Genomic DNA, 55,377 nt, shown 5'->3' with positions numbered 1-55,377 from the left:
GCAGCGGGGTGGACGGCTCTGTATCAGGTGGAACTGATCACGGAGGATGTCGAGATCAGACGACTCGCGAACCACGCCATGGAGTTGGTCAAGAGCATGAACAAGGCCGAGACCTCGGATGAGGTGAAGGCTTTGACTCCGGAAGTCCGCGTGGCGGTGGAGGACTTCGTCCGTGCGGCCGGCGTCATGGTGCGGAAGGTGTAAGACGGCGTGATCCGAGCGCGGGCGCGCGCGGGAACGGCCCCCAGGCCGCACGCGCAGCGTGTGGCCGCGCTCGGGCGGCCACTCGGCGGCGGCGAGATGCGCCTGGGCCCGCTCAAGTCACGAGCAAGACGCCGGACGGTGAGCATTCCGGCAGTCGTCATCCCCGTACTGACCGAACACCTGGCCACCTACGTCGCCCCACCGGGCGACGCCTTCGTCTTCCTCGGTAAGCGCGGGGCCTTCCTCAGGGGCGGCAACTTCCGACGCGAGGCCAAATGGGCGGAAGCTCTCAAGGAGATGGGCGTACAGGGCCTGCACTTCCACGACCTCCGCCACACCGGCAACACCCTGGCCGCCCAGTCAGGGGCAAGCCTGACCGACCTGAAGGCTAATGGCACGAACGCCGCTTCCCGTGATCAGAGAAGCGGCGGTTTGGCTGGTGGAGCCTAGGAGATTCGGCAGGCCGGGGCTTAGGAACGTGTGAGCGGCAATACAAAACGGGCTCTGGCACAAAGATCGTGATGCCTGCACGGAGCGTGATCATGGCCGCGGTTCCGTAACGGGTCACGCATAAGGGCGGCCGCATCGCGAAGATCAGGTTCGACCAAGAATCCGATCATCACGAGCGGCCGTGAGGGCTATTGCGCTGCACTTCCCGGCGGGCGGCGACAGCTCCCGCCTCGATCTTCTGCCTGCCCTGTTCCCACACCTGACAGCCGTCCAGGTAGAGAAGGTGACCCACGATGGCAACGGCCTGCTGATCAGCGCACGACCGAAGAGCACCGAGGCTTGCTGCGCCAGCTGCGGCACGCCCAGCTCGCGGATCCACAGCCGATACCGCCGCCATCTGCAAGACCTGACCTGCGGCCAGGCGCCCGTAACCATCGACCTGGAAGTCCGGCGATGGTTCTGCGTCAACCCCGACTGCCTGGTGGGCACCTTCGCCGAGCAGGTAACCGAACTGGCCCCGTCGTACGCTCGGCGCACTCCAGCTCCGCAGCGGCTGCTGGAACACATCGCGCTGGCCCTGGCCGGGCGCGCCGGAGCACGCTTGGCCGCGCGGCTGGGCCTCACCGCATCGCGATCCCTGCTGATCCGGCTGATCAGAGCATTACCCGACCCCGAGATCGGCCCGATCACCACCGTCGGTGTGGACGAATTCGCCAAACGCCGCGGCCACTCCTACGCCACCATCCTCATCGACATGGCCACCCACCGGCCCGTCGACGTTCTGGACGAGCGCACCGCCGAGGTCTTCGCCACCTGGCTTCGCGAACACCCCGGCATCCAGGTGATCTGCCGCGATCGGGCCGGCGGCTTCGCCGAAGGCGCCAGCGACGGCGCACCTGAGGCGATCCAAGTCGCCGACAGATGGCACCTGTGGGCCAACCTCTGCACCGCCGTCGAGTCCATCGTCCGCGCTCACCGCGCCGACCTGGCCGAATCCACCCCTGAGACGTCACCCGCCGAGCACGACACCGAGATCGCCCCCATTCCCGCAGTTCCCGAATCTCGCACCGCGATCCGCACCAGCGAACGCCACGCAACCATCCATGCTCTTCTGGCAGAAGGCCGTACACACACCGAGATCTGCAAGATCCTCGGCCTGGCCGACAAGACCGTCCGCAAGTTCCGGCTCGCAGCCACCGCCGATGAGCTGATCAACGGCCCGCGCAAGAGCCCACGGCCCATCGACCGATACGGGCCCTACCCGCACCACCGCTGGAACGAGGGCGTCCACGACGCCGCGCAACTCCACGCCGAGATCACCGCGCAGGGCTACACCGGCAGCAAACGCTCCGTCCGCCGCTTCGTCGAGCCGTTACGCCCCTACCAGCAGGTGGCGGACCTACCCGCGCCACCGCCCAAGGTCCGCGACGCGACCCGCTGGCTCACCAGCCACCCCGACCACCTCACCGACGACGAGACCGCCAAGCTCTCCCAGCTCAAGGAGCGCAGCACCGCCCTGGCCCGGCTCGCCGAGCACGTGACCGCGTTCGCCCAGATGATGACCGGCCGCACAGGCGCCCAACGCCTCGAGAACTGGCTGACCAACGTTGAGACCGACGACGACCTTCCCGCCCTCCGCACCTTCGCCCGCGGAATCCGCCGGGACCAAGACGCTGTCACCAACGGTCTCACCCTGCCCCACAGCAGTGGCGCGGTCGAGGGCAACGTCACCAGGATCAAGGCCCTCAAGCGCCAGATGTTCGGCCGGGCGAATCTCGACCTCCTCCGCAAGCGGATCCTGCTTGCATAGCTCACCCAGAGTGGCCACATCACGATCTTTGTGCCAGAGCCACAAAACGCCAGGTCGACGGAACAGGTGCATCCAGGCGGATAGCCAGAAGGGTCCCGATAGGCGGACATCGGAATCCTGGTCGATGGACACGTAATGCCTTGATCTTGCCGTTACTACCGGAGCTCCTGGAAGCACGACAATGACTGACCTCGATCAAGAGAAACGCGATGCGCCGGCTTATCCCGAGATGTGGCGATCCTGCTTTGCGACGGCTGGCCACCGCGCAGGACGAACCCGATGACCTCGCCGCTGTGGGGCGTCCGTACCGTCAGCGTGCCGGTGAGGTGGTGTCCGAGAGTCAGCCGGCCTGATCACCGGATCGGACCAATCGGTGTTCCCAGACCAGGGCCGCGACGATACCGACGGCATAGGCGACCAGGTCCCATGGGTCGGGGAACGCGCCGACCAGGACACCGCCGATGCCCGGCGGGGTCATGCCGACTATTTGGTAGAACTCGACGGCAACGGCGATCGCGGCCGTGGCCACGGTGCGGCGTGCGGCGGTGGTGCGCCACAACAGCCCCAAGAACGCGTAGACCAGCATGGTGGCGCCGACGTCGCTCACGTAGCCACGGATGAACGGTTGTCCCGGGCCCCGGTAGAAGAGGACGAACGCGCCGACGGCGAGGGCGACGCCACCCAGAAGGACCATGGCGCGGCGCATGAGATTGACATCTTCTCCGAATCTCAACGATCAGGACGAACCTGATCATAGAGCTCGTCACCTATGGCGCATGCTCATTGCGTCAGGTCGGCGACCGCGGCGGAGTGCCATGGCCACGGCATGCCAGCACGCTGGCACGTAGTGACGATTCATCCGGAATGCAGCCATCGCTCATCCCCGCCCCACCGAGTCGACACGCGCGTGCTCGCTGCTCGACTCATGCAGACGGCTTCTCAGACATTCTCGGTGCGTGACGACGGTATGGCTGCCAGGGCCGTCTGCGCTCCTGACATCCATGACCACGCCGTCGCCCTCCGGGCTGAGGACTGTGGGCGTGCCGCAGAAGTCGCACAGCCATTGAAAGCTGTGAAGGTCCTGAGATCGAATCGTCAGACGCGCCCACGCCGGTGGACTCCATCGACGGATCTCTTGCACCACGGCGTCCATCTCTGTCCCAACAGCCGGATCGCCAAGCCACGCCCGTCCGGCGCCGGAGGGACTGTCGATCGCCGCGCCATCGATCGATGCACCGATGCCCTCGTGACCGAGGATCTCCACCATGACACCCCACCGGTGCTGCTGTGTCACTCGGACCCGGACCCGTTGACCAGGGACCAGGTCTGCTCCTGCGGCATCGAATCGCTGCACGAGAACATCGTGTCGCAGGGGCGTGTTGAACCGTTCGCCCACCTCGTTAAGCAGGGCGAACGATAGCTTGAGCTCCTCTAGGCAGAGCCGACGGTTTTACAGCTCGTGGCTCTCCGGTCCCGACTTGGCCTTCCATCTGTAACAGGACTGAAGCCCCAACACTAAGGAAGATCTCCTGACGCGAACGCAGAACCTGCGGATCAGCACCGTAACTCCGAGACAGGTCCTCGTGGCATCGCTGGATCCCAAACGAGGGGCGAGACGTACCTGCGTTGTAAGACCCGTCGATCTACGTGAGCTACAGATAGGAGCTGAAGTGGTCGGCCACGGTGTCTGCCACGACTTCCGCATCGTCGGAGCCATCGACCTCCAGGACTCGGATGCCCAAGCGGCAAGCGGAGCGGACCGCCTCATCTGCGACGAGTCGGTCTCGGGCAAGCCGGTTCTCCTGTGCTCGCTCAGGGTCGCTCACCTGGAGGCGGAGGCTGCCGGCACGGGGCAGTTCGCGAAGCTGGCGCTGACGGAATGCTTCGCTCGGCACCATGACGATCATCCGACAGGGCGAGTCGATGATGGGAGCGACCAGTTCGGGACGCAAACCCCAGCCTTCGGCAACGACAGGTCGCCCCGACACCAGGCCGCGCAGGTCGTCCAACGCCCACTCGAACCGCGCGGGAAAGCCGGCCAGGGTCTCGTCGGCCATCTCTTGAGGGGTGGTGTTCACCCAGACGGTCTCCGGGTCAGGATCCGCGGTGGGCTCGCCAAGTCGCACTCGACGGGCGATCCGACGGTCATTGTGTGCGCGCGCGTCGTGGTAGTCGTAGTGATAGGCGGTCAGCCCGTACCGGATGGCCAGCACCCTGGCAACGGTGGATTTCCCGGCCCATTGCCCACCTCCGATCCACAGGGCATTGCGGAGGGTGCCGAACGGATCCCAGACCTCGCTACTTGTGGCGTTCACGGATACAGCTTGGCGAAGGCATAGGTCAAGAAACAGTCTTGTTGTGCTTGCCCACCCGGGTGATGATCGTAGAGAGGGAACCGCCACTCTCTCCGCTGCAACGTTTTCGGAACGCACCTGGTGTCGTATCGTCCTCTGCCCCCTGCATGACCGGGCCGCAATCAGCCGGTTCAGGGGTCAACTCGCAGACCAGCAACGATGCTCGGTGGCCAGCCATGCCGGAACCTAAAGGTGGAATGCCAGCTCATCCAGATCACTGGCAAGGGACTCACCTTCACCGACCCCAAATCAGCAGCGGGCAAGCGAAACCGTCGCAACCCCAGGCCTGATCAACGACGAACTCAAGGCCCACGTTAAGGACATCGCCGTAGAGGGAGACGACGGCCTCATCTTCGTAGGCCCCGACCACGGCCCGCTCCACAACACCAACTTCAACCGCCGTATCTGGACCAAAGCCCTCCAGGACGCCGACCTACCAAAGATCCACTTCCACGACCTCAGACACACCGGCAACACCCTCGCCGCCAGCGCCGGCGCCTCCATCCGAGAGCTGATGGCGCGCATGGGCCACTCCAGCACCCGAGCCGCCCTGATCTACCAGCACTCCACAGACGAACGTCAACGCGAGGTGGCACGCAAGCTCGACGAACTGGCAAGGGGAGCCCTGAGCACATCGGGCACGCAGCGGGCACGACCCCAGAACAAGGCCCGCTGAAGATCAAAAGCCCAGGCCATTGACCTGGGCTTTTGTATGAGTGGAGCCTAGGAGATTCGAACTCCTGACATCCTGCTTGCAAAACGGTCTGATCTTCCAACGCAACGGCCTCGACCTGCACCGCCGACGCTCCCCGAGTGACCGTGACTGACCCCTGCTGACCGCCCTTAATGGCACGCTAATGGCACGACGATCACGCGCACCGTCCGCCCTGGCCTTCGCATCCTCGCAAGGGGAGCCCGTAGCCGTGCTTGCGAACGTCGTAGCCCTCGGCCTAGCGTTCACGGAACTTGCGCTTACATGGGAGGACTCGATCGTCATGGCGCTTACCTGGTGTCCCTTGCCTTCCGAAGTGGTCGACGCGATGGTAAGTCTCGCGCGATCGACCTGGGAGGAAGGGCCCTTCGATGAGGCATGGCGACGGGCTGGGTGGCCGCTCCCTCCTGGCGGTTCGGTGATCACGTACATGCAGAAGGTCGATAACGACCCGGTGCTCTCTATCGGCGACTGGGAGGTCAACTTCCCCTGGGGAGCATGGGTAGAGGGCACCCGGGTCCGGATGCTCGACGTAACCTTCGCGCTCTTCTACGACCCTGAGTACTTCTACGATCCCGATGAGGACGAGGATCCCAACGAGGACCCTGACTTGCAGGATTTTCCGCAATACACCCCATCGAACCGATGGCAAGTTGATCTATCAGCGACACGGCAGCAGTTCGACTCCGCCTGGCGCTCACAACTCGACATGGTCTCCCAGCTCTGCGGGCAGCCCAATGCCGTTGGGCGTCTCGACAGCAGGGAGGACGAAGAGAGCGGGAACTATGCCGTTTGGCACATCGAGTCACGGCTCCTGGTCCTTGCCCAGACAGACGACTTCCTGACCTACAGCCTCTACGACAGGGCCACCCTGCACCTGGTCGAGTACAGCTCGGACCGCGGCATTCCCGATCACGTTGAGCTCTACGACCTTCTAACTGGGGGCGAAGAGGAGAAGTAGCCGGCTACTGCACGCGGGAGCCAATTTACGCAGGAACCCCGCGGGGTAGAGACAGCCACGAGCGCCCCAGGAACGTGCGGATATCCCGCGCAGTTCATAGCCTCAGGAGCTGACGATGGCCGACAAAGACGCATGATCAGAAGGCAACCCTACGAGAGCGAGGGAAATACCTAGTTCCTGCGCCACTCCTGAAGGCACCGACTCCCAGAGGCTACTGTTATCGAGAAGAGCTCGGAGGAAAGTTCGCTGCTCATTGTTGAGCGAGTCACCTGGCGAGAACGCCTCCGGAAAGACCCTCTCCAAGAGAAGTTCCAGATCCTTGATCGTTGTGGGGTGGAGCGACGTGGCTGCCACTACAACGGCGGTGGGCAAGAGATCGGCGAAGTTCGTCACTCGGAGGACAGCCTGATGGAGTAGATGGTTCGGCCAACCCATGGTTGTGGGCAGCGTAAGCGAATCCGAGTACCACGCTGCGGCCCGCTTGAGGTCTGTCACCGTATGCAACACAGCCGACGAGCTGTCAGGATCGCGTGCGAGGCTGGAGGTGAACGCCGCGACGAGCCGAACGCCGGGATGCCGATCGAACAGGAATGACCTGCTCACACTGTCGAAACGGTCGAGTGCCTCAAGCGCCTCGGCGCGCTCGTGGAAATTAGCGGCGTCGCGAGCGCGATCTTCGACAAGATTGATGATCTCGGTGCGCCGGCTCGACACCGTGGGCACCAGGCAGAGCGCCGCCGCTGCGGAGGTCGCCGCAACACGCGTACGTGGATCGCCATCAGACAAGCAACGCAGGACTGGGTCCACCAGAGCGGGAGCGATGTTCCTGCACTCCATGACGGCGTCGTATCCCCAGGCTGGCGTTTCGATGTCCCATGGTTCATCCGGGTCTTGCTGCCGACGATCGTGGTAGATCGACCATAGCTCACTATCACTTCGCTCCGGTTCGCTGCCCCCGGCCACAGCTGCGAGAAAGTCAAGCAGGTGTGCGCGAACAGGCCGCTGTGGCTCCCGCCAACCGTATGAGATGGGACGATCGAACCCCGGCTCCTGAAGCAACCCGGCGACTACCGTCGCGACCGGGGCCGTAGCGGGATAGACAGAGCCCTGGTGAGTGACCGCTGTGTGAAGGTGGACGATCGTGTCCTCCCACGCCGCGTCATCATCCCGCACCAGCCGCCGAAGATGGCCGAGAGTATCGGTGGCCTGGCCATGGGCGTGAACTAAGCGAGACCAGTCGTAAGTTTCCAGAGCGTCCAACCCAAACCGCATGGGGCATTCTCCCGCACAGATCAACTGCAGAAGGCATGCAACTGAGCATCGCTCGTCTTCACGGGGCTGCGTGCGGCATGGGTTTGAATCTGCTGCCTGGAAGCGCACGGCACCAAGTCGTACTCGCGGCCAGGCATATGGCCCCTCAGCCGTAGTAACGGCGAACAGCCACGTTTCCAGTGAGCCAGGGTGAGGAACCAACCCTGGATCGTCGATCGCCCCCAAGCACGTATGGCGACCGGCCATGCAGGTGCGATCGTAGGGCTGCATCTGTAAGGCGGCGCGGCAACCCGGGTCGGTGTGTTCGATCGGTACGGCGGGGTGGCGTGCGGTGCCCGGCCCGGTGTCCCGCCGCAGTCCGGGACCGGCCCCCAGGCCGCACGCCCGGACGGCGGGCGGGCGGCGGGCCGGGGGTACGGCGGCGCGCCGCGCCGCCGCTGACGAAGAGATCAACGCGGCAGGCATGCGCGGCAAGGTCGTGGGCCGGACGGCACCCAAGCGCATCCGCTCGACGAGGCGGCGGCAGGACGCTCCGAACCTGCCCAAGCGCAAGATGGCCAGTACCACCCTCGGGCGTACCTTCGAGGCCGGCGACGGCCAGGTCTACCGCCCCTCCCTGTTCGTCACCCTCACCCTGCCCTCATACGGAAAGGTCCGTGACGGCGTCCCGGTCGATCCGGAGACGTACAACTACCAACGAGCCGCCCGCGATGCCCTGCACTTCTCCAAGCTGGTCGACCGGTTCGTCCAGAATCTCCGCCGAGTGGCGGGCTACGACGTCCAGTACTTCGCCACAGTGGAGCCACAGAAGCGGCTCGCACCACACCTCCACATGGCAATCCGCGGCACCCTCCCCAGGGCAGAGGTCAAGCAGATCGCCGCCGCCACCTACCACCAGGTCTGGTGGCCGCAGACGAACGAGGTGCGCTTCGAGGGCGAACACCTGCCCGTCTGGGAGGAAGAGGCCGGCTACCTCGACCCAGCCACCGGCGAGGTCCTGCCCACCTGGGAACGGGCCCTCGACCAGCTTGACGCTGACGAGAACGCCGAGCCCCTGCATGTGATCAGCTTCGGCGACCAAGTGGACGTCAAGGGTGTCCTCGCAGGCACTCCCGACGCCGACCAGTGCATCCGCTACCTCTCCAAGTACCTCACCAAGAGCCTCGGCGAAAGTCTCGACAACCCAGCCCAGCGACACCACACCGCCCGCTTCGTCGAGGCACTGCGGTACGAGCCATGCTCACCGACCTGCCCGAACTGGCTCCGGTACGGCGTCCAGCCCAAGGGAGCCAAGCCCGGCATGACTCCGGGCCGGTGCCGCAGCAAGGCCCACAAGCCCGAACACCTCGGCTACGCGGGCCGTCGCGTCCTGGTTTCCCGCAAGTGGTCGAACAAGACTCTCGCCGAGCACAAGCAGGACCGCCGCACCTGGGTCCTGGAAGCCCTCGGTCAGGCCGACGAGCCGACCGATCCGCACCGCTACGTCTGGCGACCGGTCAGACCCGGCGACCCGGACCTCGCCCCGGCCGGCATGCGACTGCTGCGCAGCGTCGCAGAACGCCAGCGCTGGCGCGCCCACCTGCGAGAACTGGAAGCCAGAGCGAGCGGACAAGATCTTTCGGCAACCGGAGAGGAGGCAGCGTGATGGACAAGCTTCTCAACGTAGAGGAGGCAGCAGAACTCCTCAGCACCTCCCCAAGATTCGTCCGTCGCCTGATCGCCGAACGCCGGATCGAGTTCGTAAAGGTCGGACGCCATGTCCGCATCCGAGAGTCCGCATTGATCGCCTTCGTCGTGGCCGGAACCGTAATGCCGATAACGGCCGACACCCTCAAGGGGAGGGCTGCCTGATGGCCAACAGAGACGGACACCGGCGATTCGGCAATATCCGCAAGCGCGAGTCAGGGCGGTTCCAGATCCGCTACCCGGGGCCGGACGGGCGTCTGCGAACCGGGGCGACCACCTATGCCACCAGGACCGAGGCAGACCGCGCGCTCACGCTCATTGAAGCCAAGATGATCGCGGGCGACTGGACGGATCCCGACCGCGGGAAGGTCCTGTTGGGTGACTACGCGCGAGCTTGGATCAAGGAGCGTCCCGGCCTGCGCCCCAAGACCATCGAGAACTACACGTGGCTGCTGGACCGGCACATCATGCCGGCCCTTGGCGGTGTCCAAGTCGACAAGATCACAACGCAGATGATCCGCGCATGGCGGGCCGAGCGCCTGGAGCAGGGCACGTCGATCTCGACGGTTGCCAAGGCGTACCGGTTCCTACGGGCCGTCTTGATGACGGCGGCAGAAGAGGACAAGCTGATCAGCCGTAACCCGTGCCGGATCAAGGGTGCCGACAACGAACACACGCCCGAGCGTCCCGTGATCACGGTGTCTCAGGTGTTCGAACTCGCCGACCGGATGGCGGACAGGCGGTTCCGAGCGCTCATCCTTCTGGCCACGTTCGCAAGCCTGCGGTGGGGCGAAGTGATCGCACTTCGACGGCATGACCTCGACCTGGCGGCGCGCACAGTCCGAGTCCGGGAACAGCTCGTCGAGTTGGACGGCGGCGAGATGCGCCTGTGCCCGGTCAAGTCCAAGGCCGGCCGCCGGACTATCGGCATCCCCGCCGCGATCGTCCCCACCCTCACCGAGCATCTTGCGTCCTACGTAGGTCCCGATGAGGACGCCTTCGTGTTCCTCGGGAAGAACAGCGGGTTCCTGCGCGGGGGCAATTTCCGGCGCGCCGCGAAGTGGGCAGACGCACTCAAGGAGATGGGCCTTATGGGCCTGCACTTCCACGATCTTCGCCACACGGGCAACACGCTGGCCGCGCAGTCAGGGGCGAGCCTGGCCGACCTCAAAGCGCGAATGGGCCACGACAGTGATCGGGCCGCGCTCATCTACCAGCACGCGACCAAGGACGCCGACCAACGGATCGCCGACGCTCTCAGCGCGCGAGTGGAGGCGGACATAAGAGATCGCCGCCCTAGCGGCTAATGGCCCGTTAATGGCCCGAACACCCCGTCACAAGATCGGTGGCGGGGTGTTTTCCCTGGTGGAGCCTAGGAGATTCGAACTCCTGACATCCTGCTTGCAAAGCAGGCGCTCTGCCAACTGAGCTAAGGCCCCTTCGACGAAGATAGCTTACCGGGCCGGGGAAGCCACCCGCGTCGTCCCGAGGTCGTCGCTCAGCACCAGGCCTGGGAAGTCCGCGATGGAGTCCAGGATGTGCGTGGCGCCGCCCTTGAGCAACCGTTCCCTGCTGTGCACGCCGGTCATCACCCCCGCCACCACGGAGGCCCCGGCCCGGCGTCCGCAGAGCATGTCGCTCTCCGAGTCGCCGACGACCGCCACGTGCCGTACGTCCGCCACGCCGAGTCGCAGCACGGCGTGCAGGACCATGTCCGGCCAGGGACGGCCGCGGCCGCCCGCGTCCTCCGGGGAGATGGCGAGGTCGATCTTGTCGTGCCAGCCGAGGACGCCGAGCACGCGGCTGAGCGTCGTACGGCTGAACCCGGTGATCAGGGCGAGCTTGACCCCGGTGCCGCGGAGTTTGTCCAGCGCCTCCAGGACCCCGGGCATGGGCTCCAGACCGGCACGTTCCAGCGCACCCTCGTAGGAGCGCTCGAACGTCAGGTTCGCCGCCTGGGCCTGGGCCTCGTTACCGGGGAAGATGCCCCGGAAGACATCGATCTTGGGACAGCCCCGGGACCGGTGCACGTGAACCATGGCACGCGCGTACGCTCCGGTCCCGGGCACTATGCCCTGGGTGGCGATCGCCTCGGCGAAGGCGCGCTCGACCATGGCGATGTCACCGACTGTGGTGCCTGCCAGGTCCAGGCACGCCAGCTCGATGGGGACGACGTCACTCATCGCCTCGCCGGTCGGTTAGTTCTCGCTGCCGGTCGCCTCGGTCCAGAGATCGAGCTCGGCGCGGTCAGCCTGCACCTTACGCCAGATCAGCAATCCCCCAAGGGCGACCAGCGCCAGAACGAGCAGCTTCTTCACGGTGTGACCCCACTTCTTCGACGGTCTCACCTGCCGGGGTGAGACCCAACGGTTGACATGCAGCCTAGCAAGGGATGGCTGCGCTCCTTGTGTTGCGCACGAACCTGATGTGCGGCTTGTGCGTAGAACGAGCCTTCAGCTCGGCCTGGATCACCCCTTCGACCCCGGCCTGTCTCCATCCCGTCCTGGGCAACCTGCCAATCACTTCGGACAACATCCCGATCATGCCAAATATCCGGACGTCCCGCGCGCGCGGCATACCCCTGCCCGTATCTTACGTTCCCGCCACCGCCCAGATCATGGTGATCGCAAAAGCGTCCGTCGCGATGCCGGAGACGCAGCGCGGTCTCGGCTTCTCGGCCGGCGGCGGGGGCCCGCTGTACGAGGTGGTCCGAGCTGTTCGGGGCGTGTAGGGCGTTCGTCCCCGGATGGGTGGCGCCGATCGGCGGGCCAGTGATCGCCGCCGCGGCCAGGGCGGCCAGGGCGGGACGGCCTGAGCGGGCTCGCCGGGCGCACAGGGCAGGGTGTCGGCGGCGCGCTCGTCGCCCCCGCCGCGATGCCCCTGCTCGTGGTGCTCTTCGGAAACGACTCCCGCGGTTTCCGGGCCGCCCGTCCGGGCACCGCGGTGGTGGCCGGTCGCCGCGCGACGCTCGCCGCCCCGTTGAGGCGCCAGCGGTCCGTACGCGAAACCGTGAGCTGAATCTCATACCCTCTGGAATACCCTAGGGGGGTACCGTGTTAGAGTATTCGGCAGGAACCGGAACCGCGTTGAAGGAGACCGTAATGAGCACCGCCACCTACACCGTCAAGGGCATGACCTGCGGCCACTGCGTGAGCTCGGTGAAGGAGGAGGTCGGCGGCGTGGCCGGCGTCACCGGCGTCGAGGTCGACCTGGCCAGCGGCCGGCTCACCGTGACCAGCGAGAGCCAGGTCGAGGAGTCCCAGATCGCCTCCGCGGTCGAGGAAGCCGGATACGAGCTGGTCGGACAGTCATGAACACGGCCGCCAAGCTCGGCTCCTACGCCCTGGGGCTCGCCGTCGTCTTCGGCGGGGCCCTGGGCGTGGGCCGGGCGGTCGGCCCGGTGGCCCAGGACCCGCCGACACAGAGCCACACCGCCATGGCGAAGAGCCAGGACGGCCACGAGGGCCAAGACGCCCTGAAGGGCCAGGAGGGCCACGCGGGCCAGGAGGCCGGCGAAGACCAAGAGGGCCGCGAAGGGCAGAAGAGCGAGAAGAGCCAGGAGCACGGGACGCCGGAGCAGGCGTCCAGTGACACCCCCGGGGGGCTGCAAGTGTCGCAGAACGGATACACCCTCAACCCGCTGACCCCGATCGAGACCGGCAAGGCCACCGACTTCCGCTTCGCGGTCACCGGCCCGGACGGCCGCCCGGTGACCGACTACCAGGTGGAGCACGACAAGAAGCTGCACTTCATCGTGGTCTCCCGCGACCTGACGACCTTCCTCCACCTGCATCCGGAGATGACCCCCGACGGCATCTGGTCGGTCGGGCTGACGCTGCCGGCGGCGGGGCCGTACCGGGCCTTCGCCGACTTCGCCCCGACCGGCGGTGGGAACCCGACCGGCGGCGAGAAGCTGACGCTCGGCACGGACCTGCAGGCCGCCGGCGACTACCGGCCGAAGCCGCTGCCCGAGGCGAGCCGCTCCTCGAAGGTCGGCGACTACACTGTGAGCCTCGACGGAGACCTGGTCCCCGGGCGGGCGAGCAAGCTCACCCTCTCGGTGAGCAAAGACGGCGAACCGGTCACCGACCTGCAGCCCTACCTGGGCGCGTACGGCCACCTGGTCGCCCTCCGCGCCGGTGACCTGGCCTACCTGCACGTGCACCCCGAGCAGAGCGAGAAGGCCGGTCCGCAGATCACCTTCTACGCCGAGGTGCCGAGCATCGGCGACTACCGGCTGTTCCTCGACTTCAAGCACGGGGACGAGGTCCGCACCGCGGACTTCACCGTGCGCGCCACGCAGGGCGACGCGACCGCCGCGGAACCGTCGGCCCCCCACGGCCACTGAAAACACCGAGATATCGAGAAAGGAGAGGTGATGTCTTCCCTCACCGAGGAAAAGGCCGTCGAGCTCGCGATCGGCGGAATGACGTGCGCGTCCTGCGCCAACCGCATCGAGCGCAAGCTGAACAAGCTTGAGGGCGTGACCGCGACGGTCAACTACGCGACGGAGAAGGCGAAGGTCACCTTTCCCGACGGGCTCGACCCCCAGGCGCTGATCAGCGAGGTGGAGAAGGCCGGGTACACCGCCGCGCTCCCGGTCGCCAAGGAGCAGAAGGAAGAGGCCGAGCCCGCCGACGAGCTGCGTCCGCTGCGCGACCGGCTGATCGCCGCCGTCACGCTGAGCGTGCCGGTGATCGCGATGGCGATGGTCCCGGCGCTGCAGTTCACGAACTGGCAGTGGTTGTCGCTGGTGCTGGCCGCGCCGGTCGTGGTCTACGCCGGCTGGCCCTTCCACAGGGCCGCCTGGACGAACCTGCGCCACGGCGCCGCCACCATGGACACGCTGATCTCCATCGGTACGCTGGCCGCCCTCGGCTGGTCGCTGTGGGCCCTGTTCTTCGGCACGGCGGGCACGCCGGGCATGACGCACCCGTTCGAGCTGACCATCGAGCGCACCGACGGCTCGGGCAACATCTACCTGGAGGCCGCGGCGGGGGTGACCGCGTTCATCCTGGCCGGACGCTACTTCGAGTCGCGTTCCAAGCGGCGGGCGGGGGCCGCGCTGCGGGCCCTGATGGAGCTGGGCGCCAAGGACGTCGAGCTGGCCGACGGGCGGCGGGTGCCCGTCGAGCAGCTCAAGTCGGGCGACACGTTCGTCGTGCGGCCGGGCGAGAAGATCGCCACGGACGGCGTGATCGAGGAGGGCACCTCCGCGGTCGACGCCTCGATGCTGACCGGTGAGTCCGTGCCCGTCGAGGTGCGTCCCGGCGACGCCGTCACCGGCGCGACGGTGAACGCGGGCGGCCGGCTGGTGGTGCGGGCCACCCGGGTCGGCGCGGACACGCAGCTCGCCCAGATGGCCAAGCTGGTGGAGGAGGCCCAGACGGGCAAGGCCGAGGTGCAGCGGCTGGCCGACCGCGTGTCGGGCATCTTCGTCCCGATCGTGATCGCGCTGGCGGTGGGCACGCTGGGCTTCTGGCTCGGCACCGGCAACGGCGCGGGGGCCGCGTTCACCGCGGCGGTGGCCGTGCTGATCATCGCCTGCCCGTGCGCGCTCGGCCTGGCCACGCCCACGGCGTTGCTGGTCGGCACCGGCCGGGGCGCGCAGCTCGGCATCCTGATCAAGGGGCCGGAGGTGCTGGAGTCCACCCGCCGCATCGACACCATCGTCCTGGACAAGACCGGCACGGTCACCGAGGGCAGGATGACGCTGGTCGACGTGCACCTGGCCGAGGGCGAGAGCCGCGAGGAGGTGCTGCGGCTGGCCGGCGCCATCGAGCACGCCTCCGAGCACCCGATCGCCCAGGCCATCGCCAGGGAGGCGAAGTCCGACGCTACCGTGGAGGACTTCGCCAACGTCGAGGGGCTCGGCGTGCAGGGCATCGTGGACGGGCACGCGGTCCTGGTCGGCCGGCCGAGGCTGCTGGCCGAGTGGTCGCAGCACCTGCCCGCCGACCTGGCGGCCACCCTTGAGGAGGAGCAGGCCAAGGGCCGCACGGTGGTCGCGGCCGGCTGGGACGGCAAGGCCAGGGCGCTGCTGGTGGTGTCCGACGTGGTCAAGGAGACCAGTGCGGAGGCCATCGCCAGGCTGCGCGCGCTGGGCCTCACCCCGGTACTGCTGACCGGCGACAATGAGGCCGTCGCCCGGCAGGTCGCGGACGAGGTCGGCATCGACGAGGTGATCGCCGAGGTGCTGCCCGCCGACAAGGTGGACGTGGTCAAGCGGCTGCAGTCGGAGGGCAAGGTCGTGGCGATGGCCGGCGACGGCGTCAACGACGCGGCCGCGCTCGCCCAGGCCGACCTGGGCCTGGCCATGGGCACCGGCACGGACGCCGCCATCGAGGCGTCGGACCTCACCCTGGTCAGAGGCGACCTGCTGGTGGCCGCCGACGCGATCAGGCTCTCCCGCCGGACGCTCGGCACCATCAAGGGCAACCTGTTCTGGGCCTTCGCCTACAACGTGGCCGCCCTGCCGCTGGCCGCGCTCGGCCTGCTCAACCCGATGATCGCGGGGGCCGCGATGGCCTTCTCCAGCGTGTTCGTGGTCAGCAACAGCCTCCGGCTGCGCCGCTTCAGGTGACCGCCGGGTCGAGTGATCGCTGAGCCCATCTGACGGCCGGTGCCATCGCGGCGCCGGCCGTCATGAACGCCAGCCCCAGCAGCAACCAGCCCACGGTCCCGCCGTCGAGCACGAGCGTGGTGAGCACGGCCGGGCCGAGCATCCTCGCCACCGCCGTGCCGGTGCCGAAGAAGCCCTGGTACTGGCCCTGCCTGTCGTCGGGGGCCAGACCGAAGCCGATCTCCCAGGCCCCCGCGGCCAGCAGCATCTCCCCCGCGACCTGCAGACAGCCCGCCGCGATCAGGAAGATCCAGCCGTGCGGACTGAGGGCGAACACCGCGCACGCGGCGAACAGCACGACGCCCGCCCGGCGGACGGCCGTGGACGCGTCCCGCAGGTCGCGCACCCGGCGGGCCACGCGCACCTGGAAGAGCAGCACGCTGCCGGTGTTGAGCACGAGCAGCACCGAGACCATCCAGGCGGGCCCGGACGTGCGCTGCGCGATCCACAGCGGCACCACGAGACTGAGCAGCGGCATGTAGAACAGCATCACCGCGTTGATCACCGTGACCAGCGCGTACGGCCGGTCCCTGAGCACGGCCAGCCGCGGCCCCGGCGCGGCCGGCGCGGGCGGCACGGCGGGCAGCCTGAGCAGGACCAGCGCGGCCACCAGGAAGCTCAGGGCGTCGAGCGTGAACACCGCGACGTATCCGGCCCGGGTGCCGACGGCCAGCGCGACGCCGCCCAGCGCGGCCCCTACGGCCATGCCGCCGTTGAGCGTGGACTGCAGCACCGCCCGCACGACCGTGCGGCGGGCCGGCTCGACCAGCCCGGCCAGCAGAGCCTGCCGGGCCGCCGACAGGCCGGTCTGCGCGGTCCCGTAGAGGCAGGCGACCAGCAGGAATAGCGCGAACGAGCGGACGAACACGAACGAGCCGGCCGCCACCGCGGTCGTGAGCGCGAGCAGCACCGCCACGCCGCGCGGCCCCCGCCGGTCGGCCAGGTGCCCGAGCGGCACCCCCGCCACCGAGCCGACCGCCCAGCCCAGCGTGAGGCCGAGGCCGATCTCGGTGGCCGACAGCCCCACGACGTCGGCGAAGTAGAGCGCCGAGGTGACCAGGTACGCGCCGTCGCCGATGGAGTTGGCGAGCTGCGCGGCGGCGAGCACGCGCTGGGTTCTCATGACTTGTATGACTCCGGGGTCATCCGGGTGGCGACGCCCATCCTGTTCCAGGCGTTGATGGTGGCCACGGCCACGGTCAGCGCGGCCATCTGCTGCTCGTCGAAGTGCGCGGCGGCCTGCGCCCAGACCTCGTCGGTGACGTCGTCGGTGGACAGGCGGGTGGCGGCCTCGGTGAAGGCCAGGGCGGCGCGTTCCTGCGGGGTGAAGAAGGGGGCCTCGCGCCAGACGGCCACGGCGTGCAGCCTGGCGTCACTCTCCCCCGCCTGCTTGGCGTCGGAGCTGTGCATGTCCACGCAGTAGACGCAGCCGTTGATCTGGCTGGCGCGCAGCCGTACGAGTTCGAGGAGGGGCTTGGGGAGGGTGCTCTGGGCCACGAACCGGTCCAGGCCGGCCATCGCCTTGTACGCTTCGCCGGCGAACTTGCCGAGTTCCATGCGTTCGGTCATATGCCCATCTTGGCCGTACTCTTGTCCCGACATAAGCTCCAATTTCCGCCAAGTTGATTGGGCCAAGTTGGACGTTCACATCAGCCTCCAAGGGCGCGGTGACCTGGCCGCACAGGTCTACCGGCAGCTGCTCGACGCCATACTCGACGGCCGCCTGCGCTCGGGCGAGCGGCTGCCGCCCACCAGGGAGCTGGCCGGCCGGCTGGAGATCTCCAGGAACACGGTGGCGGTGGCCTACGACCGGCTGGTGGCCGACGGCTTCCTGGTCGGCCGGGCGGGGGCGGGCACGTTCGTGTCGGCCGAGCCGGTGCGCGGCCGGGCCGCGCCCAAGGGGGTGGTCAGGCCGCGGGCGTTCTGGCGGGAGCTCGGGGAGACCGTCGAGGTGCCGCCCGCCCGGTACGACTTCCGCGTCGGCGTGCCGGACGCGCGGCTGTTCCCGATGGAGACCTGGCGCAGGCTGGTGGCCAGGGAACTGCGGGTGGGGCTGGCGACGTACGAGCCTTCGTCCGGCTACAAGCCACTGCGTGAGGCTATTTCGCGTCATATCGGGATCAGTCGGTCGGTGCACGCGGGACCCGACGACGTCCTGATCACCAACGGCGCGCAGCAGGCCCTCGACCTCATCGGACGCGTCCTCATCGAGCCCGGCACGACCGTCGCCGTCGAGGAGCCCGGCTACCCGCCCGCCCGCCGGCTGTTCAGCTCGCTCGGCGCCCGCGTGATCGGCGTGCCCGTGGACGCCGAGGGTCTGGACGTGGCGGCCATCCCCCGCTCGGCGAGCCTGGTCTACGTCACGCCCTCGCACCAGTTCCCGCTGGGCACGCCCATGTCGCTGGCCCGCCGCGCCGCCCTGCTCGCCTGGGCCGAACGCCGCGCCGCCGTGGTGATCGAGGACGACTACGACAGCGAGTTCCGCTTCGGCGAACGCCCGCTCGAACCCCTGCAGAGCCTCGACCGGTCGGGCCGGGTGATCTACGTGGGCTCGTTCTCGAAGACCCTGCTGCCCATGCTCAGGCTCGGCTTCCTCGTCGCCCCCGCCTCGCTCGGCCCGGCCCTGTGCGCCGCGCGGCAGCTGTCCGACTGGCACGGCGACATGCCCACGCAGGCCGCCCTGGCCCGTTTCATCGACGAGGGCCTGCTGGCCAGGCACATCAGGAAGGCGACCCGCGAGTACGCCGCCCGGCACGAGCTGGTCACCGCGGCGCTGGCCGGGGACGAGCGGCTGCGCCTGATCCCGTCCGCCGCGGGTCTGCACGTGTGCGCCCGCCTGGCCTCCGGCGTGTCCCTGGGGCCCGTGCCGGACCTGGCCGTCGAGCAGCTCGACGCGTACTGCGGGGAGACCCCTGCGCAGCCGGGCCTGGTGCTCGGTTACGGCGCGATCGGGCCGCGCGACATCGGCCCCGGCCTGCGCCTGCTCACCGACAACCTCAGGACGACCACGCCCGGTCAGTAGTTGCGCCGGCTCCAGAACCGTCGCGCCCGGTCAGTAGTTGCGCCGGCTCCAGAACCGTCGCGCCCGGTCCCCTGTCAGCTCCGGATCGTCCGGCGGCGAGGGCTGCTGCACGATGACGACGGTCGTCTTGGCGTGGCGGGCGCAGTACATGCTGGTGGAGGGCAGCAGGATCCTGCTCAGCAGCCGCCGCCGGCCCCGGCCGAGCACCAGCAGGTCGCCCTCGCGGGCCAGATCGACGAGGTGGTAGCCGGGGTCGCCGACCTTGCTGAGCGTCGCCACGCGCAGGTCGTCGGGCACGCCCCCGGCGACGTCCTCGAACACGCCCGCGATCACCTCCGCGCAGCGGGACTCCTCGCCCTGCCGGATCGCGTGCTGCACGGGCAGCGCCTCGGGAAAGGGATGGACGGGCGCACGACTGACGTGAACGGCCACCAGAGCCATCCGGTGCAGCCTGGCCGCGCCGATGGCCCAGGCGAGTGCCCAACGCGAGGCCGGGGACTCGTCCACCCCCACGATCAGCCTCACACCGCCAGGCAGATCCTGTTCCACGGTGCCTCCTGGAAATGAAGTACGACCATAGTGCGCCAACCGGCCAGTTACCGGGAGGTGGCACTTTGCGAACTCTGGAGTCCCCCGCGAGCCCGGGCGTAGCATGCGGGGGTGGAACGAGGGTGGGTGCAACCCCGTCCCGCCCTCGACCGGCGGCTCGACGGGGCGCTTACGCACAGGCTCACCACGCTCGTGGCCTCTACAGGCTACGGGAAGTCGATCGCGCTCGCCGGTTGGAGCCACGCCGTGGGCGGCGTCCTGCACCTGCTCGGGCCCGCCGACCGCGACCTGCCGACGCTGGCGGGCTCGGTGGCGTCGTCGCTGGCCCAGGCCGTCCCGGGGTTGCCCGCCGACCTGCTGGCCGCGGCCGGGGCGCCGCTCGGGCCCGACGCCGACGAGCTGTCCAGGGCCGCCGCGCTGGCGGGCGCGCTGGCCGAGGCGCTGGCCCGGCGGCTGACCAGAGGGCTGGCGCTGGTCTTCGACGGCGTCGACGCGATCATCGGCGCGCCCGGCTCGGTGCGTTACGTCGAGACGCTGGTCCGCGCCGCGCCCCGGCACCTGCACCTGGTCACCGCCTCGCGGGCGCCGCTGCCGTTCCCGACGGCCCGGCTGCGCCAGGACCACGAGGTGCTCGACCTCGACGCCACCGACCTCGCGCTCACCGCGTCCGAGACCGGCGCCTGGGCCAGGGAGCGGCTGGGCGAGCAGGGAGCGGACATCGCCGCCAGGCTGCACGAGGCGTGCGCGGGCTGGCCGGCCGCCGTCCAGGCCGCCCTCGACGCGCTGGCCCGCGAGGAGCCGGCGAGCTGGCCGCGCACCGCGGCGAGCCTGGCCGCCAACTCGGCCACGCTCGAACACCTGACGCTCGCCGCGTTCAAGGACCTGCCGGCGGGCATGCGAGAGCTGCTGCGCGCGGCGACCGTCCTGCCGGTGCTGACGTCCGGCCTGGCCGCCACGCTCGGCGCGCCGCCCGACACGCTCGCGGCCCTGACCAGCCGCGGCCTGTTCATCGAGGCCGACCAGGACGGCCACCGGCTGACCTCGACCAGCAGGCACGTCCTGGCCAGGCACGCCCCGCTCGACCGGCACGAGGCCCACGACGTGGCCGCCGTCGCCGCCCGCTGGTACGTCGAGCACGACCAGCCCGAGCTGGCCCTGCGCGCCGCCGTCGCGACCGCCCACCCCGACCTCGCCGCGGCGCTGCTCAACTCCCACGGCCCCCGCCTGGCCGAGCGCGGCGACGTGATCGCGGCCCTCGACCTGCTGCCCGAGCAGGCCAGAGGGTCGCCGCCGATGCTCAGGCTGGCCGGCATCGCCGAGCAGAACCGCGGCCACTGGACCCGCGCCCGCGACCTGCTGGCCCGCGTCGCCGACGGCCACGCCTTCGACGCGTTCGTGGCCAGGCGGCTCGGCTTCATCGACCACCTGCGCGGCGACCTCGACGCCGCCATGACGATGTACGCCAAGGGCCACGCCTACGGCTCGCCGCCCGCCGACGCCGCCATGTGCGCCGCCTCCATGGCCTCGGTGCTGTGGCTGAAGGGCGACCGGGCGGGCTGCGCCGAGCTGGCCGACCGGGCGCTGGAGCAGGCCGGCGGCCTCGGCGACCCCGGCGCGCTGGCGATGGCCAACACGGTGCTGGCCATGCTCGCCGCGCTCGACGGCGACCGCCGCGCCAACGACGCCTACTACCTGCGCGCCCTGGAGTACGCCGAACGCGCCGGCGACGTCGTCCAGCTCATCAGGATCCGGGCCAACCGGGCCTCCCGCCATCTGGACGAGGGCGCCTACGCCGAGGCGCTGGCCGAGACGGAGGCCGCGAGCAGGCTCTGCGACCTGGTGTCGTTCGCGCCGTACGCCGCGCTCAACGTGGCCAACCGGGCCAAGGCGCTGGTCGGGCTCGGCCGGCTGGAGGAGTCGGCGATCGACGCCGCCGACGCGGTGGCCAGGTGGGAGGCGATGGGGTCGCGGCTGGTCAGCGTCGGGCTGGTCCGGCTGGGCGAGATCCACGCGCTGCGCGGCGACCGCGGGCAGGCGGCCGCCGTCTACCGCCGGGTGATCGCCGAGACCGGGCCGCTGGGCGAGGTGCAGACCCGCTCCAACGCGCTCAACGCGCTGGCCGAGCTGCTGGCCGAGGACGATCCCGAGGAGGCGGCCCAGGTGGCCCAGCAGGCGCTGGCGTACGCCGGCGGCATCGCCGGGGTCTCCGCGCGGGTGGCCGCGGCGCACGTGGCCCTGGCCGCCGGCCGTCGCGACGAGGCCGCCCGGCTGGTCGGCGAGACCGAGCCGATCGCCGTGGAACGCAGGGACCACGCGGCCCAGGCCGTGCTGCACGAGCTGCGCGCCCGGCTCGACGGCGATCCCGCGCAGGCCGACGAGGCGGTGCGCCGGTGGGCGGCGCTCGGCGACCCGATCGGACGGGCCAGGGCCGAGCTGGTGCGGGCGGCCCTGTCCGACCCGGTGAGCGGGGGCGAGGTGGCCGTACGGGTGCGCGAGCGGATGCACGCGATCGGCTGCCGGGCGCTGGACGACCGGATCGACGAGCTGATCGCCCGCGCGGCGCCCGCGCCGGGGGCGGCGGTGGTGATCGAGACCATGGGAACGTTCCGGGTGCTGCGCGGCGCGGTCCCGGTCCCGCGTACGGCCTGGCAGTCGCGCAAGGCCCGCGACCTGCTGAAGATCCTGGTCAGCCGCCGGGGCGGCGCGATCAGCAGGGAACGGCTGGTGGAGATCCTGTGGCCCGAGCAGCGCGACGACGCGGTCGGGCTGCGGCGGCTCAACGTCATGGTCTCCACGCTGCGCGCGGTGCTCGACCCGGCCCACGAGCGGCCCGCCGACGACGTCGTGGTCTCCGAGGAGGGCGCGCTGCGCCTGGACCTGGCGCACGCCGACGTCGATGTGGAGCGCTTCCTCGACCTGACCGCCGGAGCCGTACGGCTGGAGCAGGCCGGCCGCGCCGCCGAGGCGCTGGAGCGGTGGACGGCGGCCGAGAGCGCGTACGGCGGCGAGTTCTGCGAGGAGGACCCCTACGCCGACTGGGCGGTGGGCCTGCGCGAACAGGCGCGGCTGGCCTACGTGCAGGCGGCCGCCCGGCTGGCCGCGGCGCGCACCCGCGAGCGGCGCTACGACGAGGCCGCCCGCTACTGGCTGCGCCTGCTGGAGCGCGACGGCTATGACGAACGCGCCCACCTGGGCCTGGTGCGCGTGCTCGACCTGGCGGGCCGGCGCGGCGACGCCCGCAGGCGCTACCACCTCTACGCCGAGCGCATGCGGGAGCTGGAGGTCGAGCCCGCGCCCTACCCCACCTGAACCAGACCTGAACCGTCCGGGGCGATGGTGATCAGATGAGGACGGTCATCGTACGGCTGGTCGAGCCCGAGCAATCCGGCGGCCAGCTCCGCGGGCTGCTCGAAGAGGTGGGGGGCGAGCCGGTGCCGTTCAGCGGCGCCGACGCCGTGATCACCCTGTTGCTGAACGCGGCCGGCCTGAACCGCGATCCTGCCTGAACCTCGCGCGAACCTCGGCTCGCCACCATCTGTGGTGAGAGGAGGCACGATGAGCGAGCAACTGGGGAGTGGATGGCCGTTCGTCGGGCGAGGGGGATCGATCGCGACCGTGCGCGCGGCGCTGCGGTCGGGAGCGGGCGCGATGATCGCCGGTGAGGCGGGCGTCGGCAAGAGCAGGCTGGCCGCGCAGGCGCTGGCCGGTCTCGACGGGTACGAGGTCGTGCGCGTGCTGGGCACGGAGTCCGCGTCGATGATCCCGTTCGGGGCGTTCGCCCATGTGTTGACGGGGCCGCCGCGGGGCGGCGAGAACCTGCTGCGCTGGGCCGCGCGGCACCTGCACAGGGGAGAGGGAGAACTGCTGGTGAGCGTGGACGACGCCCACCGGCTGGACGCGGCGTCGGCGGCGCTGGTGCACTACCTGGCCGCGGGTGGGGAGGCCAGGGTGCTGGTCACGGTGCGTACGGGCGGTCCGCTGCCCGCGCCGGTGGCCGCGCTGTGGAAGGACGAGCTGCTGACCAGGGTCGAGCTGCCGCCGCTCGGCCGCGACGAGGTCGGCCAGGTGCTGGCGGGCGCGCTCGGCGGCGAGGTGGCGGAGGGGACCGTACGGCATCTGTCGGCCGTCACCGGCGGGAACGTGCTCTACCTGCGCGAGGTCGTCCATGCCGGGCGCACGTCCGGCTGCCTGGCCGAGAGCGGCGGCGAGTGGCGCTGGCGGGGCGAGCTGTCGATGACGACCCGGCTGCGCGAGCTGGTCGGCGCCCGGATCGGCCACCTGGACCAGGACGAGCGGGAGGTGCTGGAGCTGGTGGCGTACGGCGAGCCGGTGGGCGCGGAGCTGCTGGTCGCGCTGACCTCACCGCGCGCGGTGGAGCGGGTCGAGGCCCGCGGCCTGGTCACGGTCGCCGGCGACGGCAGGCGCGAGCAGGTACGCCTCGGCCACCCCCTGTACGGCGAGGTGGTCCGCGGCGACTGCGGCACCCTGCGGGCCAGGCGGCGGCTGCGGACGCTGGCCGAGGCCCTGGAGGCCGGCGGCCTGCGACGGCGCGAGGACGAGCTGCGCGCGGCCGTCTGGCGGCTGGACAGCGGGTCGGCCGCCGCGCCGGAGCTGTTGTTGTCGGCCGCGGGCCTGGCCTGGGCCAGGCGTGACCCCAGGCTGGCCGCCCGGCTGGCCAGGGCCGCGATCGAGGCGGGCGCGGGCGTGGCGGCGGTCGCGCTGCTCGGCCAGGTGCTGATGGTGCTGGGCGACCAGGACGCGGCGCTGGCGGCGCTGCGGCAGGCGGCCAGGAACGCCGTCACCGAGGGCGAGCGCGCCCAGCACGCCTTCAGCCTGGGCATGAACCTCGCCTGGGCGGGCGCGGACGCCGAGGCGTGCCGGGTGCTCGACCTGGCCGCCGGGTCGCTGACCGAGCCGGCCTGGCGGCAGGAGGCGCACGTCTACCGGGGCGTCGCCGACTTCTTCGCCGGCCGGCTGACCGGGGCCGCGGACGCCCTGGCGCGGGCGCGCGCGTGCGGGCCGGCGACCGTGCGCGGCGCGGCGCACGCGGCCGCGCTGGAGTCCTGGACCGACGCCTACTCCGGGCGTACGGAGAGCGCGCTCGCCGTGGCCGGACGGGCCCTCGCGGGCCGGGACGACTGGGACGACGACGCCCCGTACGCACTGCCGGCGCTGCTGGACGCGCGCTGCGCCGCCCAGGTGTTCTCCGGCCGCCTGGACGCGGCGGCGCGGACGGCCGCGGAGGCCATGGAACCGGCGGCGGCCGAGCTGTCGGTGTCGGGGTTCGGGGCGTACCGGGCGATGGTCGGCAGGCTGCGCGGCGACGCGGCCGGCGCGGCCCGCTGGGCCAGGCAGGACGCGGCCCGGCTGCCGCCCGGGACGCCGTACCGGGGGCGCTGCCTGGCCGAGCTGGCCCACGCGCGGGCGCTGCTGGGGGAGACGGCGGCGGCGCGGTCCGCGCTGGCCGAGGCCGAGGGGCCGGCCTCGCGGTGGGCGTTCACCCGGCAGCCGGTGTTGCAGGCCGCGGTCTGGGTGACGGCCTCGGCGGGCGACCTGGACCAGGCGGTGAGCCTGTGCCTGACGGCCGCCGGGCTGGCCGAGCGGCACGAGCAGTCCGGGTACCTGATGTTCGCGCTGCACGACCTGGTGCGGCTGGGCGCGCCCGCCCTGGCGGCCCGGCGGCTGGCCGCGCTCGCCGAACGGGTGGACGGGCCGCTGGCCGGACTGTTCGCCCGGCACGCGCGGGCCGCGGGCGACCCCGCCGAGCTGCGGGACGTCGCCGCCGAGTTCGAACAGCTCGGCCTGATCCTGTACGCCGCCGAGGCCCTCGCCCAGGAGTCGGCGGCCCACCGCCGGGACGGCCGCGGCACGCTAGCCAAGGGGGCGCAGACCAGGGCGTGGGCGCTGGCCAGGCGGTGCCCGGGGGTCTCCACGCCCGCGCTGGTCGAGCTGGCCACGCCGGAGCTCACGCCGCGCCAGCGGGAGATCGTCAAGCTGGCGGCGGCCGGGCTGACGAACCGGCAGATCGCCGACCGGCTGACGCTGTCCACCCGGACCGCGGCCAACCATCTCCAGGCGGCCTACGAGAAGCTGGGGGTCAACGACCGCACGCAGGTGGGCCGCCTGCTCGCGGCGCTCTAGACATGGCTCGCGGCGCTTTAGACAAGGCTCGCGGCGCTCTAGACAAGGCTCAGGAGGCCGGCGTACAGGGCCTGGCGGTCGTCGTCCGTCATGGCCCGGTACGGGGCGGCGGCCCGCCGGTTCGTCTCGGCCTCGATCGCGGCCCGGACGGGACCGTCCTTCAGCGCGACGATCCCGTCCGCGGTCAGCCCGGCCGCGCACCAGGACTCGGCGTGCGCGTCGGCCCGGTGGTAGCGCAGCGCGGCGAGCCGGTTGAACAGCAGCAGGCCGGCGGGGGCGGCGTCCGGCTCGTACGGCGGCGCCATCACCTCCAGGGCGCCGCCCGGCACGCGTACGGCCCGGTCGAGCACCCCGCCCACCGCCACGGCGAGACCGGCCACGTCGCGGCCCGCCCAGACGCGGCCGGCCGCCTCGGCGTGCGCGGCGTACAGGCCGTCCACGAACGCCCGCCCCTCGGGGGTGAGCCGCAACGCCCCGGCGGCGTCCCGTTCGAGCGCGCCCTCGCGCAGGTGGACGCCGACGCCTTCGGTGACGTCGCCGTACCGGTGGACGGCGGCGAGCGCGGCCGTGGTCACCGGGCGCAGGGGGAGCACGAAGCGCAGGTCGTTGAGGAGGCCGCTGGTCAGGCCGGAGCGCTCGGTCAGGTCCAGGACGGCTCTGCGGGCGGCGGCGTGCACGTCGACGTGGGCCGCGTCGATGACGGGGGCGATCGCCGCGGCAAACTCCCCCAACCCCTGAAATTTCGGCATTGAGCGTCATTATGGCGCTCAATCCGTAGCCCATCAGCAGAAAACCGTAATCGCCTGGCTCCAGGGTGAGGTCAACCGGCCGGCGTCCGCCGGTGTTCTTCCACCGCCCGGTTCCTCACTCCCCTGGAGTCCCTGATGTCCCTCCGTCCTCGCTGGGCGGCCCTGCCCGTGGTGCTGGTCGCGGTGTTCATGACCACGCTCGACTTCTTCGTCGCGAACGTGGCCGTGCCCTCGATCCGCGCCGACCTGGGAGCGGGCGACGCGGCGAGCCAGTTCGTGGTCGCCGGGTACGGGCTGGCGTACGCGGCGGGCCTGATCGTCTCGGGGCGGCTCGGCGACCTGTACGGGCCGCGCCGCCTCTTCGCCGCCGGGCTGGCCCTGTTCACGCTCGCCTCGGCGGCCTGCGGCGGCGCGCCGGACGCCGCCGCGCTGGTGCTCGCCCGGGTGGCGCAGGGCGTCGCGGCGGCGCTGCTCGCGCCGCAGGTCCTGACGCTGATCGGGACGCTGTTCCCGGGCGCGGGCCGGGCCAGGGCGTTCGGCTGGTACGGCACGGTGGTGGGCCTGGCCGGGATGAGCGGCCAGGTCGTGGGCGGGCTGGTGGTGGCGGCCGATCCCCTCGGGCTCGGCTGGCGGGCGTGCTTCCTGGTCAACGTGCCGATCGGCCTGGCGGCGCTGGCGCTGACCGGGCGGCTGGTCCCCCGCGTCGCCGGGGCCGGGTCGCGTGCGGGGCTGGACCTGCCGGGGGCGGCGCTGGTCGCGGCGGGGCTGGCAGGCGTCGTGCTGCCGCTGGTCCAGGGCCGCGAGGAGGGCTGGCCGCAGTGGACGTGGCCGTGCCTGGGCGGCGCGGCGCTCATGCTGGCGGCGTTCGTCCGGCGGCAGCGGCGGCTGGCGGCGACCGGCCGCGAACCGCTGCTGGACCTGGCGGTGTTCGGCGAGAAGGGGTTCACGTCCGGGCTGGCGGCGGTCGCGCTGCTGTTCGGCACGTCCGCGGGCCTGTCGTTCGTGCTCGCCCTCCACCTCCAGGACGGCCTCGGCCTCGGTCCCCTGGCCGCCGGGGCGGTGTGCACGGCGCTGAACGCGGGCTTCTTCCTGGCCTCGCCGCGCGCGGCCCGGGTGCCGCGCCCGGCCGGACCGCTGGCGCTGCTGCTCGGGCTCGGGCTGCTCCTCCAGGCGGGGGAGTCGCCGTACCTGGTGGCGGGCGCGCTGCTGGTCGTGGGCGCGGGGATGGGGCTGGTCATGTCGCCGCTGCTGTCGTCGGTCCTCGCGTCCGTACGCCGGGAGCGGGCGGGCGCGGCGGCCGGGGTGCTGGGGACCGTCCAGGAGACCGGCGGCGTGCTCGGCGGCACGATCACCGGCGCGGTGTTCTTCGGCTCCCTGGACGCCGGCTGGCCCGCGGCCACCAGGGCGGCCCTGCTCGTGCTCATCGTGGGCGCGCTGGGCGTCCTGGCCCACTCGGTACGCCGCCCGCGCCGCCCCCGCCGCCCCGAGCCGTGCCCGGCGATGTCCCTGGAGCCGAACCGCTGATCGCGGGGCCCGTCCAGGACGTCAGCCGTACCGGCCGGCCGTGGGCGGGCGCAGGGCGGCGGCCAGGTCGCCGGCCAGGCGCGGCAGCTCGTCGGGCCGCAGTGTGGAGACCGTCAGCCGCAGCGCGGGCGGCGTGCGGACGCGGTTGCGGGCGCCGGGCGCGGCCGCCCAGCCGAGGGCCAGCAGCCGGGTGACGGCGGTGGTCTCGTCGGCGACCGGGACCCAGACGTTGAGCCCGCTGCGGCCGTGCGCCCGCAGGCCACGCGCGGCCAGCGCGTCGATCAGGCCGTCCCGGCGCCCGGCGTACGCGGCGGCCACGGCCGCGGTGTCCACAGCCTGTGCACGCCACAGGTGGGCGACCGCGCGCTGCAGCAGATGGCTGACCCAGCCGGCGGCCAGCCGCTGCCGCCCGCGCAGCCGGTCGAGCGTGACGGGATCGCCGGTGACCAGCGCCAGCCGCAGGTCGGGGCCGAACGCCTTGGCCGTCGAGCGGGTGAGCAGCCAGCGGGTGGTCACGCCGGCCAGGGGGTGGAGGGGGAGGTCCACCAGGCTCGCGCCGTGATCGTCCTCGATCAGCACCACGTCGGGACGGGTGGCGAGCAGGGCACGCAGGTCCGCGGCCCGCCGGGCGGTGACGGCCGCGCCGGTGGGGTTCTGGGCGCGGGCGGTGATCACCACCGCTCGTACGCCCGCCCGCAACGCCCGGTCGAGCTCGTCCGGCAGCGGGCCCTCGTCGTCCAGCCGCATCGGGACCGGCCGCAGCCCCAGGGCGGCGACCAGGTCGAGCAGGGCCGTCCAGCCGGGATCCTCGACACCGATCGCGTCGCCGGGACGAAGGTGGGCGTTCAGGACGCGTTCCACCGCGTCGAGGGTGCCGGAGGTGATCGCCAGCGGCGCGGCGGGCACGCCGTCCGCGCGCAGACGGGCGGCGGCCAGCGAGAGCAGCTCCTCATCGTCGCCCGTGCCGTACATGGCCGGACGCTGCTCGTGCGCCCTTGCGGCGGCGGCGAGCGCCTCGTGCAGCGGTGGCAGCAGGGCCGGGTCGGGGTTGCCGTGCGACAGGTCGCGCACGCCCGGCGGCACCTCGATGCGGATCTCCTCGCGGGTCGTGGTGGCCGGGCGCGGCCGGACCCGCGTGCCGCGCCGGCCCGCCGTCTCGACGATCCCGCGCTCCCGCAGCAGCCGGTACGCGGCCGCGGCGGTGTTCGGGCTGACCTCGGCCGTGGCGGCCACCTCGCGCACGGGCGGCAGGTGCGTCCCGGGAGGCAGCAGGCCCGCGGACACGGCGGCCTCGACGCCCGCCGCGATCTCGCTGGCCGTCCCACCGACGATCCTGTATGTTTCTGACACAAAGTACATTATGTACTAATACAAAGCTGGGCGGGAGGCTTTCACGTGCTCATTCATCCCTGGGACGCGGCACGGGACGACGACGAGTGGCACACCTGGCTGGCCACCCGCGACTTCGGCCAGCTGGCCGCGAACGCCCCCGACGGCGGCCCGCCCGTCGTCGTCCCCACCCACTTCCTCTTCGACGCCGCCGCCGGGGAGGTGCTGCTCCACCTGGCCAGGCCCAACCCGGTGTGGGCGGCGATCGAGCGCGATCCGGCGGTCCTGCTGAGCGTGCACGACGACTACGCCTACATCCCCGGCGGATGGCGGACGGGCGACCCCGAGACCGGCGTGCCCACCAGCTATTACGCCTCCGTCCAGCTCATTTGCCGGGCCGAGGTGGTGGACGACCCCGAGGGCAAGGCCGAGATCCTGCGCCGCCAGCTCGCCCACTTCCAGCCCGACGGCGCGCACGGCGTCGTGGCGGCCGGCGAGGGGCCCTACCACCGGCAGCTGTCCGGCCTGCGCGGGCTGCGGCTGGCGGTGGTGGAGGCGCGCGCCAAGTTCAAGTACGACGGCCGCCATCCCGTCGAGGTGCGCGAGCGCGTCGCCGGGCTGCTGGCCGAGCGCGGCCTGCCGGGCGACGCCGGGGCCAGGGAGCAGCAGCTCAGGCGGATGGCCGACCGCTGAGGCAGGTGCGCAACATGCGGATGAGGGCCCGTTTCTCCCGGTGGGTGACGGTCAGCCCGTAGTGGTGTTTCACCGTGATCCAGGCCCGCGCGTACGTGCACCAGTACGACCTGCGCGGTGGCCGCCACGTCGCCGGGCTGCCGCCGGCCTTGTCCAGGTTGACCGACTCGCTGACGGCGATGAGCTCGGGCCTGGTGAGATCGTTGGCGAACGCCTGCCGCTGCTCGTCGGTCCAGGCGTTCGCGCCGGATACCCAGGCGTTGGCCAGCGGCACGAGGTGGTCGACGTCGATCTGCTCCTCGCTGTGCAGGGTCAGGCCGTCGTACTCGCTGAACCAGGTGCCGTGGACGGCTTCGCAGTCGAGGTCGGTCGTCACGGACACGGCGTCACGCCGCAGGACGACCTCCCGCGTGTCGCACGCGCCCTCCGCCTCGGTCCAGGACGGCATGAACCGCTCGTGCGAGTACCCCCTCAGCGAACGGGCCTCGGCGACGACCAGCTCCCGCAACTCGCTCCGGGCGCGGACGACCGAGGTCGGCTCGGGCAGGACCAGGGGGAGGAGCAGCAGCGGCCACATGACGACGATCATGGATCCAGCATTAGCAGCCCACCCCTCGTTGCTCCTAGTATTTGACGACTCACACAGAGCGATGTCGATGGAGAGGGTCCCACATGCAGTCGCCGGACGGTCCGGGCCGGGAGCAGGTGCTCGACTGGGTCGAGCGGGTGGCGGACTTCGTCTCCGAGGAGTGGGGGCTGGCCCCGATCACCGGCCGCGTCCTGGGCTGGCTGATGGTCTGCGACCCGCCCGCGCAGACGGCCTCCGACATCGCCGACGCCATCGGCGCGAGCCGCGCGTCGCTGACGACGACCATGCAGCTGCTGACGTCGATCCGGCTCGTCCACAAGCTGCGAAGGCCGGGGGAGCGCAACGTCTACTACCGGATCGAGGACGACGCCTGGTCGAAGGTCCTGCGCCAGAAACTGGCCGCGTTCACGGCCTTCGACGCGCTGGCCGAGGAGGGCCTGCGACTCGGCTGGACGGACGAGACCCAGACCGCCCGCATTCGCTCCGCGCACGACTCCATCGCGGCCGTCGCCACCGCTCTCGACAGCCTGTGGAAAACCGACGCGCCTGTGGATAACTAGCCGTCGGCGTCCGGATACTGGAAGACGTCGTCCAGGGGCACCCGGAACACCCGGGCGATCTGAAAGGCCACCTCAAGAGAGGGTGAATAGCGGCCCTGCTCGATGGCGATGACGGTCTGCCGCGTGACGCCGACCCGCTGGGCCAGCTCGGCCTGCGTCATCTCCCCGTGCGCGAACCGCAGGGCCCTGATGGAGTTGGTCACCTTGGTCGGTTTGCCCATGCCTACAGGCCCCTCCGGTAGGCGAGCAGCCGCAGCGGGGTGGCCACCAGAGTGGACAGGACGAGCGCGGCGTAAATGGCGTTGGCGATCCAGAAATGGTCGGCTTCCGCCATGGTCAGGCCAAGGGGGACCACCATGGAGGCGGCGAGCACGACGCCTCCGACATGTTGGGCGGAACGGTTGATTTCCCTGTCTCGCACGTCGCTCTTGTGACTCTCGCTGGGCTTCACGATCTCGACCACGATACGGCCCACGATCGACAGGACGATGCTGATCCCGATCGCCCACACCATCGGCGCGACATAGGGGACGGCGCTGAGCGGGCCGTCGCCGGCCCGGCTCAGGATGACGATGACGTAGGCCACGTAGGCGCCGGCCGTCGCCACGAGATAGACCCAGGCGCCCTTTTCCTCGTACGACATCACAAGCAGGGAAGGTAAAACAATCCAGACATCGTGTCAATGATTTCAGACTTGTCCACCACTGTGGACAACCGTCCCCAACCTGTGGATAACTTCGCGCCCTCTGGGGCTGTCAACGGGAACCCCTTCCCCGGGCGTGGCGCATCGCTGCGGCGAAACAGCCCGCACCGGGCGGGCCCGTCCACCATGCTTGCACCTGTCCCAGGACAGGAGGCAACCGTGCGCTACTTCCTTGAGGTCCCCCTCGACGACGGCGGCATCGTGCTCGTGGAGGTCAACGAGCGGCCCGGCGACGAGCCGCTTCCCGCCGGACGGACCCGCGCTGCCGTCGAACGCATGCCGGAGGCGCTGGGCGCGGGCCTCCAGCGCGTCCAGACCTTCGCCACCGACGTCCTGCGCCGCATGCGGTCATGCCCCGAGCCGCCGGACGTGGTCGCGGTCGAGTTCGGGATGAAGCTGACCGCCAAGGCCGGCGTGGTCGTCGCCGAATCGACAGGGGAGGCCCACCTCAAGGTCACCGCGGAATGGCGGAAACCGGAAGGCGGCTGACCCGGCCTTCCGTCGAGGCGTGATCAGGTCACGCCTTGATGGCCGTGCCCTGCGCCGAGACCAGCCGCCAGCCTCCGTCGGGGCCGATGGCGTACACGTGCGTGTACCGGCTGCCGGCACTGAACGTGCTGCCGTCGGGGTTCGTGAAGTTCATCCCCGTACGCCCCACGACGATCCCGACGTCCCCGATCACCCGCACGATGGCCTCGTCGGGGAACGAGTCGATCGTCGGGAACCGCAGGCTGCCCGACGTCACCAGGTCGAGCAGGACGTCCTTGCCGGCGACCGCGCCGTCCTCGACCCCCACCAGGACGAAGTCGTCCGCCAGCAGGTCCTTCAGGCGGTCGTGGTCGTTGGCCACCAGGGCGTCGAAGAAGCTCTGGTCCAGCTCGACCAGGGTGGTGCGGTGGGTGCTCACGGGGGTCGTCCGTTCTCGTCGATGTGCGGGCAACGAGGGTAGACGTTGACGCCGGTGACAAGGTCAAACCGTCGGACCGTCAGGCCGCGAACCGCTTCAGCAGCAGCTCCAGCCTGCGTTCGTGCTGCTCGGCCGGCAGTCGCTTGCCGCGCATGAGCGTGACCAGCCCGTGCAGGGCCGCCCAGTAGGTCTCGGTGAGCAGGCCCAGGTCCTCCCCCTCGCCGGCGTGCGGGCGCAGCCCCTCGACCAGCTCGCCGAAGGCCGCGTGCAGGGCCGCCGGAGCCTCCGGCGTGGCGAACGGCAGGTCGACGTTCTGGCTGAAGATGACGTCGTAGAGCGCCGGACGCCGCTCGGCGAACGCCGTGTAGGCCGCGCCGACGGCCGCGAGGGCGCTGCCGGCGTCCGGAGCGGCGGTACGGGCCGCGCGCAGCTCGTCCGCGAGGATCGCGCATCCCTCCACGGCCACGGCCGCCATGATCGCGCCCTTGCCCTTGAAGTGACTGTAGAGCACCGGCTGGCTGTACTCGATGCGCTCGGCCAGCCGCCGCGTCGTCACCGCCTCCCAGCCCTCGGCCTCGGCCAGCTCGCAGGCGGCCGTGATGATCAGCTTCTCGCGTTCCGCACGTTCGCGCTCCCGGCGCGCCTGTATCGACATGCTCTTGATTCTAGCACCGCTAGCGCTTCTGTCATCGTTCTGCTAGCGTCGTCCTCGTTCCTAGCAACGCTAGCTCTTGGAGACGGACATGCTCACCACCCTTGCCTACGGCCTCGCCATCGCCCTCAACCTGCTGGTCGTGTTCATCGGCGCACGCTTCCTGTTCGTCCCGGTCGCCGCGGCCGCCGGTTACGGCGTCCCCGCCAAGCAGGACGGCGACCGCGCCTACCTGACCATCAAGGGGCTGCGCGACGGCACGTACGGGCTGCTCGGCCTGGCCCTGCTGGCCTTCGTCGGCGCCCAGGCCGAAGCCTGGTTCATGCTGATCGTCGCGCTGCTGCCCCTGGGCGACACCCTGATCGTGCTCCGCAACGGCGGCACCAAGGCGGTCGCCTTCGGCGTGCACTTCGCGACCGCCGTCGCCCTCCTCGTCAACGCCGCCCTGCTCTTCGCCGTGTGACCCGGCGATCCCGGAGCTACCCCGCCGTCGCCGTCCGTACGTCCCGCTCGATCTCCCGCCGGGACGCGCGCAGCGGCGAGAACCACATGACCACCGGACCGGCCAGCATCCCGGCCGAGAACACGACAAGCGTGCCGCGCATGCCGATCCCGCCGGCCAGCGCCCCCGCGAGGACCGCGCCGACCGGCGTGGCGGCCCAGGTGAGCCAGCGGGACGTGGCCGCCAGCCGCCCCTGCATCTCCTTGGGCGTCAGGAGCTGCCGCAGACTGCGCTGGGTGCTCTGGAAGACGAGCGTGACGATGATCATCAACGTCCACGAGACGCCCACCACGAGCTGCCCGGCCAGTCCGGGCCCCACCAGCCCGATCGACCCGCTGCACAACGGGTACGCGAAGGCGGCCCCGAGCAGCACGCGCGGCATGCCGTACCGGTCGGTGAGCGGCCCCGCGATCGCCCCGGCCGCCAGCCCGCCGGCCATGCTCACCCCGAACACCAGGCCGGTCGCCAGGCCCGACCAGCCGAGCTCCCGTACGACGTAGTTGACCTCCAGCGCGCTCAGCCCGGCGATGCAGAAGCTGACCGTGGCCATGTAGAGCACCAGCGGCCCGATCACACGATGGCGGACGACGTACCGCAGCCCCTCCGCGATCTGCTCGCGCAGCCGAGGGGCCCGCTCCTTCGGCTCCGGCCTGGCCTCCGGCGACCGGATCAGCGCCAGCGCGAGCGCGCCCACCAGATAGGACAGCGCGTCGGCGAGCACCGCCTTGGCCGGCCCGAACAGCGAGATCAACACCCCGCCGACCGGCTGCCCCGCCATCCCCGCCACCGTGACCGTGCTGGTGAGCTTGGCGTTCCCTTCCATCAACCGCTCAGGCCCGAGCAACGTCAGCGGGTACGTCTGGTAGGCGGGCGTGAAGAACACCTCACACGTCGCGACCACCAGCGCCACGGCGTAGAGCTGCCCGAGCGTGAGCCCTCCGGCCACGGCCGCCAAGGGCACCGTTCCCATCGCACACCCGGACACCAGGAACGCGACGATCATCACCGGCCGCTTGCGCCACCGATCGCTCAGGGCCCCCGCCGGCAACGACGCGAACAGCACCGGCAACCGCCGCGCCGCCGTCAGCAGCCCGAGCTCCACCGGCGAGGCGTCCAGCACGAGCCCCGCGACCAGGGGTAACGCCAGATAGGAGATCTCGTTCCCGAGCGAACTGGTGGTCTGGCTGCCCCACAGGAGCACGAAATCCCGCTGCCGCCACAACGACCCCGCCCTCGACATCCGCGACATTCTGCCACCGCGCGCCGGTGGCGAAGGCCGGTTCCGGTACTAGCTCGCCAACCACCCGAAGTCCGGCGCCGGGACGTCGAGGACCGCCCCTTCACGGACGTGCCAGCATCGCGCCCGGCCGCGCTCGTCGGTGACCACGAAGACTCCCCGCGGCCGGTCTCCGTCCTCGTCCACCGGCGGCAGTGCGGCCAGTCGCTCGACCTTGGCCCGGATCTCGTGCAGCGCGCCCTCTCTGACGTCGCCCCCGTAGAACAGGTAGAGCGTCCAGTTGAAGGGCTTCGCCGGCCACGCCCAGCCGCCGGAGTAGGGGTCGTCGTCCGCGATGACGCGCTCGGCGTCCGGCTTCTGAGCGAACCCCAGCTCAAGCCACCCTCTGACCGAGACGAACATCCCCATGCGCCCGATCCTACGAACGCCCTGCGGACCGCCCCAGCCTCATCGACCCGAATCTGGGGCCTTTCCTCATCAGCGCGATCGCTGATCACCAGCGCGCCTTGCTAACTCTGCGGCAGCTGCCACATGAGAATCGCCCATTTGGCACCCTCGGGCGCCTCGACCTTGACGCTCCGGACAGCCGCGTCGTCGGGGATCATGCTGACGCGCACACCGCCAGGCTCGATGGAGCACCGATGAGGGAGCTGAGTTCTGCCTACGCGGACGATTATCGTCCCGCTCGCTCCAACGCAATCCACCTCAAGGCGAAACGATGCTCCCATCTTGAGCTTCGTGGTCCAGCGGTCAGTCCGCCCCTGCTCATCGACATGATGAAGCAACACCTTGCCTTTGGCGCTTTTCGTAAGATCCGCGAGCGCGCGATCGACAGGGGGCGGATCGATCGAGAAGCGAGGCGGCGATTCCCCTTCCTGTCCTGAAAACGAAATTGCACAACCGGCCAGGAGCGACGAGACGATGGTAATGACCGCAACGTATCTGCGCATATCACCCCTCCGCTGATCAGGTCGCGCCAATGCTACGGCAGCCCCGCTCCGTAGCCTGCTGGGCGTCAGCTACCTCATATGGAGCGGCCGAGGCAATCCTGAACAGCGACAGCAGATGGATCGCCTACATCGACGCGGCCAACCTCCACTACGGGAAGGCGTACAACGGCAGCTGATCAGGGTGAAGTACTTCACCACGGCGCTGAGCGGTCAGGCCGGAGTGAATCAGAAGCAGTTCGGCCAGGACACCTTCCGCGTCTACGGCAAGCAGTTCCAGCCGTTCATGGGGAAGACCAAGTACGACGACAAGACCGGCAGCTTTCAGGAGAAGCAGGTCGACGTGCCGCTGGCGGCTCACTTGGTCGGTGACCTGTGCACCGAAGTGTGCGAGGCGGCGCTGGTGGTGAGCTCGGACTCCGACCTGGCCGCGGCGATCGGTGAGGCCAGGTACTACGCGCCGGGCCGGACCATCGTGGCGGCTCATCCCGACGGCGTGCCTTCCGGCGCCTACACAGATGTCGTCGACGAGGCCATCCCGATCGACGCCGGCATGTACAGGAACGCCGCATGCCCGGACGTGACGCGCACGAAGTACCGCAAGTAGGAGGCGAGCCCGCGCACTCCCGCCGTTCCGCCCGGGACGAGCAGGCCCTCAGCCGGGTCAGTGGTCAGAGAGGATCGAGTGATGGGCCCGCCGGCGGATCGTTCGCCCGCCCATCATTCGACCTCGCCCAGCGCCGCCGCGCCCCCAGCTGATGTCAATGCGAATCGACCTCTGTCACCTGATGGCTGACGCTCGTGGCGGCACATTGATGGCAAACACTCAAAAGGCCGTCCCCCGATCTCCGGGAAACGGCCTCTGCATTGAGAAACTGTGGGGCTACCAGGACTTGAACCTGGGACCTCTTCCTTATCAGGGAAGCGCTCTAACCGTCTGAGCTATAGCCCCGCACACCGAACGGTATCGCATTCGCCTCTTGGAGGCGAACCAGTTGTTCGGACGAGAAAAGCTTACCGTGTCCGACGGGCTGCTCGTGCCGTACCAGCCACCCCGGTACGGCACGAGCCCCCGCCCGAACCTGCTATTCGGCCTCGCTGAACGTCACCTCAACGCCCCCGACCAGGTCGGAAGCGATGTTGTAGATGACCGCGCCCAGCGTGGACAGAGCGGTGATCAGCACCACGTTCACGGCGCCGATCAGCGCGGTGTACCCGAGGATGCGCACCGGCTCGAACCACGAGGCGATGTTGATCGGGATCGAGCTCTGTCCCTGCTCACCCTTGCCGAGCTGGTTGACCAGGTCGACGAGTGAGTCGAACACCCCCAGGGCCGACAGCACGCCGTACAGGACGGCCACTGCCACGAAGAGCACCACGAAGCAGACCAGGGACACCACGAAGCTGAACTTCATGGCCGACCACGGCTCGATGCGGCGCAACACCAGGTGTGCCTTGCGGGGCAGCCTGGACCCCGCGTTGTTCGACGACTTCTTCTTGGGCATCTCGACGGGCGGAGGTGCCTCACTGGTGAGCGACGGACGGAGGCGCACCGTCTCGTTGCCCTCCGCCTGCGGCTCGTCCTTGGAGCGGGGCTGAGCGGCGGCGCCCTTCGCGGGCGTCCTGTCCTGCTCGCCGTCGACCGAATTGAAGATTTCCGGCTCAGTGGACTTCTTCGGCTGCTGTCCGTTACCCGACGCCGCCTGGGCTCTGGCAGTGCCACCCTGGGCGCTCATGATTTACTCTCCTCCCCCGTCTTCCTCATTCTCCACCGGAGTCTCCATCGACTCCGCGTTCCGGGCGAGGGCAACCACGCTGTCGCCTTCGGCGAGGTTCATCAATCGCACTCCCATGGTCTGGCGGCCGGACTGCTTGATCTCGCCGGCACTCGTCCGGATCACCCCGCCGGCGGACGTGATCGCGAAGACCTCGTCCTCTGGGTTGACCATGACGGCTCCGACCAGCTTGCCACGGGAACTCACGATTTTCGCAGTCAGCACGCCCCTACCGCCACGTCCTTGAACTGGATACTGCTCCACTGGCGTCCGTTTTGCGTACCCAGCCTTCGTGGCGATAAGCACATCTTGACCGTCGGCGATCCGATTCATGGCGAGAAGTTCGTCTCCTTCGAGGAACCTCATGCCGATGACACCGCTGGTCGCGCGGCCCATGGGCCGCAGCGCCTCGTCGGAGGCGGTGAACCTGATCGACTGCGCGCCCTTGGAGACGAGCAGCAGATCATCGGTCTCGGAGACCAGGCGGGCGCCGATGACCTCGTCGTCCTCGCGCAGGTTGATCGCGATCAGACCGCCCGACCTGGGGGAGTCGTACTCGGACAGGCGCGTCTTCTTGACCAGGCCGCTGCGCGTGGCGAGCACCAGGTAGGGGGCGACGTCGTAGTCGCGGAGGTCGAGAACTTCCATGACTGTTTCGTCGGGCTGCATGGCCAAAAGGTTCGCGAGATGCATGCCACGGGCGTCACGCCCGGCGTCAGGCAGCTCGTACGCCTTGACCCGGTACACCCGGCCCTTGTTCGTGAAGAACAGCAGCCAGTGGTGCGTCGTGGTGACGAAGAAGTGGTCGACGATGTCGTCCTGGCGCAGCTGGGCGCCGCGCACGCCCTTGCCGCCCCGCTTCTGCGCCCGGTAGAGGTCGGTACGAGTCCGCTTGGCATAACCGCCGCGGGTGATCGTGACGACGATCTCCTCCTCGGCGATGAGGTCCTCGATCGACATGTCGCCGTCGTAGGCGACGATCTCGGTCTTGCGCTCGTCGCCGTAGCGGTTGACGACCTCGGTCAGCTCGTCGCCGATGATCTCGCGCTGGCGGGCCTCGCTGGCCAGGATCGAGTTGTACTCGGCGATCTGGGCCATCAGGCCGTCGTACTCGTCCTGGATGGCCTGCCGCTCCAGGGCGGCCAGCTTGCGCAGCTGCATGTCCAGGATGGCCTGCGCCTGGATCTCGTCGATCTCCAGAAGCCCCATGAGGCCCTGCTGGGCGTGCGAGGCCGACTCCGAGGCCCGGATGAGGGCGATGACGTCGTCGAGCCGCTCAAGGGCCCTCAGCAGCCCGCGCAGGATGTGCGCGCGCTCCTCGGCCTTGCGCAGCAGGTAACGCGTCCGGCGGACGATGACCTCGACCTGGTGGGCCACGTAGTGGCGGATGAACTGGTCGAGCCGCAGCGTGCGCGGCACGCCGTCGACCAGCGCCAGCATGTTGGCGCCGAAGGTGTCCTGGAGCTGGGTGTGCTTGTACAGGTTGTTGAGCACGACCTTGGCGACCGCGTCGCGCTTGAGCACGATCACCAGGCGCTGCCCGACCCGCGAGGAGCTCTCGTCGCGTACGTCGGCGATGCCCGAGAGCTTGCCCTCGCGCACCAGCTCGGCGATCTTCAACGCCAGGTTGTCCGGGTTGACCTGGTACGGCAGCTCGGTGACGACGAGCGCCTGCCGGCCCTTGTCCTCCTCGACCTCGACGACCGCGCGCATGGTGATCGAGCCGCGCCCGGTGCGGTACGCGTCCTCGATGCCCCGGCGTCCGACGATCAGCGCCTTGGTCGGGAAGTCGGGCCCCTTGACCAGCCTGATCGAGGCTTCCAGCAGCTCCTCGTCGTCGGCCTCGGGGTTCTCCAGGTACCACCGGACGGCGGCCGAGACCTCGCGCAGGTTGTGCGGCGGGATGTTGGTGGCCATGCCGACCGCGATGCCGCCCGAGCCGTTGACCAGCAGCTGCGGGAACCGCGCCGGCAGGACGTCGGGCTCCTGCGACTTTCCGTCGTAGTTCGGGCGGAAGTCGACGGTGTCCTTGTCGATGTCGCGCAGCATCTCCATGGCGATGGGCGCGAGCTTGCACTCGGTGTACCGCATCGCGGCCGCCGGGTCGTTGCCCGGCGAGCCGAAGTTGCCCTGCCCGTCGACCAGCGGATAGCGCAGCGACCACGGCTGGGCCAGGCGGACCAGCGCGTCGTAGATCGAGGTGTCGCCGTGGGGGTGGTAGGTGCCCATCACGTCACCGACGACGCGGGCGCACTTGAAGTAGCCGCGGTCGGGACGGTAGCCACCGTCGTACATCGCGTAGAGCACCCGTCGGTGCACCGGTTTGAGACCGTCGCGCACGTCAGGCAGCGCCCTGGACACGATGACGGACATCGCGTAGTCCATGTAACTGCGCTGCATCTCGGACTGGATGTCCACCGGTTCGATGCGGTCAGCCGGGGGAGTGGTGTTCACGTCCGTCACAGGTTTAGGTCCTTCTTAAACGTCGAGGAAGCGAACGTCGCGCGCGTTGCGGATGATGAAGTCGCGCCGCGCCTCGACGTCCTCGCCCATGAGCACGCTGAACAGGTCGTCGGCCTGGGCCGCGTCGTCGAGCGTGACCAGGCGCAGCAGTCGCGTCGCCGGGTTCATGGTGGTCTCCCAGAGCTGGCCGGCGTTCATCTCGCCGAGGCCCTTGAACCGCTGGACGTTGTCCCGCGGGCGCGGGTCTGCCTTGCCCTGCGCGATGCCGTCGTTGATGACCGCGTCGCGCTCGGCGTCGGAGTAGGCGTAGGAGGCGTCCTCGCCCTTCCGGTCCCACTTGATCTTGTAGAGCGGCGGGCACGACAGGTAGACGTGCCCGGCCTCGATCAGCGGCCGCATGAACCTGAACAGCAGCGTCAGCAGCAGGGTGTTGATGTGCTGGCCGTCGACGTCGGCGTCGGCCATCAGGATCACCTTGTGGTAACGCAGCTTGGCGATGTCGAACTCGTCGTGCACGCCGGTGCCCAGGGCGGTGATGAGCGCCTGGACCTCGTTGTTCTTCAGGACCTTGTCGATCCGCGCCTTCTCGACGTTGAGGATCTTGCCGCGGATGGGCAGGATCGCCTGGAAGCGCGAGTCGCGGCCGCCCTTGGCCGAGCCGCCGGCCGAGTCGCCCTCGACGATGAACAGCTCGCACTTCTCCGGGTCGTTCCACTGGCAGTCGGCCAGCTTGCCGGGAAGGCCGCTGCCGGACTCCAGGAGCGACTTGCGCCGGGTCAGGTCGCGGGCCTGGCGGGCCGCCAGGCGGGCGCGGCTGGCCTGCAGCGACTTGTTGATGATGTCCTTGGCCTCGCCGGGGTTGCGCTCGAACCAGTCGCGCAGGTGGTCGTTGCAGGCCTTCTGCACGAACGACTTGGCCTCGGTGTTGCCCAGCTTGGTCTTGGTCTGGCCCTCGAACTGCGGGTCGGACAGCTTGACCGAGATGATCGCGGTCAGGCCCTCGCGGACGTCCTCGCCGGAGAGGTTGTCGTCCTTGCCCTCCTTGAGGAACTTCTGCTCGCGCGCGTAGCGGTTGACGATGGTCGTCAGCGCCGCGCGGAAGCCCTCCTCGTGGGTGCCGCCCTCAGCCGTGTTGATCATGTTGGCGAACGTGTAGACCGACTCCGAGTAGGAGTTGTTCCACTGCATGGCGATGTCGACCGCGATGCCGTCGCCCTCCTCCTCGAAGGAGACGATCGACGCGTGCGCCGCCTCCTTCTTGGCGTTGAGGTGCTTGACGAAGTCGGCCAGGCCGCCCTCGTAGTGGTATTCGACCGTGTGCGGCTCGCCGTTGACGTGGTCGGGCCGCTCGTCGGTGAACGTGATCGTCAGGCCCTTGTTGAGGAAGGCCGTCTCCTGGAACCGGCGCGAGAGCGTCTCGTAGTTCCAGGTGGTGGTCTCGAAGACGTCGGGATCGGGCCAGAACGTGATCGTCGTGCCGGTCTCGTCGGTCTCCTCGCCCTGGGCCAGCGGCGCGGTGGGCTTGGAGTGCTCGTAGCGCTGCCGCCAGTAGTGGCCGTTCTGCTTGACCTCGACGTCCATGGCGGTGGACAGCGCGTTGACGACGGCCGAGCCGACGCCGTGCAGGCCGCCGGAGACCGCGTAGGACTGGCTGTCGAACTTGCCGCCCGCGTGGAGCGTGGTCAGCACGACCTCGACGGCCGAGCGCTTCTCCACAGGGTGGATGCCCGTGGGGATGCCGCGGCCGTTGTCGACGACGCGCACGCCGCCGTCGGCCAGCAGCGAGATGTCGATCCTGGTGGCGAAACCGGCCAGCGCCTCGTCCACCGCGTTGTCCACGATCTCGTAGACGAGGTGGTGCAGGCCGCGCTCACCGGTGGAGCCGATATACATACCCGGGCGTTTGCGAACCGCCTCAAGTCCTTCGAGTACGGTGATTGAGCTAGCGTCGTAGGACAACTGCGAAATCCTCCTGCCGCGGACACGCGGCGGGGGAGGCCGTCAACTTCATGCTGCCCCTACCGTGCCCGTCACCGTCGTGAGTGCCCCGATGCGCGGTCACCCGGGGGAGTCGGCTTACTGCCGGGGTGACACGCAAGCGGACGTGTCCGGAATCCTTTTTCATTCTACCGCTTCCCGGAGCCCGTGGTGGCAATACACGCGCCTGTGATGCGCCCTAGCTCGATTTGCCCCCCACTCAAGCATCCCCCCTTCGGAAAGGGGGCTTATCGCGTCTGCGGCTGTCTGATCGCCCCCGGCGCCTAACCATAGGTGTCGCCGGGCCCTCTACTTCCGGTCACCCGCAAACCCCCTGTGGGCCGGGGCGCGTTCTGCGGCCCCCTGACCTTGACCTTTGTCACGGAACCGTCACCCAGCTCCTCGTTGAGCCTGCGGATGAGGGTGCGCGCGAGCAGCCTGACCTGCGTCGCCCAGGCCGTGGAATCGGCCGCGATGAGCACCTCGCCCTCGTCGAAGGACTCCGGCCGGGTGTGGGCGGCCAGGTCGGGGCCGACGATCTCCTTCCACCGGCCGAACACCGCGCCGACGGCCGCCGAGCGCTCCCAGCCGCGGTCGGCCAGCAGGTCGGCGATGGCCCGGCCGAAGAGCTGGGGATCGCCGGCCTCCCTGCGCGGGCCGGCCTTGCGCCTGGGCTCGCGGCGCGGGAGCTGGCCGCGCTTGGCCGCGTCGGCCTTCGCCTGCGCGAGCTTCTCCCTCGCCATGGCGGCCCCCCTGGCCGCCGCGTTGTGCTGCTCATCGGACACGGGTCACGCTCCCCTCAGCGACGTCGAAACGGGCCCCCGCCAGCTCCTTCGGCACGTCGTCGGGCACGGCGGCGGTGATCAGCACCTGTTCGGCCGGCGCGACGATCTCGGCCAGCCTGCGCCTGCGCTGGCTGTCGAGCTCGGCGAACACGTCGTCGAGGATCAGCACCGGGTCGCCGCCGTCGGCCCGCAGCAGGTCGTAGGCGGCCAGCCGCAGCGCCAGCGCGAACGACCACGACTCGCCATGGCTGGCATAGCCGCGGGCGGGCAGGTCGCCGAGGCCCAGGATCAGGTCGTCGCGGTGTGGGCCGACCAGCGTGACGCCCCGTTCCAGCTCGGCCTGGCGGACCTCCGTGAGCCGGTCGCGGAGCTGCTGTTCAAGGGTTTTCCCCAAGTCTGTGGATAACGTCTGCGCATCGGGAGATCCCCGCTCACCGGCGACTTCGTCCTCCGCGCCGTCCCCACCTGTGGACAACGTGCTGCGGTAGGCCAGCGTCGCGGGGGCGCTCGTGGGGGCCAGCGCGGCGTAGGCCCCGGCCACCAGCGGGCGCAGCGCCTCGATGAGCTCCAGCCGCGCCCGCAACAGCTCCGCGCCGTGCCTGGCGAGGTGGGCGTCCCACACCTCCAGCGTGCTCAGGACGTCGCCGGCGCCCGCGGCGGCGAACGCGGTGTCGCTCTCGGCCCGCCGGCCGCTCCTGCTGCCTCTGCGGGCCTGCGCGGCCGTGCGCAGCAGGGCGCCGCGCTGCTTCAGCACCCGGTCGTAGTCGGCCCGGACCCCGGCGAACCTCGGGGCCCTGGCCACGAGCAGGTCGTCGAGAAAACGGCGGCGCTCCGACGGGTCGCCCTTGGACAGCGCCAGGTCCTCCGGCGCGAACAGCACCGTGCGCAGCAGCCCGATGACGTCGCGCGGCCTGGACACGGGGGAGCGGTTGAGCCGCGCCCGGTTGGCCTTGCCCGGGTTGATCTCCAGCTCCACCAGCGCCCGCCGGTCGTCCCTGTGGACGGCGCAGCGCACGATGGCCCGCGCGGCCCCCTGCCGCACCAGCGGCGCGTCGTTGGCCACGCGGTGGCTGGAGTGCGTCGCGACATAGCCGAGGGCCTCGACCAGGTTGGTCTTGCCCTGGCCGTTGGGCCCGACGAGAGCCGTGACGCCCGGTTCCAGACCGAGCTCCACGGACGCGTAGGACCTGAAGTCGGTCAGCGAGAGGTGGGCGACATGCACCCCACGAAGGTTAGTCCGCCGCGGGGGCCGCCCGTGTCACCGGCTTGCCGTCCTGTGGAAAACCTCGGGCTTCCCCGGCCGGCCTGTGGACCACCGGCCGGCCCGACCGGCCGGACCCCGGCTGGGCTGCTCGGCCGGGTTACTCGGCTTCGCGCGGCGGGGCCACGTCGGCGCCGGGCGAGTCGGCGCCCTTGCCGGTGCTGCCCTCGGTCGAGGTGATCGCGTGGCCGCCGAACTGGTTGCGCAGCGCGGCGACGACCTTCATCGCGGGGGAGTCGTCCTGGCGCGAGGCGAACCGCGCGTACAGGGCGGCGGTGATCACCGGCAGCGGCACGGCGTGGTCGACGGCCGCCTGGACCGTCCAGCGGCCCTCGCCGGAGTCCTGGGCGTAACCGCGGAGCTGGTCGAGGTGCTCGTCGTCGTCGAGCGCCCGCACCATCAGGTCGAGCAGCCAGGAGCGGATGACGGTGCCGGTGCGCCAGCTGCTGAAGGAGCCCCTGACGTCCTTGACGACGTCGGACGCCTCCAGAAGCTCCCAGCCCTCCGCGAACGCCTGCATCATGCCGTACTCGATGCCGTTGTGGACCATCTTCGCGAAGTGGCCGGCACCGACGTCACCGGCGTGGACGAAGCCGTCCTCGCCCTCAGGCTTGAGCGTCTCGAAGATCGGCATGAGCCGGTCGACGTCGGTCTGCTCGCCGCCGCACATGAGGGCGTAGCCGTTCTGGAGCCCCCACACGCCGCCGCTCACGCCGCAGTCGACGAAGCCGATGCCCTTCTCGCGCAGCTCGGCGGCGTGCTTCTGGTCGTCCACATAGTGTGAATTGCCGCCGTCGACGACGATGTCGCCCTCGTCGAGCAGCTCGCCGAGCTCGTCGATCGTCTGCTGGGTGGGCTTGCCCGCGGGAACCATGACCCAGACCGCGCGCGGCGCGGACAGCCGTTCGACCAGCTCCTTCAGGCTGGCCACGTCGCTGATGCCGGGGTCGCGGTCGTAACCGACCACCTCCTGGCCGCCGCGGCGCAGCCGCTCGGCCATGTTGCCGCCCATCTTGCCCAGTCCCACCATGCCGATCTGCATGACGCTCCTCTACCCCCTTGTCAGGCTTCCATCATCTCCGATGACGGGATCAGCCCGACAGGCGGATGGGCATGATCAGGTAACGGTAGTCCGTACCTGCGCCTTCGTCCACAGGCTTGCCCCCTGTGAGGATGGCCGGTTTGGTCGAGGTCGTCATCTGCAGGCGCGCCACGTCGGAGTCGATCGCGCCGAGCCCCTCCAGCAGGAACTGGTGGTTGAAGGCGATGTTCATCTCCTCGCCCTCGTAATCCACAGGCAGTGCCTCGACGGCCTGCGCCTCGTCGCCGCTGCCGGCCTCCAGCACGACCTCGCCGCTCTTGAACGCCAGGCGTACGGGGGTGTTGCGCTCGGCGACCAGGGCCACGCGCTTGACCGCCTCGACGAACGGGCCTGTGGACAGGTCGGCGCGCGCGGAGAACTCCGTGGGCAGCAGCGAGCGGTACTTGGGGAACTCGGGGTCGAGCAGCCGCGTCGTGGTGCGCCGGCCCGCGCTGGAGAAGCCGATCATGCCCTCGCCGGTGCCGCCGGCCGAGCTGAGCGCGATCTCCACCTCGGCGCCGGTGGTGCCGAGGGCCTTGGCGGTGTCGGCGAGCGTCTTGCCGGGGATCATCGCGATCGCGGCGAAGTCGGGCTGGCCCGGCTGCCACTTGAGCTCGCGCACGGCGAGCCGGTAGCGGTCGGTGGCGGCGAGGGTGACGGTGTCGCCCTCGATCTCCATGCGCACGCCCGTGAGCATCGGCAGCGTGTCGTCCCGGCCCGCCGCGACGGCGACCTGGCTGACGGCGGAGGCGAACACGTCGCTGCCCACCCGCCCGGCGGCCGGCGGCATGGCCGGGAGCGACGGGTAGTCCTCCACAGGCATGGTCAGCAGGGTGAACCGGGCGCTGCCGCACGTGACGACGGCCTTGGCGCCTTCCACCACGAAGTCCACAGGCTGTGCGGGAAGCGCGCGCGTGATCTCGGCGAGCAGCTTGCCCGAGACCAGGACGACGCCCGCCTCACCGGTGTGGAGTTCGAGCGTGACCTCGGCGGAGACCTCGTAGTCGAACCCCGACAGCTTGAGCTGCTGGCCCTCCGTCACCTCCAGGCGCATGCCGGCGAGCACGGGCACCGACGGGCGCGCCGGGAGACTGCGTGCCGTCCATGCCACCGCCTCAGCGAGGACGTCTCGCTCGATTCGGAACATCACGGTGATCAGCCTCCTGGGTTCGTCGTTGATTCAAGTGTTCACTCTCCCGCACCGCGGTTCGGGGAGAACCCCTCTATGGGTCTTTGATTTTCTTAGTAAGAGAGATAAGAGGTCATCACACTAGGGGCTGTGGGAACTGTGGACAACTGATGTCCTCGCAGCTCAGTGCCCCTGTTTTCATCCACCGAGGGTGTGGGTGACGCCTGGGGGAAACTTCGCCGCCTGGGGATGGAGATTCGTCGCCCACAGGCCGTCCCCAGATCATGGGGTGTTCATCCACCGGTTATCCACGAGGTTTCCACAGGTTGTCCACGGGGTAAGAGGGGGCCTTCTGGAGTCCCAGATCGACTGTTCACAGGCCGTCCACACGTTATCCACGAGTCATCCCCAGGTTCTCCTCAGGATGTCCCCAGATTCGTCCCCAGCCCTTGTGGGTGGATTTTTCCCGGCATTGGCGGTCGTACCGACGCGCCAATTTTGCGTTTCCGCTGGTCCACAGTGTTTTCCACAGGCTGTGTACGAGCATCAAGATCCACGCTTGCTCTGTTTGATACGCATTGTCAGCTCGTTGACCTGGTTGTACATCGACCTGCGCTCGGCGATGAGCGACCGGATCTTGCGCTCGGCGTGCATCACGGTGGTGTGGTCGCGGCCGCCGAACTGCTGGCCGATCTTCGGCAGCGACAGCTCGGTCAGCTCGCGCGCCAGGTACATGGCGATCTGCCGGGCGTTGACGAGCGCGCGGCTGCGCGAGGTGCCGCACAGGTCTTCGATGCTGATGCCGAAGTAGTTGGCGGTCTCGGTCATGATGGCCGCGATCGTGATCTCGGTGTCGGACTCCGAGGTGATCAGGTCCTTCAGCACGACCTCGGCGAGCTGCAGGTCCACACCCTGCCTGTTGAGGCTGGCGAACGCGGTCACCCTGATCAGGGCGCCCTCCAGCTCGCGGATGTTGGTGGAGATCCGGCTCGCGATGTACTCCAGCACCTCGGGCGGCGCGGCCAGGCCCTCCTGGATGGCCTTCTTCCGCAGGATCGCGATGCGGGTCTCCAGCTCGGGCGGCTGGACGTCGGTGATCAGGCCCCACTCGAACCGGTTGCGCAGCCGGTCCTCCAGCGTGATGAGCTGCTTGGGCGCGCGGTCGCTGGAGATGACGATCTGCTTGTTGGCGTTGTGCAGGGTGTTGAAGGTGTGGAAGAACTCCTCCTGCGTCTGCTCCTTGCCCTCCAGGAACTGGATGTCGTCCACAAGCAGGATGTCGATCGCGCGGTAGCGGCCGCGGAAGCCGTCGGCCTTGTGGTCGCGGATGCTGTTGATGAAGTCGTTGGTGAACTCCTCCGAGCTCACGTATCTCACCCGGGCGCCGTCGTACAGGCTCTGCGCGTAATGCCCGATCGCGTGCAGCAGGTGGGTCTTCCCCAGGCCGGAGTCGCCGTAAATGAAGAGCGGGTTGTACGCCTTCGCGGGGGATTCGGCCACCGCCACGGCCGCGGCGTGCGCGAACCGGTTGCTGGCGCCGATGACGAATGTCTCAAATGTGTACTTCTGGTTGAGTCTGGCCGGCTCGCTGGGCTTGTTGCTCTTCGCTTCCCAGCGATTCGGTGCCGGCTCCGGCGCTTTCTCCACAGGCGGTGTGTACGGCTGCACCTGTTCAAAAGAGAACGAAGGCTGTGGATATTCGGTGGACGCCGGAGGCTGCTCGGGCTGTGGAGAATAGAACTGCGGGGGCTCGGATGCCTGGTAGTGCTGGGGTTGCACCGGCTGTGTGTAACGCGGCTGGCTATCCACACTCTGGGGATAAGGCACATTCACAGGCTGTTGATGGACGTCCGGCAAAGGCTGTTCCGGAGCCGTGGTGTCGATCATCACGGCCAGCCGCATCGTCATCCCCAGCTCCTGGGACAGCGCGTGGGCCACCAGCGGGCGCAACTTGCCCTCGATGAGGTCCTTGAGGAAGTCGTTGGGGACGCCGAGCACGATCGTGTCGTCCGCGAGAGCGATCGGACGGACCATCGACAGCCAGGTGCGCTGCTGGATGGGCACGTTCTCGTTGAGGAAGTTGCCCAGGGCCCTCGCCCATACCGTGCCGAGGTCGACACCACTCATGGTGCGGCTCCCCTCCTTCCTCTCGCGGCCCCCCGCGATCGTTTATCCACATGACCGTGGTCGCCCCGAGCGGTCGGCGACCCCTTCGTCCACAGCGTGGCGGCAGGGCTTCGTACCCAGGTCCTCCACAGGAGATCCACAGGCTGTGCACGGTGTTTCCGGTGGTCCAGAAGGGCCGACAGTATCCATGTGCACAGCTGTGTTCAAGACGTTGTCCACAGCGTAGTGGCACCTGGATGCACAAACTGTGGACGTGGGCCCGGCGGTGGAAAAGTCGCCTGTGGATCAGTGGATAACCCGTTCAGTTTGACCTGGGACGCCGTTGGCCCGTAACGTACGACGGTCGGCTTGCCACGCGACGGCTATTTCGCGTGCCCTCGCTCCCACGGCAGGCCAGCCATGTGTGTATAAGCGCCCCTGGGCGCACCTTCAAGCCTGGAGCCCACCCGTGAGCAAGCGTACTTTCCAGCCGAACAACCGTCGCCGCGCGAAGACCCACGGCTTCCGGCTGCGGATGCGCACCCGGGCCGGTCGCGCCATCCTCGCCGCCCGTCGCCGCAAGGGCCGCGAGAAGCTGTCGGCCTGATCGACCCGCGCCCGAAGTCCGGCCCGTCGGTGTACCTCGCCGACGGGCGTTAGGCGTATACGGTGCTGTCCCGTCAATCCCGCATGCGGCGCGGGGACGAGTTCGAAGCGGCGGTCCGACGCGGCAAACGCGCCGGACGCCCCACTTTGGTGGTGCATCTCAACCTTTCTGGGGAAGAGACACCTCTGGTTGGTTTCGTGGTGAGCAAGGCCGTTGGTGGCGCGGTGACCCGGAACAAGGTCAAACGACGGCTCCGACACCTGATGCGCGACCGTCTCGACCGGCTGCCGCGAGGTAGCCTGCTGGTGGTACGCGCCAATCCACCGGCCGCGTCCGCGTGCGTCGAGCAACTGGCCGCCGATCTCGACGCCGCGCTGGATCGTTTGCTCAGGCGGCGCGAGTCCTCGACGGGTGGACACAGATGACGGAGCAGCCGCAAGGGATGCCGGGCCTCGCCGCCCGGGCGCTGATCATCCCCATTCGGTTCTACCGGGCGTTCATCAGCCCGATGCTCGGTCCACGCTGCCGGTTCTACCCGTCGTGCAGCGCGTATGGGCTCGAGGCGATTGCCGTACATGGGGCATTGCGCGGCACATGGCTGACTGTCCGGCGCATCGGGCGGTGCCACCCATTCCATCCCGGAGGTATAGACCCGGTGCCCCCACGCCCGGTCCGGTCCCACGAAACGCAAGGGAGCTAGCTCGGTGGAGCTGTCCTGGCTCAATTGGCTGTACACGGCCGTCGCCCAAGTCATCACCTGGATCCACCAGGTCTACAGCACTTTCCTCGACCCCAACAGCGGGTTGACCTGGGCGCTGACCATCGTCACGCTGACCGTCTGCATGCGGATCCTCATCTTCCCGCTGTTCCTCAAGCAGATGCGGTCGTCGCGGAAGATGCAGGAGCTGGCACCGAAGGTCCAGGAGCTCCGCAAGCGCTACAAGAACGACAAGCAGCGCATGAACCAGGAGGTCATGGCGCTGTACCAGGGCGCGGGCGCCAACCCCCTCGGTGGCTGCCTCCCCGTCGTGGCGCAGTTCCCGATCTTCATCTCGATGTTCACCGTGCTGCGGGCCATCGCCGCCGACCAGGCCAAGTTCGGCATGTCGCAGGAGCTGGTCGACAGCGCCAAGCACGCGCTGATCATCAACGCTCCCCTGCCCGCCACGTTCTTCGAGGCCCCTGACATCGCCCAGAAGGTCGTCATCGGCTTCTTCGTGGCGATCAGCTCGCTCACCACGTTCCTCACCGTCCGGCAGAGCGTGACCCGCTCGATGGCGCAGATGCCGGACAACCCCATGGCGCAGCAGCAGAAGATCCTGATGTACATCTCGCCGCTGTTCGCCTTCTTCAGCCTCAACTTCCCGCTGGGCCTGATCCTCTACTGGGTCACCACCAACCTGTGGACGCTGGGCCAGCAGCACTGGTTCTACAGCCGGCACCCGATGCCGCAGTTCGACGCCAAGGGCAACGCCATCCCCGTGACGCCCAAGCCCGGCCTGGTGGCAAAGATGCGCAAGACCACTCCGGAAGAGGAGGCCCCTCCCGCCCCGCCGGAGCCTAAGATCATTAGGCAGCAGCCCAGCCGCCAGTCCCGCAGCAAGCGCACCGGCAGCAAGAAGTCTTGAACACGAAGGAGAGGCCGGCCATGACCGAGGCCGAGCAGGAGAAGGCTCCTGATCTCAACGCGCTTGAGCAGGAAGGCGAGATCGCTGCCGACTACGTCGAGGGCCTTCTCGACATCGCCGACATCGACGGCGACATCGACATGGACGTCGAGGGCGACCGCGCCATGGTCTCCGTCGTGGGGCTCAAGGGCAACGAGCTGGTCGGGCCCGCCGGCGAGGTCCTGGAGGCGCTGCAGGAGCTGACCCGGCTGGCCGTCCACCGGCAGACCGGGGAGCGGTCGCGGCTCATGCTCGACGTCGCCGGTTACCGCGAGCGGCGCCGGGCCGAGCTGAGCAAGCTCGGCACCGAGGTCGCCAACCAGGTCAAGGACAAGGGTGAGCCGAAGGCGCTGCACCCGATGACGCCGTTCGAGCGGAAGATCGTCCACGACGCGGTGGCGGCCGCCGGGCTGCGCAGCGAGTCCGAGGGTGAGGAGCCGCAGCGGTACGTGGTGGTCCTTCCCACCTGAAACGTGCATGGTGAGCCGGTTCGGCCGTCTGTCCGCGCTTGGGTGCGCTGATGGGCGGCCGTTTCCGTATCTATAGCTGTACGTACGGGATGCGGGGCCTATGTGGGCCGCTGGCGGGTTTGCGGGCTGGCCTCCGTGCTTGTGCGGCTCGATCCCTGTTCCTTGCTGTTGGTGAGTTGTCCGGCGTCTTTGTGCTCTGGCGTTGGAGTTCGGCGCTGTTAGCGGGGGAGCGCGCGGTTTTGTGCGTTGACCTTGTTGTTCGTCCCGAAAAGTGTCTCTGAGTGTTTCTTTCGGGTGATATGCGCTCTATGTCGTTTGTAAGGGATTTGGTGTCGAGGGTGGATCGGGAGGGGCGCGCGGCGGCGTGCTCGACCGTCACCCACATGCCAGCCCGCTAGTCTTCCAGTGTGATCTCACATCTAGCCTTGGGTGGACACCGCCCCTAGAACGTCGAGACACCCACCGTCGAACGCCCACCGGCATCACCGCCGAGCAGGCAACCTGAGTACGAACACCACCTGAGACCGAGAAAGGGCCAGCATCCAGTGAGCGAAGAGCTTCCGGCGCCGCCGGACATAGCGCGGGACGTCTTCGCCGGGGAGGCATGGGACCGTGCGAACGCGTTCGCCGCGCTGCTGGCGGGCCCCGGCGTCGTCCGGGGATTGCTGGGGCCGCGTGAGGTGCCGCGTATCTGGGATCGCCACCTGCTCAACTGCGCTGTGGTCGCCGAGGCCGTGCCGCCGGAGGTGCGGCTCGTGGACATCGGCTCGGGGGCGGGGCTGCCGGGGCTGGTGCTGGCCATCGTCCGCCAGGACATCGAGGTCACGCTGCTGGAGCCGTTGCTTCGCCGTACGGTGTTCCTGGAGGAGTGCGTCGAGGCGCTCAAGCTGGACAACGTCGAGGTGCTGCGCGGGCGGGCCGAGGATCTGGCGGGGGAGCGGGAGTTCGACGTCGCCAGTGCTCGGGCGGTCGCGCCACTCGACCGGCTGCTGAAATGGGCCATGCCTCTTCTGCGTGAGGGCGGCGAGCTGATAGCCATGAAGGGGGAGCGAGCCGCCGGCGAGCTCGCCGAGGCGGAGTCCCAATTGCGGGCCTGCGGGGCCCGAACGGCCGAGCTTGTGACCGTCGGGCACGGTAAGGTCGAGCCGCCTGCAACATTGGTTCGGGTGGTAGCGGGTCGCGCGCCGGAGCGAGCCAGGCGGCGACGAAGGAGGTGACGGTTGTGCCAGTCGCGTCTTGCGGTCTTGGCTGGCCGGACAGCCGTCTGTCCGAGAGCCCAACCGGGGTTGGATGGCCCGAAATGGGCGTGTCGCAACAGCAAATTCCCGGCACCGGCACACCACTGGTTGAAAGGATGGCCAACGTGACCCAGACCCCCCTGAACCCCGGTGATTCGCCGTTGGTACGAGAGGCGCTCAGTTCAGTGGTTTCACGTGAAACACCTGCCACCACCCAACCGGCCGCCCCTCAGCCAGCCACCGAGCAGCCCGCCGCCACCCAGAGGGGTGGCACCAGCGGCGACGGCGACAACTCCTGGCCTCGGCCGGCGAAGTGCAGAGTGATCGCGGTGGCCAACCAGAAGGGCGGCGTCGGCAAGACCACCACCTCGGTGAACATTGCCGCGGCCCTGTCGATGCACGGCCAGCGCGTCCTCGTGGTGGACCTCGACCCGCAGGGCAACGCCTCGACAGCGCTGGCCACCGAGCATCGTGGTGACGTACCGGATGTGTACCAGGTGCTCGTCGACGATCTGCCCATGGTGGAGATCGTCAAGCAGGTCCCCGAGATGCCGAACCTCTACTGCGCGCCCGCCACGATCGACCTGGCCGGCGCGGAGATCGAGCTCGTCTCGCTGGTGGCGCGGGAGGCCCGGCTCCGGCGGGCGCTGGCGGCGTACGAGGCGGAGTTCGACTACATCGTCATCGACTGCCCGCCGTCCCTCGGCCTGCTGACGGTCAACGCCCTGGTCGCGGCGGAGGAGGTCATGATCCCGATCCAGTGCGAGTACTACGCGCTGGAGGGCCTGGGGCAGCTCCTCAGGAACGTCGACCTCATCAAGGCGCACCTCAACCCGGCTCTGCGGCTCTCCACGATCGTCCTGACGATGTACGACGGGCGTACCCGGCTGGCTTCACAGGTCGCCGACGAGGTGCGCTCGCACTTCGGGGAGACGGTGCTGAAGACGGTCATCCCGCGCAGCGTCCGGCTGTCGGAGGCGCCCAGCTATGGGCAGTCGGTCATGACGTACGATCCGGGGTCGAGCGGGGCTATGGCCTACATGGACGCGGCCCGGGAGATCGCCCACCGCGCCACCGTGGCCTGACGGCTGGTCGCTCGTGGGTCTCTCGGGTACGGCCTGAGGGGGTGGGCTGTCATGCCCGTGCTCCGGTGTGCCTGCGCCGGGTCGGCGCGGTGGACGTCGGCGGTGGACGCCGGCGGGGAGCGGTATCGTTCGGCGCGAGTCGTGAGTTGGGCAGATTTGTAACCGTGTCGGCGTAAGTCCCACGGGACTGTGTGTGGCGTGGGGGCACCCCGCTGGGCCCGCAACGGTAACCTCTCCTGGAGTGACCGGAATCGACCGGCTGGATGAGGAGACGCAGTGAGTCAGCAGCGGCGGGGATTGGGCAAGGGACTCGGGGCGCTCATCCCGACCGGACCCATCGTTGACGGCCCGGGTACGGCGCCCGCTCCCTCGAACGGTGCCACGGTCGAGGCAGGTCCGAAGCCGATCGCTGGAGCGTACTTCAAAGAGGTCGCGCTGACCGCGATCGTGCCCAACCCTCGTCAGCCGCGTGAGGTGTTCGACGACGAGCGCCTCCAGGAGCTCGCCGACTCCATTCGCGAGGTCGGCCTTCTGCAGCCGATCGTGGTGCGCTCCGTGGGTGGCGGCCAGTACGAGCTGATCATGGGAGAGCGGCGCTGGCGGGCGTGCCAGCAGGTCGGTCTTGACCCGGTCCCGGCGATCGTCCGGAACACCCAGGACACCGACCTCCTCCGGGACGCGCTCATCGAGAACCTCCAGCGCGAGCAGCTGAACGCCCTCGAAGAAGCGGCCGCCTACCAGCAGTTGCTGGACGACTTCCAGGCGACCCACGAGCAGTTGGCCAGCAAGGTGGGGCGCTCTCGATCCCACATCACCAACACGCTCCGGCTGCTCAACCTCCCGCCGGAGGTTCAGCTCCGCGTGGCCGCCGGCACCATCAGCGCCGGGCACGCTCGCGCCCTGCTCGGCCTGAGCAGTGCGGAGGAGCAGGTTGAGTTGGCCAAGCGCATCGTGGCGGAGCTGCTGTCCGTGAGGGCGGTGGAGGAGATCGTCGCCATGGGCAGCGCGAAGGCCGCGCAGAAGGCGCCGCGTGAGCGGCAGGCGCCCAAGCCTACGGCTCCTGGTCTGACCCATCTGGCGGACCGGCTCTCCGACCACTTCGAGACGAAGGTCAAGGTCGACCTGGGGCGGCGTAAGGGGCGGATCGTGGTGGAGTTCGCGACGATCGACGACCTTGAGCGCATCATCGGGACGATGGCGCCTGAGGCGGCACGGGCGATGCGGGAGCGCGAGGACTGACCTTGCCTGTTTCACGTGAAACCACTCGCTGTTTCACGTGAAACCCCTTCCTTCGTTCTTCGCTTCTCTCTTCTCTACGGTTCTCCTCTCTTCTCTCTCTCCTCTTCTCTGTTCGTCTGCGTTGGTCCTTCTTCGTGTTGTGGGTGTGTCCGCAGGGCTGCGTCGTGGGTGCGGCATGCGGCTGGAGCGCAATGGCTGGCCGGGCCGCGGCCTTGGGGTCGCTCCGGCTCCCCGGCTCGCGCGGCTCCCCGGCTCGCGCGGCTCCCCGGCTCGCGCGGCTCCCCGGCTCGCGCGGCTCCCCGGCTCGCGCGGCTCCCCG

General features: G+C 69.6%; 56 protein-coding genes, 2 tRNA genes and 1 pseudogene (1 of these 59 only partly in view). 30 read left to right on the top strand and 29 right to left on the bottom strand.

The window, feature by feature from the left end:
- The 3 genes from ACWEJ6_RS24735 to ACWEJ6_RS24725 all read left to right on the top strand — a co-directional run.
- Window positions 1–204 carry the 3' portion of a hypothetical protein gene (locus ACWEJ6_RS24735; protein WP_387671892.1) on the top strand. 216 nt of this gene lie to the left of the window's left edge, so the window shows 204 of its 420 coding nt (coding positions 217–420); the start codon falls outside the window, past its left edge; the stop codon is at window positions 202–204.
- A gap of 138 nt (window positions 205–342) precedes the next feature.
- Window positions 343–654, top strand: a complete 312-nt coding sequence (locus tag ACWEJ6_RS24730; protein WP_452426447.1) for a hypothetical protein — start codon at window positions 343–345, stop codon at window positions 652–654.
- Between the two features lie 181 nt (window positions 655–835).
- Window positions 836–2,464 (top strand): ISL3 family transposase, encoded by a 1,629-nt coding sequence (locus ACWEJ6_RS24725; protein ID WP_452426446.1) that lies wholly within the window; start codon window positions 836–838, stop codon window positions 2,462–2,464.
- Between the two features lie 340 nt (window positions 2,465–2,804).
- Here the strand turns inward: ACWEJ6_RS24725 and ACWEJ6_RS24720 are convergent, their stop codons facing one another.
- From ACWEJ6_RS24720 to ACWEJ6_RS24710, 3 genes are all read right to left on the bottom strand, one after another.
- The gene (locus tag ACWEJ6_RS24720; RefSeq protein WP_452426444.1) at window positions 2,805–3,170 is read right to left on the bottom strand and encodes a DUF2809 domain-containing protein; all 366 of its coding nucleotides are present in this window, start codon (window positions 3,168–3,170) and stop codon (window positions 2,805–2,807) included.
- A 171-nt stretch (window positions 3,171–3,341) separates the two neighbouring features.
- On the bottom strand, window positions 3,342–3,731 hold the full coding sequence (locus ACWEJ6_RS24715) for a hypothetical protein (RefSeq protein WP_452426442.1): 390 nt from the start codon (window positions 3,729–3,731) through the stop codon (window positions 3,342–3,344).
- 385 nt (window positions 3,732–4,116) lie between these two features.
- Window positions 4,117–4,779 (bottom strand): hypothetical protein, encoded by a 663-nt coding sequence (locus ACWEJ6_RS24710; RefSeq protein WP_452426440.1) that lies wholly within the window; start codon window positions 4,777–4,779, stop codon window positions 4,117–4,119.
- Window positions 4,780–5,035: 256 nt separating this feature from the next.
- On the opposite strand from ACWEJ6_RS24710, the gene ACWEJ6_RS24705 reads away from it, so the two are divergent.
- Both ACWEJ6_RS24705 and ACWEJ6_RS24700 read left to right on the top strand, forming a co-directional pair.
- Window positions 5,036–5,494, top strand: coding sequence for a tyrosine-type recombinase/integrase (locus tag ACWEJ6_RS24705; protein ID WP_452426598.1), 459 nt, complete (start codon window positions 5,036–5,038; stop codon window positions 5,492–5,494).
- Between the two features lie 247 nt (window positions 5,495–5,741).
- Window positions 5,742–6,491 (top strand): hypothetical protein, encoded by a 750-nt coding sequence (locus tag ACWEJ6_RS24700; protein ID WP_452426438.1) that lies wholly within the window; start codon window positions 5,742–5,744, stop codon window positions 6,489–6,491.
- A gap of 102 nt (window positions 6,492–6,593) precedes the next feature.
- On the opposite strand, the gene ACWEJ6_RS24695 is transcribed toward ACWEJ6_RS24700, so the two are convergent.
- Window positions 6,594–7,454 (bottom strand): hypothetical protein, encoded by an 861-nt coding sequence (locus tag ACWEJ6_RS24695; protein WP_452426436.1) that lies wholly within the window; start codon window positions 7,452–7,454, stop codon window positions 6,594–6,596.
- A gap of 739 nt (window positions 7,455–8,193) precedes the next feature.
- Between ACWEJ6_RS24695 and ACWEJ6_RS24690 the strand changes: the two are divergent.
- The 3 genes and pseudogenes from ACWEJ6_RS24690 to ACWEJ6_RS24680 all read left to right on the top strand — a co-directional run.
- A pseudogene (locus ACWEJ6_RS24690) lies at window positions 8,194–9,408 on the top strand (replication initiator); the annotation flags it as partial.
- A complete protein-coding gene (locus ACWEJ6_RS24685; RefSeq protein ID WP_452426434.1) occupies window positions 9,408–9,614 on the top strand; it encodes a helix-turn-helix domain-containing protein in 207 nt (68 codons plus the stop codon). The pseudogene ACWEJ6_RS24690 and the gene ACWEJ6_RS24685, both read left to right, overlap by 1 nt.
- On the top strand, window positions 9,614–10,756 hold the full coding sequence (locus tag ACWEJ6_RS24680; protein ID WP_452426432.1) for a tyrosine-type recombinase/integrase: 1,143 nt from the start codon (window positions 9,614–9,616) through the stop codon (window positions 10,754–10,756). Before ACWEJ6_RS24685 ends, ACWEJ6_RS24680 begins: the two co-directional genes overlap by 1 nt.
- Window positions 10,757–10,812: 56 nt before the next feature.
- Here ACWEJ6_RS24680 and ACWEJ6_RS24675 read toward each other — a convergent pair.
- The 3 genes from ACWEJ6_RS24675 to ACWEJ6_RS24665 all read right to left on the bottom strand — a co-directional run bounded on the left by ACWEJ6_RS24675 (window position 10,813) and on the right by ACWEJ6_RS24665 (window position 11,767).
- Window positions 10,813–10,888: transfer RNA gene (locus tag ACWEJ6_RS24675), tRNA-Ala, on the bottom strand.
- A 15-nt stretch (window positions 10,889–10,903) separates the two neighbouring features.
- On the bottom strand, window positions 10,904–11,632 hold the full coding sequence (locus ACWEJ6_RS24670; RefSeq protein WP_387671844.1) for an HAD-IA family hydrolase: 729 nt from the start codon (window positions 11,630–11,632) through the stop codon (window positions 10,904–10,906).
- A gap of 15 nt (window positions 11,633–11,647) precedes the next feature.
- Window positions 11,648–11,767, bottom strand: a complete 120-nt coding sequence (locus ACWEJ6_RS24665; protein WP_013130296.1) for a DLW-39 family protein — start codon at window positions 11,765–11,767, stop codon at window positions 11,648–11,650.
- A gap of 74 nt (window positions 11,768–11,841) precedes the next feature.
- Here ACWEJ6_RS24665 and ACWEJ6_RS24660 point away from each other — a divergent pair, with 74 nt between their 5' ends.
- The 4 genes from ACWEJ6_RS24660 (at window position 11,842) to ACWEJ6_RS24645 (ending at window position 16,032) form a co-directional block, all read left to right on the top strand.
- Window positions 11,842–12,180: a hypothetical protein gene (locus tag ACWEJ6_RS24660; RefSeq protein ID WP_452426430.1), complete on the top strand. Its 339-nt coding sequence runs from the start codon at window positions 11,842–11,844 to the stop codon at window positions 12,178–12,180.
- A gap of 370 nt (window positions 12,181–12,550) precedes the next feature.
- Window positions 12,551–12,763, top strand: a complete 213-nt coding sequence (locus tag ACWEJ6_RS24655; protein WP_352323852.1) for a heavy-metal-associated domain-containing protein — start codon at window positions 12,551–12,553, stop codon at window positions 12,761–12,763.
- Entirely contained in the window at window positions 12,760–13,797 is a 1,038-nt protein-coding gene (locus ACWEJ6_RS24650; protein WP_452426427.1) for a hypothetical protein, read from the top strand. The genes ACWEJ6_RS24655 and ACWEJ6_RS24650 overlap by 4 nt, the downstream gene beginning before the upstream one ends.
- Before the next feature lie 30 nt (window positions 13,798–13,827).
- Entirely contained in the window at window positions 13,828–16,032 is a 2,205-nt protein-coding gene (locus ACWEJ6_RS24645) for a heavy metal translocating P-type ATPase (protein WP_452426425.1), read from the top strand.
- Here the strand turns inward: ACWEJ6_RS24645 and ACWEJ6_RS24640 are convergent.
- Both ACWEJ6_RS24640 and ACWEJ6_RS24635 read right to left on the bottom strand, forming a co-directional pair.
- Window positions 16,025–17,194 carry an MFS transporter gene (locus tag ACWEJ6_RS24640; protein WP_452426423.1) on the bottom strand — a complete coding sequence of 390 codons (1,170 nt, stop codon included), beginning with the start codon at window positions 17,192–17,194 and terminating at the stop codon, window positions 16,025–16,027. The two genes, ACWEJ6_RS24645 and ACWEJ6_RS24640, sit on opposite strands and share 8 nt — an antisense overlap.
- On the bottom strand, window positions 17,191–17,640 hold the full coding sequence (locus ACWEJ6_RS24635) for a carboxymuconolactone decarboxylase family protein (RefSeq protein WP_352328679.1): 450 nt from the start codon (window positions 17,638–17,640) through the stop codon (window positions 17,191–17,193). Before ACWEJ6_RS24635 ends, ACWEJ6_RS24640 begins: the two co-directional genes overlap by 4 nt.
- 67 nt (window positions 17,641–17,707) lie before the next feature.
- Between ACWEJ6_RS24635 and pdxR the strand changes: the two genes are divergently transcribed.
- On the top strand, window positions 17,708–19,093 hold the full coding sequence (gene pdxR, locus ACWEJ6_RS24630) for a MocR-like pyridoxine biosynthesis transcription factor PdxR (RefSeq protein WP_452426421.1): 1,386 nt from the start codon (window positions 17,708–17,710) through the stop codon (window positions 19,091–19,093).
- Between the two features lie 30 nt (window positions 19,094–19,123).
- Here the strand turns inward: pdxR and ACWEJ6_RS24625 are convergent, their stop codons facing one another.
- Window positions 19,124–19,642, bottom strand: a complete 519-nt coding sequence (locus ACWEJ6_RS24625; protein WP_352362352.1) for a universal stress protein — start codon at window positions 19,640–19,642, stop codon at window positions 19,124–19,126.
- Window positions 19,643–19,753: 111 nt separating this feature from the next.
- Here ACWEJ6_RS24625 and ACWEJ6_RS24620 point away from each other — a divergent pair, with 111 nt between their 5' ends.
- Genes ACWEJ6_RS24620 through ACWEJ6_RS24610 form a run of 3 tightly spaced genes read left to right on the top strand, consistent with a single transcriptional unit; the run spans window position 19,754 to window position 25,783 of the window.
- A complete protein-coding gene (locus tag ACWEJ6_RS24620; protein ID WP_452426419.1) occupies window positions 19,754–22,951 on the top strand; it encodes a BTAD domain-containing putative transcriptional regulator in 3,198 nt (1,065 codons plus the stop codon).
- Window positions 22,952–22,986: 35 nt separating this feature from the next.
- Window positions 22,987–23,148 (top strand): hypothetical protein, encoded by a 162-nt coding sequence (locus ACWEJ6_RS24615; protein WP_185844989.1) that lies wholly within the window; start codon window positions 22,987–22,989, stop codon window positions 23,146–23,148.
- Window positions 23,149–23,197: 49 nt separating this feature from the next.
- Window positions 23,198–25,783 (top strand): LuxR C-terminal-related transcriptional regulator, encoded by a 2,586-nt coding sequence (locus ACWEJ6_RS24610; RefSeq protein ID WP_452426417.1) that lies wholly within the window; start codon window positions 23,198–23,200, stop codon window positions 25,781–25,783.
- Window positions 25,784–25,821: 38 nt separating this feature from the next.
- On the opposite strand, the gene ACWEJ6_RS24605 is transcribed toward ACWEJ6_RS24610, so the two are convergent.
- The gene (locus tag ACWEJ6_RS24605; protein ID WP_452426415.1) at window positions 25,822–26,532 is read right to left on the bottom strand and encodes a hypothetical protein; all 711 of its coding nucleotides are present in this window, start codon (window positions 26,530–26,532) and stop codon (window positions 25,822–25,824) included.
- 135 nt (window positions 26,533–26,667) lie between these two features.
- Between ACWEJ6_RS24605 and ACWEJ6_RS24600 the strand changes: the two genes are divergently transcribed.
- The gene (locus tag ACWEJ6_RS24600) at window positions 26,668–28,056 is read left to right on the top strand and encodes an MFS transporter (protein ID WP_449913873.1); all 1,389 of its coding nucleotides are present in this window, start codon (window positions 26,668–26,670) and stop codon (window positions 28,054–28,056) included.
- A gap of 21 nt (window positions 28,057–28,077) precedes the next feature.
- On the opposite strand, the gene ACWEJ6_RS24595 is transcribed toward ACWEJ6_RS24600, so the two are convergent.
- Window positions 28,078–29,415 carry an aminotransferase class I/II-fold pyridoxal phosphate-dependent enzyme gene (locus ACWEJ6_RS24595; protein ID WP_449913872.1) on the bottom strand — a complete coding sequence of 446 codons (1,338 nt, stop codon included), beginning with the start codon at window positions 29,413–29,415 and terminating at the stop codon, window positions 28,078–28,080.
- 36 nt (window positions 29,416–29,451) lie between these two features.
- Here ACWEJ6_RS24595 and ACWEJ6_RS24590 point away from each other — a divergent pair, with 36 nt between their 5' ends.
- A complete protein-coding gene (locus ACWEJ6_RS24590) occupies window positions 29,452–30,078 on the top strand; it encodes an FMN-binding negative transcriptional regulator (RefSeq protein WP_452426412.1) in 627 nt (208 codons plus the stop codon).
- Here ACWEJ6_RS24590 and ACWEJ6_RS24585 read toward each other — a convergent pair.
- Complete coding sequence (locus ACWEJ6_RS24585; RefSeq protein WP_397155091.1) at window positions 30,056–30,667, bottom strand: HNH endonuclease family protein; 612 nt, start codon at window positions 30,665–30,667, stop codon at window positions 30,056–30,058. The two genes, ACWEJ6_RS24590 and ACWEJ6_RS24585, sit on opposite strands and share 23 nt — an antisense overlap.
- 83 nt (window positions 30,668–30,750) lie before the next feature.
- Between ACWEJ6_RS24585 and ACWEJ6_RS24580 the strand changes: the two genes are divergently transcribed.
- Entirely contained in the window at window positions 30,751–31,227 is a 477-nt protein-coding gene (locus ACWEJ6_RS24580; RefSeq protein WP_358291173.1) for a GbsR/MarR family transcriptional regulator, read from the top strand.
- Here the strand turns inward: ACWEJ6_RS24580 and ACWEJ6_RS24575 are convergent.
- Both ACWEJ6_RS24575 and ACWEJ6_RS24570 read right to left on the bottom strand, forming a co-directional pair.
- The gene (locus ACWEJ6_RS24575; RefSeq protein WP_352324570.1) at window positions 31,224–31,448 is read right to left on the bottom strand and encodes a helix-turn-helix transcriptional regulator; all 225 of its coding nucleotides are present in this window, start codon (window positions 31,446–31,448) and stop codon (window positions 31,224–31,226) included. The two genes, ACWEJ6_RS24580 and ACWEJ6_RS24575, sit on opposite strands and share 4 nt — an antisense overlap.
- A 2-nt stretch (window positions 31,449–31,450) precedes the next feature.
- A complete protein-coding gene (locus tag ACWEJ6_RS24570) occupies window positions 31,451–31,870 on the bottom strand; it encodes a hypothetical protein (protein ID WP_387671818.1) in 420 nt (139 codons plus the stop codon).
- Window positions 31,871–32,089: 219 nt separating this feature from the next.
- Between ACWEJ6_RS24570 and ACWEJ6_RS24565 the strand changes: the two genes are divergently transcribed.
- Window positions 32,090–32,419 (top strand): CU044_2847 family protein, encoded by a 330-nt coding sequence (locus ACWEJ6_RS24565; RefSeq protein ID WP_452426409.1) that lies wholly within the window; start codon window positions 32,090–32,092, stop codon window positions 32,417–32,419.
- A gap of 28 nt (window positions 32,420–32,447) precedes the next feature.
- Here the strand turns inward: ACWEJ6_RS24565 and ACWEJ6_RS24560 are convergent, their stop codons facing one another.
- Window positions 32,448–32,837, bottom strand: a complete 390-nt coding sequence (locus ACWEJ6_RS24560) for a YybH family protein (protein ID WP_452426407.1) — start codon at window positions 32,835–32,837, stop codon at window positions 32,448–32,450.
- Between the two features lie 79 nt (window positions 32,838–32,916).
- Window positions 32,917–33,492, bottom strand: coding sequence for a TetR/AcrR family transcriptional regulator (locus tag ACWEJ6_RS24555; protein WP_452426405.1), 576 nt, complete (start codon window positions 33,490–33,492; stop codon window positions 32,917–32,919).
- An 88-nt stretch (window positions 33,493–33,580) separates the two neighbouring features.
- On the opposite strand from ACWEJ6_RS24555, the gene ACWEJ6_RS24550 reads away from it, so the two are divergent.
- Window positions 33,581–33,952, top strand: coding sequence for a DUF4267 domain-containing protein (locus ACWEJ6_RS24550; protein WP_387671810.1), 372 nt, complete (start codon window positions 33,581–33,583; stop codon window positions 33,950–33,952).
- Between the two features lie 16 nt (window positions 33,953–33,968).
- Here the strand turns inward: ACWEJ6_RS24550 and ACWEJ6_RS24545 are convergent, their stop codons facing one another.
- The 3 genes from ACWEJ6_RS24545 to ACWEJ6_RS24535 form a co-directional block, all read right to left on the bottom strand.
- Window positions 33,969–35,231 carry an MFS transporter gene (locus tag ACWEJ6_RS24545; protein WP_452426403.1) on the bottom strand — a complete coding sequence of 421 codons (1,263 nt, stop codon included), beginning with the start codon at window positions 35,229–35,231 and terminating at the stop codon, window positions 33,969–33,971.
- A 48-nt stretch (window positions 35,232–35,279) separates the two neighbouring features.
- The gene (locus tag ACWEJ6_RS24540) at window positions 35,280–35,636 is read right to left on the bottom strand and encodes a hypothetical protein (protein ID WP_387671806.1); all 357 of its coding nucleotides are present in this window, start codon (window positions 35,634–35,636) and stop codon (window positions 35,280–35,282) included.
- A gap of 101 nt (window positions 35,637–35,737) precedes the next feature.
- Window positions 35,738–36,178 (bottom strand): hypothetical protein, encoded by a 441-nt coding sequence (locus ACWEJ6_RS24535; protein ID WP_452426402.1) that lies wholly within the window; start codon window positions 36,176–36,178, stop codon window positions 35,738–35,740.
- Between the two features lie 181 nt (window positions 36,179–36,359).
- Between ACWEJ6_RS24535 and ACWEJ6_RS24530 the strand changes: the two genes are divergently transcribed.
- Window positions 36,360–36,782: a hypothetical protein gene (locus ACWEJ6_RS24530; RefSeq protein WP_452426400.1), complete on the top strand. Its 423-nt coding sequence runs from the start codon at window positions 36,360–36,362 to the stop codon at window positions 36,780–36,782.
- Window positions 36,783–37,053: 271 nt separating this feature from the next.
- On the opposite strand, the gene ACWEJ6_RS24525 is transcribed toward ACWEJ6_RS24530, so the two are convergent.
- The 9 genes from ACWEJ6_RS24525 to dnaA form a co-directional block, all read right to left on the bottom strand.
- Window positions 37,054–37,127: transfer RNA gene (locus ACWEJ6_RS24525), tRNA-Ile, on the bottom strand.
- Between the two features lie 133 nt (window positions 37,128–37,260).
- Complete coding sequence (locus ACWEJ6_RS24520; protein ID WP_387671803.1) at window positions 37,261–37,911, bottom strand: DUF3566 domain-containing protein; 651 nt, start codon at window positions 37,909–37,911, stop codon at window positions 37,261–37,263.
- A 3-nt stretch (window positions 37,912–37,914) separates the two neighbouring features.
- Window positions 37,915–40,413: a DNA gyrase subunit A gene (gene gyrA / locus ACWEJ6_RS24515; RefSeq protein WP_452426398.1), complete on the bottom strand. Its 2,499-nt coding sequence runs from the start codon at window positions 40,411–40,413 to the stop codon at window positions 37,915–37,917.
- A gap of 15 nt (window positions 40,414–40,428) precedes the next feature.
- Window positions 40,429–42,372, bottom strand: a complete 1,944-nt coding sequence (gene gyrB, locus ACWEJ6_RS24510) for a DNA topoisomerase (ATP-hydrolyzing) subunit B (protein WP_387671800.1) — start codon at window positions 42,370–42,372, stop codon at window positions 40,429–40,431.
- A 302-nt stretch (window positions 42,373–42,674) separates the two neighbouring features.
- Complete coding sequence (locus ACWEJ6_RS24505; protein WP_352324557.1) at window positions 42,675–43,175, bottom strand: DUF721 domain-containing protein; 501 nt, start codon at window positions 43,173–43,175, stop codon at window positions 42,675–42,677.
- Window positions 43,165–44,397 carry a DNA replication/repair protein RecF gene (gene recF, locus ACWEJ6_RS24500; RefSeq protein WP_358291201.1) on the bottom strand — a complete coding sequence of 411 codons (1,233 nt, stop codon included), beginning with the start codon at window positions 44,395–44,397 and terminating at the stop codon, window positions 43,165–43,167. The genes ACWEJ6_RS24505 and recF overlap by 11 nt, the downstream gene beginning before the upstream one ends.
- 139 nt (window positions 44,398–44,536) lie before the next feature.
- Entirely contained in the window at window positions 44,537–45,478 is a 942-nt protein-coding gene (gnd, locus tag ACWEJ6_RS24495) for a phosphogluconate dehydrogenase (NAD(+)-dependent, decarboxylating) (protein WP_452426396.1), read from the bottom strand.
- Between the two features lie 49 nt (window positions 45,479–45,527).
- Window positions 45,528–46,667: a DNA polymerase III subunit beta gene (gene dnaN, locus ACWEJ6_RS24490; RefSeq protein WP_387659418.1), complete on the bottom strand. Its 1,140-nt coding sequence runs from the start codon at window positions 46,665–46,667 to the stop codon at window positions 45,528–45,530.
- Between the two features lie 525 nt (window positions 46,668–47,192).
- Window positions 47,193–48,773 carry a chromosomal replication initiator protein DnaA gene (dnaA, locus tag ACWEJ6_RS24485; RefSeq protein WP_452426394.1) on the bottom strand — a complete coding sequence of 527 codons (1,581 nt, stop codon included), beginning with the start codon at window positions 48,771–48,773 and terminating at the stop codon, window positions 47,193–47,195.
- A gap of 448 nt (window positions 48,774–49,221) precedes the next feature.
- Here dnaA and rpmH point away from each other — a divergent pair, with 448 nt between their 5' ends.
- From rpmH to ACWEJ6_RS24445, 8 genes are all read left to right on the top strand, one after another.
- Entirely contained in the window at window positions 49,222–49,359 is a 138-nt protein-coding gene (gene rpmH / locus ACWEJ6_RS24480; RefSeq protein WP_043614899.1) for a 50S ribosomal protein L34, read from the top strand.
- A gap of 83 nt (window positions 49,360–49,442) precedes the next feature.
- The gene (gene rnpA / locus ACWEJ6_RS24475; RefSeq protein ID WP_387671795.1) at window positions 49,443–49,784 is read left to right on the top strand and encodes a ribonuclease P protein component; all 342 of its coding nucleotides are present in this window, start codon (window positions 49,443–49,445) and stop codon (window positions 49,782–49,784) included.
- A gap of 17 nt (window positions 49,785–49,801) precedes the next feature.
- Window positions 49,802–50,059 carry a membrane protein insertion efficiency factor YidD gene (gene yidD, locus ACWEJ6_RS24470; protein WP_352322972.1) on the top strand — a complete coding sequence of 86 codons (258 nt, stop codon included), beginning with the start codon at window positions 49,802–49,804 and terminating at the stop codon, window positions 50,057–50,059.
- A gap of 4 nt (window positions 50,060–50,063) precedes the next feature.
- Window positions 50,064–50,987: a membrane protein insertase YidC gene (gene yidC / locus ACWEJ6_RS24465; RefSeq protein WP_352362300.1), complete on the top strand. Its 924-nt coding sequence runs from the start codon at window positions 50,064–50,066 to the stop codon at window positions 50,985–50,987.
- A gap of 20 nt (window positions 50,988–51,007) precedes the next feature.
- The gene (locus tag ACWEJ6_RS24460) at window positions 51,008–51,496 is read left to right on the top strand and encodes a Jag family protein (protein WP_452426391.1); all 489 of its coding nucleotides are present in this window, start codon (window positions 51,008–51,010) and stop codon (window positions 51,494–51,496) included.
- Window positions 51,497–52,041: 545 nt separating this feature from the next.
- Window positions 52,042–52,713, top strand: a complete 672-nt coding sequence (rsmG, locus tag ACWEJ6_RS24455) for a 16S rRNA (guanine(527)-N(7))-methyltransferase RsmG (protein WP_352322967.1) — start codon at window positions 52,042–52,044, stop codon at window positions 52,711–52,713.
- 146 nt (window positions 52,714–52,859) lie between these two features.
- Window positions 52,860–53,819, top strand: coding sequence for a ParA family protein (locus tag ACWEJ6_RS24450; protein WP_452426388.1), 960 nt, complete (start codon window positions 52,860–52,862; stop codon window positions 53,817–53,819).
- 276 nt (window positions 53,820–54,095) lie between these two features.
- A complete protein-coding gene (locus tag ACWEJ6_RS24445; protein ID WP_387671791.1) occupies window positions 54,096–55,058 on the top strand; it encodes a ParB/RepB/Spo0J family partition protein in 963 nt (320 codons plus the stop codon).
- The last annotated feature ends 319 nt before the right edge of the window (window positions 55,059–55,377 follow it).

It is taken from the genome of Nonomuraea sp. NPDC004702 (assembly GCF_053601695.1).
The sequence above is the reverse complement of the archived record's forward strand: the minus strand, read 5'-3'. Positions and strand labels throughout refer to the sequence as shown.

Excerpts from the sequence above, each read along its gene's own strand:
- ACWEJ6_RS24600 (WP_449913873.1), top strand. The coding sequence starts at position 26,668 with ATGTCCCTCCGTCCTCGCTGGGCGGCCCTGCCCGTGGTGCTGGTCGCG.
- ACWEJ6_RS24715 (WP_452426442.1), bottom strand. The coding sequence starts at position 3,731 with ATGGTGGAGATCCTCGGTCACGAGGGCATCGGTGCATCGATCGATGGC.
- ACWEJ6_RS24655 (WP_352323852.1), top strand. The coding sequence starts at position 12,551 with ATGAGCACCGCCACCTACACCGTCAAGGGCATGACCTGCGGCCACTGC.
- ACWEJ6_RS24650 (WP_452426427.1), top strand. The coding sequence starts at position 12,760 with ATGAACACGGCCGCCAAGCTCGGCTCCTACGCCCTGGGGCTCGCCGTC.
- ACWEJ6_RS24555 (WP_452426405.1), bottom strand. The coding sequence starts at position 33,492 with ATGTCGATACAGGCGCGCCGGGAGCGCGAACGTGCGGAACGCGAGAAG.
- ACWEJ6_RS24680 (WP_452426432.1), top strand. The coding sequence starts at position 9,614 with ATGGCCAACAGAGACGGACACCGGCGATTCGGCAATATCCGCAAGCGC.
- ACWEJ6_RS24660 (WP_452426430.1), top strand. The coding sequence starts at position 11,842 with ATGGCTGCGCTCCTTGTGTTGCGCACGAACCTGATGTGCGGCTTGTGC.
- ACWEJ6_RS24545 (WP_452426403.1), bottom strand. The coding sequence starts at position 35,231 with ATGTCGAGGGCGGGGTCGTTGTGGCGGCAGCGGGATTTCGTGCTCCTG.
- ACWEJ6_RS24520 (WP_387671803.1), bottom strand. The coding sequence starts at position 37,911 with ATGAGCGCCCAGGGTGGCACTGCCAGAGCCCAGGCGGCGTCGGGTAAC.
- ACWEJ6_RS24550 (WP_387671810.1), top strand. The coding sequence starts at position 33,581 with ATGCTCACCACCCTTGCCTACGGCCTCGCCATCGCCCTCAACCTGCTG.
- ACWEJ6_RS24640 (WP_452426423.1), bottom strand. The coding sequence starts at position 17,194 with ATGAGAACCCAGCGCGTGCTCGCCGCCGCGCAGCTCGCCAACTCCATC.
- ACWEJ6_RS24685 (WP_452426434.1), top strand. The coding sequence starts at position 9,408 with ATGGACAAGCTTCTCAACGTAGAGGAGGCAGCAGAACTCCTCAGCACC.
- ACWEJ6_RS24610 (WP_452426417.1), top strand. The coding sequence starts at position 23,198 with ATGAGCGAGCAACTGGGGAGTGGATGGCCGTTCGTCGGGCGAGGGGGA.
- ACWEJ6_RS24670 (WP_387671844.1), bottom strand. The coding sequence starts at position 11,632 with ATGAGTGACGTCGTCCCCATCGAGCTGGCGTGCCTGGACCTGGCAGGC.
- ACWEJ6_RS24720 (WP_452426444.1), bottom strand. The coding sequence starts at position 3,170 with ATGCGCCGCGCCATGGTCCTTCTGGGTGGCGTCGCCCTCGCCGTCGGC.
- ACWEJ6_RS24635 (WP_352328679.1), bottom strand. The coding sequence starts at position 17,640 with ATGACCGAACGCATGGAACTCGGCAAGTTCGCCGGCGAAGCGTACAAG.
- ACWEJ6_RS24460 (WP_452426391.1), top strand. The coding sequence starts at position 51,008 with ATGACCGAGGCCGAGCAGGAGAAGGCTCCTGATCTCAACGCGCTTGAG.
- ACWEJ6_RS24570 (WP_387671818.1), bottom strand. The coding sequence starts at position 31,870 with ATGTCGTACGAGGAAAAGGGCGCCTGGGTCTATCTCGTGGCGACGGCC.
- ACWEJ6_RS24595 (WP_449913872.1), bottom strand. The coding sequence starts at position 29,415 with ATGTACTTTGTGTCAGAAACATACAGGATCGTCGGTGGGACGGCCAGC.
- ACWEJ6_RS24645 (WP_452426425.1), top strand. The coding sequence starts at position 13,828 with ATGTCTTCCCTCACCGAGGAAAAGGCCGTCGAGCTCGCGATCGGCGGA.
- ACWEJ6_RS24615 (WP_185844989.1), top strand. The coding sequence starts at position 22,987 with ATGAGGACGGTCATCGTACGGCTGGTCGAGCCCGAGCAATCCGGCGGC.
- ACWEJ6_RS24535 (WP_452426402.1), bottom strand. The coding sequence starts at position 36,178 with ATGCGCAGATACGTTGCGGTCATTACCATCGTCTCGTCGCTCCTGGCC.
- dnaA (WP_452426394.1), bottom strand. The coding sequence starts at position 48,773 with ATGAGTGGTGTCGACCTCGGCACGGTATGGGCGAGGGCCCTGGGCAAC.
- ACWEJ6_RS24540 (WP_387671806.1), bottom strand. The coding sequence starts at position 35,636 with ATGGGGATGTTCGTCTCGGTCAGAGGGTGGCTTGAGCTGGGGTTCGCT.
- ACWEJ6_RS24585 (WP_397155091.1), bottom strand. The coding sequence starts at position 30,667 with ATGATCGTCGTCATGTGGCCGCTGCTGCTCCTCCCCCTGGTCCTGCCC.
- rnpA (WP_387671795.1), top strand. The coding sequence starts at position 49,443 with ATGCGGCGCGGGGACGAGTTCGAAGCGGCGGTCCGACGCGGCAAACGC.
- ACWEJ6_RS24580 (WP_358291173.1), top strand. The coding sequence starts at position 30,751 with ATGCAGTCGCCGGACGGTCCGGGCCGGGAGCAGGTGCTCGACTGGGTC.
- gnd (WP_452426396.1), bottom strand. The coding sequence starts at position 45,478 with ATGCAGATCGGCATGGTGGGACTGGGCAAGATGGGCGGCAACATGGCC.
- yidD (WP_352322972.1), top strand. The coding sequence starts at position 49,802 with ATGCCGGGCCTCGCCGCCCGGGCGCTGATCATCCCCATTCGGTTCTAC.
- ACWEJ6_RS24575 (WP_352324570.1), bottom strand. The coding sequence starts at position 31,448 with ATGGGCAAACCGACCAAGGTGACCAACTCCATCAGGGCCCTGCGGTTC.
- ACWEJ6_RS24605 (WP_452426415.1), bottom strand. The coding sequence starts at position 26,532 with ATGCCGAAATTTCAGGGGTTGGGGGAGTTTGCCGCGGCGATCGCCCCC.